Annotated in this window: 60 protein-coding genes and 1 tRNA gene (1 of these 61 cut by a window edge); 40 read left to right on the forward strand and 21 right to left on the reverse strand. The window is 40.5% G+C overall.

From position 1 onward, the window contains the following. Positions 1-2351: leucine--tRNA ligase (leuS, locus tag ACTF5Q_RS10065; protein WP_438954487.1), on the reverse strand; the 2351-nt coding region annotated here is incomplete at its 3' end. Between the two features lie 161 nt (positions 2352-2512). Then, a complete protein-coding gene (locus tag ACTF5Q_RS10070) occupies positions 2513-2983 on the reverse strand; it encodes a DUF3576 domain-containing protein (RefSeq protein ID WP_438954488.1) in 471 nt (156 codons plus the stop codon). 265 nt (positions 2984-3248) lie between these two features. Here ACTF5Q_RS10070 and ACTF5Q_RS10075 point away from each other — a divergent pair, with 265 nt between their 5' ends. Together ACTF5Q_RS10075 and ACTF5Q_RS10080 are read left to right on the forward strand one after the other, a co-directional pair. Beyond that, positions 3249-4088 (forward strand): hypothetical protein, encoded by an 840-nt coding sequence (locus ACTF5Q_RS10075; RefSeq protein WP_438954489.1) that lies wholly within the window; start codon positions 3249-3251, stop codon positions 4086-4088. Between the two features lie 110 nt (positions 4089-4198). Continuing rightward, on the forward strand, positions 4199-4849 hold the full coding sequence (locus ACTF5Q_RS10080) for a YggS family pyridoxal phosphate-dependent enzyme (protein WP_438954490.1): 651 nt from the start codon (positions 4199-4201) through the stop codon (positions 4847-4849). On the opposite strand, the gene ACTF5Q_RS10085 is transcribed toward ACTF5Q_RS10080, so the two are convergent. Both ACTF5Q_RS10085 and ribA read right to left on the reverse strand, forming a co-directional pair. Further along, positions 4842-5345 (reverse strand): L,D-transpeptidase family protein, encoded by a 504-nt coding sequence (locus ACTF5Q_RS10085; RefSeq protein WP_438954491.1) that lies wholly within the window; start codon positions 5343-5345, stop codon positions 4842-4844. The genes ACTF5Q_RS10080 and ACTF5Q_RS10085 overlap by 8 nt on opposite strands. Further along, a complete protein-coding gene (gene ribA, locus ACTF5Q_RS10090; protein WP_438954492.1) occupies positions 5345-6439 on the reverse strand; it encodes a GTP cyclohydrolase II in 1095 nt (364 codons plus the stop codon). Before ribA ends, ACTF5Q_RS10085 begins: the two co-directional genes overlap by 1 nt. A gap of 229 nt (positions 6440-6668) precedes the next feature. Between ribA and ACTF5Q_RS10095 the strand changes: the two genes are divergently transcribed. Genes ACTF5Q_RS10095 through ACTF5Q_RS10115 form a run of 5 tightly spaced genes read left to right on the forward strand, consistent with a single transcriptional unit; the run spans position 6669 to position 9952 of the window. Continuing rightward, positions 6669-7295 (forward strand): winged helix-turn-helix domain-containing protein, encoded by a 627-nt coding sequence (locus ACTF5Q_RS10095; RefSeq protein WP_438954493.1) that lies wholly within the window; start codon positions 6669-6671, stop codon positions 7293-7295. 33 nt (positions 7296-7328) lie between these two features. After that, entirely contained in the window at positions 7329-8117 is a 789-nt protein-coding gene (gene xth / locus ACTF5Q_RS10100; RefSeq protein ID WP_438954494.1) for an exodeoxyribonuclease III, read from the forward strand. A gap of 52 nt (positions 8118-8169) precedes the next feature. Further along, positions 8170-9081: a thioredoxin gene (gene trxA, locus ACTF5Q_RS10105; protein WP_438954495.1), complete on the forward strand. Its 912-nt coding sequence runs from the start codon at positions 8170-8172 to the stop codon at positions 9079-9081. A gap of 26 nt (positions 9082-9107) precedes the next feature. Then, positions 9108-9746: an LON peptidase substrate-binding domain-containing protein gene (locus tag ACTF5Q_RS10110; RefSeq protein WP_438954496.1), complete on the forward strand. Its 639-nt coding sequence runs from the start codon at positions 9108-9110 to the stop codon at positions 9744-9746. Between the two features lie 47 nt (positions 9747-9793). Next, complete coding sequence (locus tag ACTF5Q_RS10115) at positions 9794-9952, forward strand: Trm112 family protein (protein WP_154033538.1); 159 nt, start codon at positions 9794-9796, stop codon at positions 9950-9952. On the opposite strand, the gene ACTF5Q_RS10120 is transcribed toward ACTF5Q_RS10115, so the two are convergent. Next, positions 9949-11163, reverse strand: coding sequence for a UbiH/UbiF/VisC/COQ6 family ubiquinone biosynthesis hydroxylase (locus ACTF5Q_RS10120; protein WP_438954497.1), 1215 nt, complete (start codon positions 11161-11163; stop codon positions 9949-9951). The two genes, ACTF5Q_RS10115 and ACTF5Q_RS10120, sit on opposite strands and share 4 nt — an antisense overlap. Positions 11164-11236: 73 nt before the next feature. Between ACTF5Q_RS10120 and ACTF5Q_RS10125 the strand changes: the two genes are divergently transcribed. The 4 genes from ACTF5Q_RS10125 to ACTF5Q_RS10140 all read left to right on the forward strand — a co-directional run bounded on the left by ACTF5Q_RS10125 (position 11237) and on the right by ACTF5Q_RS10140 (position 17278). Beyond that, the gene (locus ACTF5Q_RS10125) at positions 11237-12568 is read left to right on the forward strand and encodes an amidase (protein WP_438954498.1); all 1332 of its coding nucleotides are present in this window, start codon (positions 11237-11239) and stop codon (positions 12566-12568) included. A 120-nt stretch (positions 12569-12688) separates the two neighbouring features. Next, complete coding sequence (locus ACTF5Q_RS10130; RefSeq protein WP_438954499.1) at positions 12689-13876, forward strand: aminotransferase class I/II-fold pyridoxal phosphate-dependent enzyme; 1188 nt, start codon at positions 12689-12691, stop codon at positions 13874-13876. 8 nt (positions 13877-13884) lie between these two features. Then, positions 13885-16611: a DNA translocase FtsK gene (locus ACTF5Q_RS10135; RefSeq protein WP_438954500.1), complete on the forward strand. Its 2727-nt coding sequence runs from the start codon at positions 13885-13887 to the stop codon at positions 16609-16611. 112 nt (positions 16612-16723) lie between these two features. Beyond that, positions 16724-17278 carry a LolA family protein gene (locus ACTF5Q_RS10140; RefSeq protein ID WP_438954501.1) on the forward strand — a complete coding sequence of 185 codons (555 nt, stop codon included), beginning with the start codon at positions 16724-16726 and terminating at the stop codon, positions 17276-17278. A 5-nt stretch (positions 17279-17283) separates the two neighbouring features. On the opposite strand, the gene ACTF5Q_RS10145 is transcribed toward ACTF5Q_RS10140, so the two are convergent. Continuing rightward, a complete protein-coding gene (locus ACTF5Q_RS10145) occupies positions 17284-17868 on the reverse strand; it encodes a lytic transglycosylase (protein ID WP_438954502.1) in 585 nt (194 codons plus the stop codon). 207 nt (positions 17869-18075) lie between these two features. Between ACTF5Q_RS10145 and hspQ the strand changes: the two genes are divergently transcribed. Continuing rightward, complete coding sequence (gene hspQ, locus ACTF5Q_RS10150; RefSeq protein WP_020044594.1) at positions 18076-18402, forward strand: heat shock protein HspQ; 327 nt, start codon at positions 18076-18078, stop codon at positions 18400-18402. A gap of 151 nt (positions 18403-18553) precedes the next feature. After that, positions 18554-18940, forward strand: a complete 387-nt coding sequence (locus ACTF5Q_RS10155; protein WP_438954503.1) for a GAF domain-containing protein — start codon at positions 18554-18556, stop codon at positions 18938-18940. Positions 18941-18973: 33 nt separating this feature from the next. Here ACTF5Q_RS10155 and ACTF5Q_RS10160 read toward each other — a convergent pair whose 3' ends face one another. Beyond that, the gene (locus ACTF5Q_RS10160; RefSeq protein WP_438954504.1) at positions 18974-19573 is read right to left on the reverse strand and encodes a methylated-DNA--[protein]-cysteine S-methyltransferase; all 600 of its coding nucleotides are present in this window, start codon (positions 19571-19573) and stop codon (positions 18974-18976) included. A gap of 327 nt (positions 19574-19900) precedes the next feature. On the opposite strand from ACTF5Q_RS10160, the gene nth reads away from it, so the two are divergent. Genes nth through polA form a run of 5 tightly spaced genes read left to right on the forward strand, consistent with a single transcriptional unit; the run spans position 19901 to position 25060 of the window. After that, the gene (nth, locus tag ACTF5Q_RS10165) at positions 19901-20545 is read left to right on the forward strand and encodes an endonuclease III (RefSeq protein WP_153696301.1); all 645 of its coding nucleotides are present in this window, start codon (positions 19901-19903) and stop codon (positions 20543-20545) included. Further along, a complete protein-coding gene (locus tag ACTF5Q_RS10170; RefSeq protein ID WP_438954505.1) occupies positions 20542-21555 on the forward strand; it encodes an adenosine kinase in 1014 nt (337 codons plus the stop codon). Before nth ends, ACTF5Q_RS10170 begins: the two co-directional genes overlap by 4 nt. Before the next feature lie 42 nt (positions 21556-21597). Next, complete coding sequence (locus ACTF5Q_RS10175; protein ID WP_438954506.1) at positions 21598-21978, forward strand: HIT domain-containing protein; 381 nt, start codon at positions 21598-21600, stop codon at positions 21976-21978. A 53-nt stretch (positions 21979-22031) separates the two neighbouring features. Next, complete coding sequence (locus ACTF5Q_RS10180; protein ID WP_438954507.1) at positions 22032-22217, forward strand: zinc-finger domain-containing protein; 186 nt, start codon at positions 22032-22034, stop codon at positions 22215-22217. 41 nt (positions 22218-22258) lie between these two features. Then, a complete protein-coding gene (gene polA, locus ACTF5Q_RS10185; RefSeq protein ID WP_438954508.1) occupies positions 22259-25060 on the forward strand; it encodes a DNA polymerase I in 2802 nt (933 codons plus the stop codon). Positions 25061-25064: 4 nt separating this feature from the next. Here the strand turns inward: polA and ACTF5Q_RS10190 are convergent, their stop codons facing one another. Beyond that, the gene (locus ACTF5Q_RS10190) at positions 25065-25661 is read right to left on the reverse strand and encodes a DUF1285 domain-containing protein (protein ID WP_438954509.1); all 597 of its coding nucleotides are present in this window, start codon (positions 25659-25661) and stop codon (positions 25065-25067) included. 172 nt (positions 25662-25833) lie between these two features. Between ACTF5Q_RS10190 and ACTF5Q_RS10195 the strand changes: the two genes are divergently transcribed. The 4 genes from ACTF5Q_RS10195 (at position 25834) to ACTF5Q_RS10210 (ending at position 30315) form a co-directional block, all read left to right on the forward strand. Continuing rightward, complete coding sequence (locus ACTF5Q_RS10195) at positions 25834-27276, forward strand: FAD-linked oxidase C-terminal domain-containing protein (protein WP_438954510.1); 1443 nt, start codon at positions 25834-25836, stop codon at positions 27274-27276. 9 nt (positions 27277-27285) lie between these two features. Continuing rightward, a complete protein-coding gene (locus ACTF5Q_RS10200; protein ID WP_438954511.1) occupies positions 27286-28389 on the forward strand; it encodes an FAD-binding protein in 1104 nt (367 codons plus the stop codon). Between the two features lie 2 nt (positions 28390-28391). Further along, a complete protein-coding gene (glcF, locus tag ACTF5Q_RS10205; protein WP_438954512.1) occupies positions 28392-29699 on the forward strand; it encodes a glycolate oxidase subunit GlcF in 1308 nt (435 codons plus the stop codon). A gap of 163 nt (positions 29700-29862) precedes the next feature. Beyond that, positions 29863-30315 (forward strand): Hsp20 family protein, encoded by a 453-nt coding sequence (locus tag ACTF5Q_RS10210; protein ID WP_438954513.1) that lies wholly within the window; start codon positions 29863-29865, stop codon positions 30313-30315. Between the two features lie 28 nt (positions 30316-30343). Here ACTF5Q_RS10210 and ACTF5Q_RS10215 read toward each other — a convergent pair whose 3' ends face one another. Together ACTF5Q_RS10215 and rbfA are read right to left on the reverse strand one after the other, a co-directional pair. Continuing rightward, positions 30344-31081: a phosphodiester glycosidase family protein gene (locus ACTF5Q_RS10215; RefSeq protein ID WP_438954514.1), complete on the reverse strand. Its 738-nt coding sequence runs from the start codon at positions 31079-31081 to the stop codon at positions 30344-30346. After that, positions 31081-31476, reverse strand: coding sequence for a 30S ribosome-binding factor RbfA (gene rbfA, locus ACTF5Q_RS10220; RefSeq protein ID WP_438954515.1), 396 nt, complete (start codon positions 31474-31476; stop codon positions 31081-31083). Before rbfA ends, ACTF5Q_RS10215 begins: the two co-directional genes overlap by 1 nt. Positions 31477-31561: 85 nt before the next feature. On the opposite strand from rbfA, the gene dapB reads away from it, so the two are divergent. Both dapB and ACTF5Q_RS10230 read left to right on the forward strand, forming a co-directional pair. Then, on the forward strand, positions 31562-32371 hold the full coding sequence (gene dapB, locus ACTF5Q_RS10225) for a 4-hydroxy-tetrahydrodipicolinate reductase (RefSeq protein ID WP_438954516.1): 810 nt from the start codon (positions 31562-31564) through the stop codon (positions 32369-32371). A gap of 76 nt (positions 32372-32447) precedes the next feature. Continuing rightward, on the forward strand, positions 32448-32807 hold the full coding sequence (locus ACTF5Q_RS10230; RefSeq protein WP_438954517.1) for a dihydrodipicolinate reductase: 360 nt from the start codon (positions 32448-32450) through the stop codon (positions 32805-32807). 11 nt (positions 32808-32818) lie between these two features. On the opposite strand, the gene rnhA is transcribed toward ACTF5Q_RS10230, so the two are convergent. The 4 genes from rnhA to ispH are packed head-to-tail and all read right to left on the reverse strand — an operon-like array spanning position 32819 to position 35259. Further along, entirely contained in the window at positions 32819-33280 is a 462-nt protein-coding gene (gene rnhA, locus ACTF5Q_RS10235; RefSeq protein ID WP_438954518.1) for a ribonuclease HI, read from the reverse strand. Next, entirely contained in the window at positions 33249-33860 is a 612-nt protein-coding gene (locus tag ACTF5Q_RS10240; RefSeq protein WP_438954519.1) for a class I SAM-dependent DNA methyltransferase, read from the reverse strand. The genes rnhA and ACTF5Q_RS10240 overlap by 32 nt, the downstream gene beginning before the upstream one ends. Continuing rightward, positions 33857-34312, reverse strand: a complete 456-nt coding sequence (locus ACTF5Q_RS10245) for a DUF3429 domain-containing protein (RefSeq protein WP_438954520.1) — start codon at positions 34310-34312, stop codon at positions 33857-33859. Before ACTF5Q_RS10245 ends, ACTF5Q_RS10240 begins: the two co-directional genes overlap by 4 nt. Continuing rightward, on the reverse strand, positions 34309-35259 hold the full coding sequence (gene ispH, locus ACTF5Q_RS10250) for a 4-hydroxy-3-methylbut-2-enyl diphosphate reductase (protein ID WP_438954521.1): 951 nt from the start codon (positions 35257-35259) through the stop codon (positions 34309-34311). The genes ACTF5Q_RS10245 and ispH overlap by 4 nt, the downstream gene beginning before the upstream one ends. Before the next feature lie 212 nt (positions 35260-35471). Here ispH and folK point away from each other — a divergent pair, with 212 nt between their 5' ends. From folK to ACTF5Q_RS10325, 15 genes are all read left to right on the forward strand, one after another. After that, positions 35472-36032, forward strand: coding sequence for a 2-amino-4-hydroxy-6-hydroxymethyldihydropteridine diphosphokinase (gene folK / locus ACTF5Q_RS10255; protein ID WP_438954522.1), 561 nt, complete (start codon positions 35472-35474; stop codon positions 36030-36032). 70 nt (positions 36033-36102) lie between these two features. Beyond that, entirely contained in the window at positions 36103-36462 is a 360-nt protein-coding gene (gene rpoZ, locus ACTF5Q_RS10260; protein WP_438954523.1) for a DNA-directed RNA polymerase subunit omega, read from the forward strand. Positions 36463-36485: 23 nt separating this feature from the next. Then, a complete protein-coding gene (locus ACTF5Q_RS10265; RefSeq protein WP_438954524.1) occupies positions 36486-38609 on the forward strand; it encodes a RelA/SpoT family protein in 2124 nt (707 codons plus the stop codon). 20 nt (positions 38610-38629) lie between these two features. After that, positions 38630-39268 (forward strand): DUF2062 domain-containing protein, encoded by a 639-nt coding sequence (locus ACTF5Q_RS10270; RefSeq protein ID WP_438954525.1) that lies wholly within the window; start codon positions 38630-38632, stop codon positions 39266-39268. A gap of 24 nt (positions 39269-39292) precedes the next feature. Further along, the gene (locus ACTF5Q_RS10275) at positions 39293-40045 is read left to right on the forward strand and encodes a pyridoxine 5'-phosphate synthase (RefSeq protein WP_438954526.1); all 753 of its coding nucleotides are present in this window, start codon (positions 39293-39295) and stop codon (positions 40043-40045) included. Further along, a complete protein-coding gene (gene acpS, locus ACTF5Q_RS10280; RefSeq protein ID WP_438954527.1) occupies positions 40042-40443 on the forward strand; it encodes a holo-ACP synthase in 402 nt (133 codons plus the stop codon). The genes ACTF5Q_RS10275 and acpS overlap by 4 nt, the downstream gene beginning before the upstream one ends. Positions 40444-40495: 52 nt before the next feature. After that, on the forward strand, positions 40496-41329 hold the full coding sequence (gene lepB / locus ACTF5Q_RS10285; RefSeq protein ID WP_154039516.1) for a signal peptidase I: 834 nt from the start codon (positions 40496-40498) through the stop codon (positions 41327-41329). Then, entirely contained in the window at positions 41326-42012 is a 687-nt protein-coding gene (gene rnc / locus ACTF5Q_RS10290) for a ribonuclease III (RefSeq protein ID WP_438954528.1), read from the forward strand. Before lepB ends, rnc begins: the two co-directional genes overlap by 4 nt. Further along, complete coding sequence (gene era, locus ACTF5Q_RS10295; protein WP_438954529.1) at positions 42009-42911, forward strand: GTPase Era; 903 nt, start codon at positions 42009-42011, stop codon at positions 42909-42911. The genes rnc and era overlap by 4 nt, the downstream gene beginning before the upstream one ends. Next, positions 42911-43231: a DUF1491 family protein gene (locus ACTF5Q_RS10300; RefSeq protein ID WP_438954530.1), complete on the forward strand. Its 321-nt coding sequence runs from the start codon at positions 42911-42913 to the stop codon at positions 43229-43231. The genes era and ACTF5Q_RS10300 overlap by 1 nt, the downstream gene beginning before the upstream one ends. A 21-nt stretch (positions 43232-43252) precedes the next feature. Next, positions 43253-43990: a DNA repair protein RecO gene (gene recO, locus ACTF5Q_RS10305; RefSeq protein ID WP_438954531.1), complete on the forward strand. Its 738-nt coding sequence runs from the start codon at positions 43253-43255 to the stop codon at positions 43988-43990. 99 nt (positions 43991-44089) lie between these two features. After that, positions 44090-44164: transfer RNA gene (locus tag ACTF5Q_RS10310), tRNA-Phe, on the forward strand. Between the two features lie 117 nt (positions 44165-44281). Continuing rightward, entirely contained in the window at positions 44282-46318 is a 2037-nt protein-coding gene (gene recQ, locus ACTF5Q_RS10315; protein ID WP_438954532.1) for a DNA helicase RecQ, read from the forward strand. A gap of 188 nt (positions 46319-46506) precedes the next feature. Further along, positions 46507-48918 (forward strand): GcvT family protein, encoded by a 2412-nt coding sequence (locus ACTF5Q_RS10320; protein WP_438954533.1) that lies wholly within the window; start codon positions 46507-46509, stop codon positions 48916-48918. A 93-nt stretch (positions 48919-49011) separates the two neighbouring features. After that, positions 49012-49689, forward strand: coding sequence for an acylneuraminate cytidylyltransferase family protein (locus tag ACTF5Q_RS10325; RefSeq protein WP_438954534.1), 678 nt, complete (start codon positions 49012-49014; stop codon positions 49687-49689). An 8-nt stretch (positions 49690-49697) separates the two neighbouring features. Here the strand turns inward: ACTF5Q_RS10325 and ACTF5Q_RS10330 are convergent, their stop codons facing one another. The 7 genes from ACTF5Q_RS10330 to ACTF5Q_RS10360 all read right to left on the reverse strand — a co-directional run bounded on the left by ACTF5Q_RS10330 (position 49698) and on the right by ACTF5Q_RS10360 (position 56810). After that, positions 49698-50639 carry a lysophospholipid acyltransferase family protein gene (locus ACTF5Q_RS10330; protein WP_438954535.1) on the reverse strand — a complete coding sequence of 314 codons (942 nt, stop codon included), beginning with the start codon at positions 50637-50639 and terminating at the stop codon, positions 49698-49700. Positions 50640-50652: 13 nt separating this feature from the next. Further along, the gene (locus ACTF5Q_RS10335; RefSeq protein WP_438954536.1) at positions 50653-51927 is read right to left on the reverse strand and encodes a 3-deoxy-D-manno-octulosonic acid transferase; all 1275 of its coding nucleotides are present in this window, start codon (positions 51925-51927) and stop codon (positions 50653-50655) included. A gap of 4 nt (positions 51928-51931) precedes the next feature. Further along, positions 51932-53047 (reverse strand): UDP-N-acetylglucosamine 2-epimerase, encoded by a 1116-nt coding sequence (gene neuC / locus ACTF5Q_RS10340; protein ID WP_438954537.1) that lies wholly within the window; start codon positions 53045-53047, stop codon positions 51932-51934. Between the two features lie 64 nt (positions 53048-53111). After that, positions 53112-54140: an N-acetylneuraminate synthase family protein gene (locus ACTF5Q_RS10345; protein WP_438954538.1), complete on the reverse strand. Its 1029-nt coding sequence runs from the start codon at positions 54138-54140 to the stop codon at positions 53112-53114. 38 nt (positions 54141-54178) lie between these two features. After that, positions 54179-54670, reverse strand: a complete 492-nt coding sequence (locus ACTF5Q_RS10350) for an SH3 domain-containing protein (RefSeq protein ID WP_438954562.1) — start codon at positions 54668-54670, stop codon at positions 54179-54181. A gap of 196 nt (positions 54671-54866) precedes the next feature. After that, positions 54867-55589, reverse strand: a complete 723-nt coding sequence (gene phbB, locus ACTF5Q_RS10355) for an acetoacetyl-CoA reductase (protein WP_153692002.1) — start codon at positions 55587-55589, stop codon at positions 54867-54869. A gap of 45 nt (positions 55590-55634) precedes the next feature. Continuing rightward, the gene (locus ACTF5Q_RS10360; RefSeq protein ID WP_438954539.1) at positions 55635-56810 is read right to left on the reverse strand and encodes an acetyl-CoA C-acetyltransferase; all 1176 of its coding nucleotides are present in this window, start codon (positions 56808-56810) and stop codon (positions 55635-55637) included. Between the two features lie 350 nt (positions 56811-57160). Here ACTF5Q_RS10360 and rpsD point away from each other — a divergent pair, with 350 nt between their 5' ends. Beyond that, positions 57161-57355, forward strand: the start of a protein-coding gene (rpsD, locus tag ACTF5Q_RS10365) for a 30S ribosomal protein S4 (protein ID WP_438954540.1). 426 nt of this gene lie beyond the right edge of the window; the window shows 195 of its 621 coding nt (coding positions 1-195); its start codon is at positions 57161-57163; the stop codon falls past the right edge of the window.

A 57355-nucleotide genomic window follows, 5' to 3' on the forward strand; every position in this document is an offset into this window, starting at 1 on the left:
TCAGCTTTTGGCCAATCGGCAGAAACGACAAGACCTTCTCCACCTAAGTCCGCCCACAGCTCTTCCGCTAAATGGGGTGTCATTGGCCCCATTAGTTGAACTAGAGCCTTTGCAGCAGCTTGCTTGGCATCAGCACCTGCTTTTGACTTGGCTAGGATATTTGTAAATCCGTAGAGCCTTGCTATTGCTGAGTTAAAGCCAAACGATTCTAGTCCCATTGTAACATCGTGAATTGCTTTATGTGTCTCTTTCGTAAGACTTGTATCATTTTCGTTGTTAGGTGTATTGTCTTTGATTATTTCTGAAACAATTTTGTAAACGCGGGTCAAATGTCTGTTAGCGGCTTCCACACCAGACGCTGTCCACTCTACGTCTCTTTCTGGAGGGCTGTCGGAGAGAACAAACCAGCGAGCAGTATCCGCGCCAAAATCATCAATTATTGCTACAGGGTCTACAACATTATTTTTGGATTTAGACATTTTTGCTGAGGGAATGATTTTTACTTTACTGCCATCACTTTTTAAAAATGCTTTACCGTCTTTTATGTCTACTTCTTCTGGATAAAAATATGTTGGTCGTCCATTTGCATTATCCCGTTCGTATATTGCATGTGTCACCATTCCTTGCGTGAAGAGTGCGTCAAAAGGCTCGATAGCGCTTTTGGGTAGGTGACCACAGTGATGCATAGCTCTTGCAAAAAATCTAGAGTAGAGAAGATGTAGTATAGCATGCTCAACACCACCAATATATTGATCTACATTCATCCAATAATTTATTTCTTTTTCGTTGGTGGGTGTTGTCGAGTTATAAGATGTGAACCTTGTAAAATACCAACTTGAGTCCACAAACGTGTCCATTGTGTCGGTTTCTCTTAATGCCGGCCCGCCACACTCTGGACATTTGCATTTGCGCCAAGTCTCATGTCTATCTAGTGGGTTTCCTGGTTTATCAAATTTAACATCATCGGGGAGTTTGATTGGCAAGTTTTCTTTCTTTTCTGCAACCAATCCACAGCTATCGCAATGGACCACTGGAATTGGGCACCCCCAGTATCTTTGTCGGCTAAGCCCCCAGTCTCGCAGTCGGTATTTGGTAACACCTGATCCCCAACCCTGCTTTTCAGCGAAACGAATGGTCGCATCTATTACTTCCTCTCCCGTTGCCACATCAACGCCAGTGAAATGGTTTACCCATTTGACTCGCTCTGACTTGGGTGGAACAAACGCTGTATTTTTTACGGCTTCTTCGTTTTCTAAAGAGTAAAAAGTATCAATTACAGGCAATTGATATTTGCGAGCAAAATCTAAATCTCTTTGATCATGCGCTGGACAAGCGAAAATTGCACCAGTTCCATAATCCATGAGGATAAAATTTGCTATCCAAACTGGCAGTTTAATGTCTGGGTTCAAGGGATGAGTGACTAAAATACCGGTGTCGATGCCTTTTTTTTCTGCTTTTTCCATTTCGGCTTCGGATGTGGACATTTGCCTGCACTGAGCGTTGAAAGAAGCAATATCAGAATTTACCTTTTCAAGCTCTCGGGCTAGCGGATGATCTGCTGATATGCCTACAAAAGATGCCCCAAGCAAAGTATCTGGTCTGGTTGTGTAAACTTCAATTTTGTCAAATCCATCTGGTGCATTCACTGCTTTAAATGCAAATTCCAAGCCCTTGGATTCACCAATCCAATTTGTTTGCATCAATTTTACTTTTGCTGGCCAATTATCTAGCTTTTCTATGGAAGCAAGCAAATCATCTGAAAACTCAGAAATTTTAAAAAACCATTGAGTTAATTCTCTTCTTTCAACAACTGCCCCAGATCTCCAGCCTCGGCCATTTTCCACTTGTTCGTTGGCAAGAACTGTCAAGTCTACTGGATCCCAGTTTACAATTGCATTTTTTCTATAAACCAAACCCGCTTCTAAAAAATCAAGAAATAATGCCTGTTGTTGGCCATAGTACTCTGGATCGCACGTTGCAAACTCTCTTTGCCAATCAATAGACAAACCGAGTGGTTTCATTTGATCTTTCATTATTGAGATGTTGTTGTAGGTCCATTCCTTTGGATGACCGTTCGAAGCCATCGCTGCATTTTCTGCGGGCATACCAAATGCATCCCAACCCATTGGATGCAAAACATTAAAACCAGTGCTTAGTTTGTATCGCGCTACCAAATCCCCCATGGTGTAGTTGCGTACGTGTCCCATATGTATTCTTCCCGATGGATACGGGAACATTTCCAAAACATAATATTTTGGCCTTTTTAAATCTATTTTGGAATTAAAAACTTTTAAGTCTTCCCAAGCACTTTGCCATTTTGGTTCAATTCTAGCGGGACTGTAGGCAGCCATTTAATATTCCTTGCGCTTTGCAGTGATATTTTTCATCGTGATAAATAGAAATACAGTCAGGGTCCATAGATATGCACTATAAAAGTTTCGGTTAGGAACTATTGTTTGCTCAATGTATAACACTAACTGCGATCTTTTTTCAAAGAGCGTACTTGACTAAATTATGATAACCCGTCCGCTTTTCGCATTTGCCTTGCTCTGGAAAGAATCGCATTTTCTATTTCTCTCATTGTCGCAGCATTAACTGGTCCAGATTTTGTCTGCATTGAAACCCTCAGTGACCTCGCTTCCAGCGCGGGATCAATTACATATATTGTAGCGCGATACTGTATTTTACCACCTGGCGGCACTCCAAATCCTTTGACTATTACGCCTGAAAATGGATCGATAGTCTCAATTGGCATGAAGTCTAGTACATCAAGTGCTGCCTGCCAAATATACCGGTTCACTTTTACTGGTTCTCGTGTCGCCTCTCTATTAAAGGCGTCCCATATAGTTTCGCGATCTTCACTCTCTGCGGCTGGCAGTGTTGATAAATAGCTATTATCGTCCAAAGTGTTAGAATCGCTGCTGCAGCTTGCTATCAATAAAATGGTTAAAAACGATAAAATAGTAAATTTTAATTTAGTCATGCGATCCTCAAACTCGATTAATCAAATTTACATGAGCTATTAACTTAGAGCAAGCAGCTATTATTTAGGCCATATTTTAACTAAGAGGCCCAATATATAAGCTGTAATTTACAGTGTGGCAAACCTGCATCATATTTTTTGATCCTCAACCCCTATTGTGAGATTAGGTTGCACTGAGGGGTATAAACTTGCCACAACTAACCTATTCCTGCGTCGGAGATTCTGTCGTAGGCCAATTTGTTTATTATAACCCGAGGGATAAAAAATGAAAAAAGTTCTACTAGCGACATCAGCGCTGACACTATCAGCAGGTTTCGCATCAGCAGACGTCTCCATGTCAGGTACAGGTGGAGCCGGTTTATTCGGTGCTGCGGGCGCAGACCTTTCAGTATATTCAGGTGTAGATTTAGGCTTCTCATTAAGTGGCGCATCAGATAACGGAATGACCTTCTCTACTTCTATAGATATGGGTGCTGGACAAACTCTTGATGTGGGTGATTTTGAATTAGACACTCAAGATATGGGCACAGACGCGACACCAGTAATTTCAATTGGTGTGGCAGGCGTGACAATCACAATGGCTCAGGACGATATCGACGATCTTTATGATGACGATATTGGAGGTGATATCGGAGTTTCTGGTGCAATGGGCGACCTTACCTACAGCATCGTTACAGGGTTGGAAGATTCAGACCCAACATCGATTTCAATTGGATACAGCGCTGGCGCAATTTCAGGTTCTGTTGTTTCATCTGACAGCGGTGATGCTGAAGATGCATCCACTGTGAGCGTATCATATGCAATGGGCGACATTACAGTAAGTGTAGAGGCTGATACTGATCGTACTGGTGCTGACACAAGTACAACTACTATATCTTATGCTATGTCAGACGGCATGACAGTTTCTGTTGAAGAATCAGAAGGTGTAGTAGAGGGATCTGTTTCTTATTCATCAGGAGCGATTTCAGTTGGTGTAACAGCTAACGACGCAACAAATGAAGAGTGGGAAGCTACCATGGCTTATGATCTAGGTGGCGGAGCTACTTTTAATATTGGTACTAACCAAGATGATACAACTTTCGCAGGCGTAGGTTTCTCATTCTAATTATTTAGTTATAATTAAAGATTAAGGCGATCTGTTTAGGTCGCCTTTTTTCATTTTATGTATCTAATTTAAGACTTGGTAATCTACTTACTTAAAAATGAGTCTTTCGAATGTCACTTTCTGATATAAAAACACGAATAGCGGATGCTGAGGTAAAGTATGCTAGACTCCCAAACGCTACCTCTTTAATTGCAGTATCAAAATTACAACCAAATGATCGCGTTTTAAAAGTTCTCGACGCCGGGCACTGTGAATTTGGTGAGAATTATGTACAAGAGGCGGCAGCCAAGTGGCCAACTTGGCGAGAAAATTACACTCAAGTGAAATTGCATATGCTTGGTCCATTACAGACAAATAAGGCACGGCAAGCTATTGAGCTATTTGACTGTATACATTCTCTTGATCGCCCAAAGTTGGCGAATACCATCGCGCGATTAGCCCAAGAACTTGGTAAATGCCCGGAATTATTCATACAGGTCAATACTGGCGCAGAAACTCAGAAGGCCGGTATTATGGTAAAGGATTTGGAAATTTTTATTAATGATTGTAGGGCGATGGATCTTCCAATTTTGGGCTTGATGGCCATCCCTCCAGTAGATGAGGAAGTTAGTCTACATTTCGCCCTATTAAAAAAACTGGCTGACAATAATGGATTAACCGGCTTATCAATGGGTATGTCCGATGATTTTGAGAAAGCGATATCTTTCGGCGCAACGCATGTTCGGGTAGGGTCAGCTATCTTTGGATCACGTCCTAAGTGACTTTAATTGTTATCTTGGTACCGTAATCAACGTTTGCAGCAAGCCAAAATAGGGCCTCGCGGGACATGGCGATACTTCCATTGGTTGGTGCCTTTTTAGCTGACCATTGGTGTATAAAAAATGCCGATCCTCTTCCTTTGATCGCCTGTGGCCAATTCCAGTCTGTGAGTAAAATAAGGTCATATGTTGGCGTTGGCACACGTAATTTTTTTCTGCAATATATATTTGAATAAGAAACCATTAGATTATAATCCGGGTCTCTCTCGTCGTTGGACCAAAATGAATTAATAAGTATTGGCATTGCCCAGTCTCTTGGTTTTTTAAGCCTATCTGGACGGTACAGCATTCCTATAATTGTATGCTCACCAGTTGGTGTCGTTGGTTCATGCTCCTTTGGGCGTTTTGAGATACCTCCTTTTCCAAAGGAGGCAGGTATAATTCGATCCGGACAAATCAATCCTTGCGATGTTAAAAATAGATTTTTATTGCGGAGCATTATAACAAATGCCCAGATTTTTTGGCTTTTGTACCAAGATAGTGCGCGTTGAATTTGTTCTCTTTAATTTTTAGAGCGACCCGCTCGTAAATATTAATACCGTTTTCTCCTAATAGTTTGATTTTGTTAGGATTATTTGTCATTAGTCGAATTGAATTAATTTCTAGCTCTTTTAGAATAGAGGCGCCAATTTTGAAATTGCGTTCGTCGTCCTCAAAGCCCAGGCGATGGTTTGCTTCAACTGTATCAAAGCCTTCGTCCTGTAAAGCGTAGGCTCGCATTTTGTTAGCAAGCCCGATACCCCTCCCCTCTTGATTAAGATAGAGAAGAACACCCGAACCATTCATATTTATTTGATGTGTAGCCTCAGTTAATTGAGCTCCACAATCACATTTGAGGCTTCCCAGTATATCACCCGTAAAACATGCGGAATGTATTCTCACAAGGACAGGGCTATTTCTATCTATTTCTCCAAACTCCATGGCGTAATGTTCTGGACCATCCAGTTCAGGCCTGAAGACATGAAGTTTACCAAATTCAGCGGTTTCGGTTGGAAGTCTTGCAGAAATGATTTCACGCGAAATAGGGTCTTGCTCAAAAAAGGATAATAAATCGGAAATTTCAATTGAAGTTAGGTTATCTGTCTTAATCTCTGAGACCTTCAGATTAATCGTCAAAATTGCAGGTAAAAGTTGCGCGGTCTTACTCAATAAGAGTCCTAAGTGTTCTACTCTGGTATCGCCTCCCCTCATTTGCGTAAAAGGGCCTTTTATGCCATAAATGAGGTCTTTCGATGGGTCCGCCACCGCTTTAAGCCACTCTAAATTTCGGTCAGCTGGGACTTCAATACGTGCTAATCCTTTGTCGTAAGACGACATTTTAAGAGTATTTGCTCGTCGAGACGATACTACAAGTCTTAGGTCGGTTGCCAATGATCGAAATAAATCAAAACGTATTTGATTTAGAGTTTCAACTGGTACTACAAGATGTTCATCTTCCGCACGGATAATTACTGGTATGCCCAGACGGAGATCTGTGTAGATCCTGGAAACACGCTCACTCAGTGAAATTTTTATTTTACCAAACTTACTCATTCTATAAAGGTCTATCGCGTTTTTTAGGGTAGTGGAACGCTAATTTCAAAGTTTTATAAGAATGCTAGTATAGATCTTTAGAGTATATTTTGATATCTGAAAACTGGATACTCTTGCTATTAGGTATAATTCATAGTTTTAGAAAAAATATATTCCGATGTTGCAGCGTAAGAATTTATTATTGGTTGAAGATGATGCAATAGTTTTGTCTGGGCTGTGCGAACTACTTTTGGCAAGTGATGAATTTTACATTACTAAAGCAAAAAGTTGCGATGATATTCATTTGTTTTTAAAAGATAATCATTTTGATCTAGTGATAGTAAACCCCAAAATGTTAAAAGGCTGCGTGCAAAACTTCTTGGATTTGCTTTTTCGGGTTGGGTTTTCTGGGCCAATTATCTTTTCTTGTTCCGTCAAGAGAATAGTAGAGCTTGAAGCGCAAAATACAGGGCGTCTTCTAGCTTGCCTACAGCGGCCATTTAAAATCGTATCGTTGCTAGAATGTATTAGACGCTTGTTATCGAAGTATGAGTTTTCTCCCGAAGTAATAATCTCTTTAGGCAATATCCAGTTTTATCCAGGCTCTAAGTTAATAAAACTGCAGAACGGGCAGACGGTAAACTTAACGGAAAAAGAAACAAATATATTGAAATATTTGTACCGATATAGAGATCGTATCGTTTCCAAAGAGGTTTTATTGAATGAGGTTTGGAGTCATACTACAAGCCTAACAACGCATACACTGGAAACCTATATCTATCGGCTTCGCAAAAAGATTAGCGTTAGTTTTGCTGGCGATGAATTAATTGTTACTAAAAAAGGTGGGTACCAGTTGTTGCCTGAGAAAACCTTTTAATGGTTTTTCTATAGCATTGATTTAGGGGGCAGAGTGGTTTTAAAAGTAGCAACATGGAATATAAATTCCTTTCGATTAAGAGAAAATTTACTTGTTAGATATTTAACTGAGTATTCGCCTGATTTGATTTGCTTACAGGAATGCAAATCCCCAGTTGAAAAAATGCCATTTGCAACCTTTAAAGAGCTTGGGTTTGCGTACTACGCTGCAAGAGGTCAAAAAGGTTATAACGGTGTAGCAATTCTTTCTAAATTACCTATCAAAGCTGACTTCTCGGAGGATTTCGCCAATATAGGTCATGCTCGTCATATCGCTGTGGTATTAGAGAGTGGTGTAACTGTTCACAACTTTTATGTTCCAGCTGGTGGTGATGAGCCTGATCCAAACGTAAATGAAAAATTTTCTCAGAAATTGAGTTACTTAACATGTATGGAAAAGTATTTTAATAATCTTGATCTTAAAAAATCGATATTAGTGGGTGACCTTAATATCGCTCCCAGACCAGATGACGTTTGGGATCACAAGAAACTATCCAAAGTTGTTAGCCACACGGCAATTGAAATTGAACACCTCAAAAAAGTCCAAAACTCAGGACCTTGGGAAGACGTTGTCAGGCAGGCTATTCCTGATGGAAACCTTTTCTCTTGGTGGTCATATCGCGCAAAGGATTGGAGTACTGCAGATAAAGGAAGGAGACTTGATCATGTTTGGGCTACTCCCGATATTTCAAACTTTGTAAGTGCAGTGATAATTGCACGCGATGTGAGAGGTTGGGAACAGCCAAGCGACCATGCCCCAATATTTGTTGTTTTTGATGTTTAATTTTTGATCATAAAGGCCCATATAAGAGATTAATAATTATTAAGAGGTAAAAATGTTAGAAATTGGTGCGGATAAACCCAACGCCGGCGACTTAATTAAAGACGTAAATGAAGATACCTTCATGACGGATGTTATTGAAGCCAGTCAGGAAGTGCCGGTTATTGTGGATTTTTGGGCACCCTGGTGTGGTCCGTGTAAAACACTGGGGCCAATGCTTGAAAAAGCGGTATTGGCCTCTAACGGCGCGGTCAAGATGGTGAAGGTCAATATTGATGATAATCAAGCAATCGCGGGTCAGCTAAGAGTGCAATCAATTCCAACTGTATATGCGTTTCATAATGGCCAACCAGTTGACGGCTTTCAAGGCGCTGTACCTAATTCTGAAATTGAAGATTTTGTGGCTCGGGTTATCCAATCTTCTGGTGGTGAAGTAAGTGGGGGTCTTTCTGAAGCCCTAAATAGTGCAGAAGAGATGCTCGCAGAGGGATCTTCAAGCGATGCGGCACAAGTCTTTTCAGCCATAATTGAGGAAGATAATCAAAACGTAAAAGCATATAGCGGATTAGCAAGGGCGAAATTGGCTCTTGAAGATATTGATGGGGCTGAGGCTGTTCTGAATGGTGTTCCTGCAGAAATTTCTGATAGCTCAGACATCGAAGCAGTCTTTGCTAAAATTGCCCTAGCAAGGCAGGCGCTCGATGCAGGCCCATTGGCAGAGTTAGAGGCGGTAGTTTCTTCTGACCCAGCGGATAGCAAAGCACGCTTCGAATACTCGCAGGCCCTTTATGCTGGCAATAATCTAGAGGAAGCAGTGGCTCAATTACTGGAACTTTTTCGCAGAGATCCAGATTGGAATGATGGTGCCGCCAAAGTCCAGTTATTTACAATATTCGATGCTCTCGAGGCTAACGACCCGATCGTTTTAAATGGCAGAAGGAAATTAAGCAGTATGATATTTGCTTAAGTTTTATATTGGGCTAAATGACTTTTATGAGTAGAAATCCTGAATTGCCTGAAGTTTTACCAGTCTTCCCGCTACCCAGAGCTCTATTGCTGCCCCGGGCGAGGTTACCGTTACACATTTTTGAGCCCAGGTATCTCGCAATGGTTGAAGATGTGATGAAAACTTCCCATCGCCTCCTTGGAATGATCCAACCCAGTGAGCATGAGGGAAAGGAGCGCCTGAGTGCTATCGGTTGTGCTGGCAAATTAACCCAATTTTCTGAGACGGAAGATGGACGTTATATGATCACTATTACTGGTGTTTCTCGGTATAGGATTGGTGGTGAGATCGAGGGTTTTCATCCGTATCGTAAATTTAAAGTTGATTGGCATGGTTTTGATCAGGATCATGGTACTACTGAAAAAGATCCAAAATTAGATAGGAAATTCTTTTTTGACCTTTTGTCGAAATATTTAAAACGGCGCGGGCTATCCACCGATTGGGAGTCTTTGAGAGACGCTGACGATGAATTACTTATAAACGCGCTCTCAATGATGCTTGATTTTGAAATAGAGGAAAAGCAGGCCTTATTAGAGGCCCCATCTTTGGTTACGCGGCGTGAAACTTTAGTAACTTTAATAGAATACAACTTGAGAGGTGGCTCAAGTGAGGAAATTTTACAGTGAACAAGTCTAACGACAAAACTGAAGTGGATCAAAGGTTTGCTCCATCAATGCTTGAAGCCTTAGTGTGTCCCGTTACCCATTCGTTATTAGAATACAACTCTGAAAATCAAGAGCTTATATCTAACAAGGCTGGTTTGGCCTTCCCAATTCGAGATGGTATACCAATAATGTTGGTCGATGCCGCTAGGACTATCAATAAAGTTTAATGCATTAACCGGGGCAACTCTCCTGTTACACCTGCGGCCTCTTTAATAATTTTTTGCTTGGCAATTGGAATGCTGTCCAGCATTTTTATTCCGATATTGCGCACGAGGCGAAGGGCTTCATTTTCATTGGAAAATAACTTGTTGAACAAGTCAGTACTGTACGCGAGTTGAACACTGTCGAACCTACGCCATTCTTCATAACGCTTCAGAACTCCTAAACTTCCAAAATCCTCTCCGCGAAGAAAAGCGTCTTGGATTACTTGGGCTAGGACTGCAATATCCTTAAAACCTGCATTCAAACCCTGACCAGCTATAGGGTGTATGCTATGGGCAGCATCACCAACCAATGCCAATCTTTCATCAACAAACCGATCTGCTATTTTTAACTCAAGTGGATATGAGTACCTATCACCGATGATTTTAAATTTCCCCAGGAAATTACCAAGACGTGCTTCTAGTATTTTCGTGTATTCAATTTTATCACACGAGTTAACCGCTTTTACATGAATATTCTGTTCAGTCCAAACAACAGACGAACGCTTACCTTTCATTGGCAGAACGGCGAGAGGTCCAGTGGGTAAAAAATATTGCCAAGCCAATCCGTTATGTTCAATTTCATGTTCGATAGCACAGACAAGCGCAGTTTGATTATATTTCCAACCTGCCTTCTTAATGCCTGCTCGTCTTGCTAGCTCACTGTTTTTCCCATCAGCCCCAACCACAAGCCTCGTATTAAGTTTATTACCATTTTTTAGCGTTACGCTTACGTAGCCCTTTTCTTTTTTGTGCTCCATCACTTCACAAGCAAATTTGTAGTCTATTTGATCGTGTTCGCAAATCTTAGTAAACAGTGCGTTACGAATAAATCTGTCTTCCACCATTTGGCCCATCGGGCCATCGTGGATTTCATTATTATCAAAATGTAAACTAAATTGAGACGGCCCTTGGACTAGTTTTCCATCTTGAATTTTTATGTCCAAAATAGCTTGGGAGTTGTCTTGTATACCATCAAAAACATCAATATTTTTGAGCAAACGAATAGAACTCAAGGCCAATGCGTAGCTTCTGCCATCAAAATGATTTTCCCTGCTAGTGTCCTTCTCTTTCGAGTCTAAAACTATTGAGGAGAATCCGAACTTGGCTGCGACGATTGCCATCAATGAACCGTTTAGCCCGCCGCCAATAATTATAATATCACTATCTATTGCCATAACTCAATAATGACGTTTAGATTTGATTCGTCCATGAGTTGGATTGCCGCTAATTTTTAAGAAAGATAAGAAAATGGCTGATCCTTTAAAAATGAGTGCTTCTGAACTGGGAGAAGCGTTTGAAAATAATCTTACTAATCCTGTGGAGGCACTTGAGGCTTACCTTGAGGCTATACAAAAAAGCACTTTAACCGAAAGAATTTATGTAGAGGTTACCAAAGAACGGGCATTGGGCGAAGCGGCGGATGCACGAAAAAGGCAAAAATTAGGTTTGCGCATGGGGCCATTAGATGGCGTGCCCATCAGTTGGAAGGATTTATTTGATGTCGAGGGCCATGAAACTACTGCTGGCTCAGACTTGTTAAAAGGACAGATGCCTCAAACGGACTGTGCTATTCTAGAACAGGCATCTATCAATGGACTGGTCACTTTAGGGAAAACACATATGTCGGAGCTAGCATTCTCTGGTTTGGGCTTGAACCCGGTTACTCAGACGCCTCCTTGTGTAAATGATCTAGGCGCCGTCGCCGGCGGCTCTTCATCGGGAGCAGCTGCATCAGTAGCTTTTGGTCTTGCTCCGGCCGCAATAGGTTCTGATACAGGGGGATCTGTTAGAATTCCAGCAGCTTGGAATGATTTAGTTGGTTTAAAAACTACCTTAGGAAGGGTATCGATGGAAGGCGTTGTTCCGTTGTGTAGAAGTTTTGACACTATCGGACCTATAGTCAAAACAGTTGACGATGCCGGGCTATTATTTTCTGTTATTACTACAAATAAACCCATTGACTTAGAGTACAGGTCAATTGAAAGGGGCAGGCTGGCAATACTGAAAGGCACACCACTCGATGATTTGCAGCAAAAGCCAGCACTCGCTTTCGAAGCATCAGTAAAAGCATTATCAAATTTTGGTTTTAAGATTAAAGAAATTGAAATAGATGAGGTAGAAAGCGCTTTGGCGCTCTCCAGTTTGGTATATCCCTCGGAAGCTTACGCTGAATGGAAAGATAAAATAGAGGCTGCACCTGAGCTTATGTATGGTGAAATCCTCCAAAGATTTCGTGGTGGCAAAGACGTGCTAGCCTCTGAATATTTAAAAGCGATGAGGGATTTAGAAATCTTCAAAAAGCAATATGCCATGAAATGCTCAGAGTTTGACGGGGTCATATTGCCAACTTGTCCTATTATGCCGCCAAATTTGGAGAGATTGGAATCAGATAATGACTACTATGTTTCTCAAAATCTTATGGCTCTCAGAAATACTCGTATTGGTAACTTAATGGGGATTTGTTCTCTCACAATTCCCACAAACTATAATAGTTGTGGATTATCTATAATGGCCCTGCCTAATAGGGAGGAAAAACTACTTAGACTCGGCAAAGCAGCTGAAATAGCAATCCTAAAGTAATTGAGCCTTTACCGTCACAATTTGTTAATTTTAATGTGGTTATTATGGACGTAGCGCACATTGTGAGTTACAATATTTTTAATAATGGGCGTAAGACCCAAAAATTGAGGCAAAGTTTATATGTACCCCGAGCGGTTTTCACACCTCCCGGAATATGCGTTTCCGCGTTTACGTGCTCTTTTAGATGGGCATAATTTCGTTGGTCCGCATTATAATATGACTATTGGTGAACCACAGCATCTTTATCCACTCTGGATTAAAGACGTTCTTTTAGACCATCTTGATGGATTTAATCGATATCCAGCAAATGATGGCATTGAAAAACTTCAAACATCTATTGTTGATTGGTTTTATAGGCGTTTTGATGTTTCACTCTCCTCTGATAAAAATATTTTACCAGTAAACGGTACTCGTGAGGGTCTATATAATGTAAGTATGGCTTTGTGCCCTGAGAAATTAAGCGACAGCCAGCCTTTCGTCCTCATACCAAATCCATTCTATCAGGTTTATATGATTTCGGCTTTGTCCGTGAATTCAGAGCCACTTTTTATTTCAACAGATGAGCATAGTGGGCATCTCCCAGATTACTTTGGCTTAAAAGCGGATATACTCAATAAAACGTCAGCTGCATATATTTGCTCACCATCTAATCCCCAGGGTGCAGTCGCTACAGCGGATTACCTAACTGCATTGATTGAGTTGGCTGAAAAATATGATTTCATAATATTTGCAGATGAATGTTATAGCGAAATTTATCGATACGCTCCTCCCCCAGGGCTGATGCAAGTTTCAGAAAAATTAGGTGCTGATCCTAATAGGGTGGTTACTTTCCATTCGCTATCTAAGCGTTCGAACCTGCCAGGTTTAAGATCGGGTTTCGCAGCATCTGGCGAAAAAAATATAAAGCGGATGAAGCAACTAAAAGCTTATTCTGGCGCACCTATTCCAGAGCCCTTGCAGCACGTTTCTGCATCAGTTTGGAGTGATGAAGAACATGTTGTTAAAAATCGTAAAATTTATGAGAAAAAATATAAAATTGCCGATCAAATTTTTGATGATTTTGATGGATATTTAAGCCCAGAAGCAGGGTTTTTTCTTTGGATAAATGTCGGTGATGGTGAGAAAGTAGCATTAGAGCTTTGGCAAAATTGCGGAGTACGAGTTTTGCCGGGTAGGTATTTGGCTAAAGATTTTAACGGTCAAAGCCCAGGAGATCAATTTGTAAGAGTAGCAATGGTTTCAGAGCTGGAAGAAACTAAGCGCGGACTATCGAAAATAAGAGAATTTCTTCGTGAAAAACAAGTATAGGTACAAAAATGGCATATAATCAGGCGCCTAGTCGCATTCCTTTGATAGATAATAGTTTGAAAGAAGCTTTGCAGAGGCGTGGAACAGAAATACTGGGGCTCATACTTATTGCGATTAGTATTGGCATATTCTTGTTGCTATGGTCTTACTCTCCCAACGACAGAAGTTTCTGGTCTATTAGCGATGAACCTACTCAAAATATACTAGGCGTAATTGGCTCATCAATGGCTGCCCCGTTAATACTTATTTTAGGTTGGGGTAGTTTTTCTTTGCCAGTTTTTCTTTTAATTTGGGGTGTAAGGTTTGTATGCCACAGTGGTGTCGAGAGAGCTATCACTCGGATGATCTTTTTTCCTGTAGCAATGGCATTTTCTTCTGCTTTTTTTGCCACTCTCGTACCGAATAGTACATGGATACACAAGTTTGGATTAGGCGGCCTATTTGGAGAGACGTCAGTTGGTGTCATCCTAAAATCTTTACCCGAAGTTTCTAATACATGGGTAAATATGATAACGTTAATGATGTCCGTTATTTCGCTTGTAACGCTTCTATTCGTATCTGGATTTTCGAGGAAAGAAGTGAGTGGGATTTCCAAATTTTTGCTTAAAGGCTCTTTTTTGTTTTGTATTCATATCTTTGCTTTTGTAGCGAGGATCGCTCTTTTGTCTATCTCAAGAAAGAGTTCATCGATGCAGGGGGACCAGGATCAAGACAACATAAGTACCCAAAAAACGGGAGGGTTGATTAGTAGAATTCTTTTTATCTTGAAACCGTCTATTGGCAAAGAAACTTCTCAATTAGTTCGAGAGGAGCCAATGATTGATAATGATAGTCACGACAGAGGTGACCGCATAAGGAATAAAATAACTTCCATAATCCGGGATCGCACCCCTCCAGTTACGAGTAAAATGACCGATACTTATGAAGAATATGGTCAACAGAAAGTCGAGGACAAGTTTGTTTCGACTAATCACTCCAGTTTAGATCGTTTAGAACCACCAATTTCAAGTGATACTCAGTTTCACCAGGAAGAATTTAATGAGGGAAGTTACGAAGATCCAGAGGAATTTGAGCAAGAATTCAATTCTGGATACTCAATGGATAGCCTCAATCTGCCAAAATTAGAGACCAAGAAGCTTGTCCATGCGCCAATTTCAAAAACATTTAAAAGATCAAAGCGTGCAATAGAAGAGGCAGAGCCAAGATTAAACTTCGATGATGGAAAAGTGGAATTCGAATTACCACCTCTGAACTTATTAGCAACACCTGTGGAAATTAAAAGAACATATCTTTCAGATGAAGCTCTAGAGGAAAATGCAAGGCTCTTGGAAGCGGTACTGGATGATTATGGGATCAAAGGTGAAATTGTTAGTGTGCGGCCAGGGCCAGTAGTCACAATGTATGAATTAGAGCCGGCTCCAGGATTGAAGGCAAGCCGCGTTATTGGTTTGGCAGACGATATCGCTCGATCAATGTCCGCGCTTGCAGCAAGGGTTTCTACAGTACCTGGAAGGTCTGTTATCGGAATAGAATTACCAAATGAGGATAGAGAAAAAGTTGTGCTCCGCGAAATTTTCTCAAGTAGAGCTTTCGGTGACGGTAATCAAAAACTTCCTCTTGCTCTCGGAAAAGATATTGGTGGTGAACCGGTGGTAGCCAATTTAGCTAAGATGCCTCATCTTTTGATTGCCGGAACGACCGGTTCTGGAAAATCAGTAGCAATAAATACAATGATACTCTCTCTTCTATATAAGCTTACGCCTGAAGAGTGTCGGATGATAATGATTGATCCTAAAATGCTAGAATTAAGTGTTTATGATGGGATACCACATCTTTTAAGCCCAGTTGTTACTGATCCCAAAAAAGCAGTTGTAGCGCTTAAGTGGGTGGTTGGTGAAATGGAGGAGCGATATCGCAGAATGTCAAAAATGGGCGTTCGAAACATTGATGGGTTTAATAGCAGGGTTTCAGATGCTTTAATGAAAAATGAGAATTTTTCTCGCACAATACAAACTGGCTTTGACGAAGAAACTGGCGATCCGATTTTTGAAACTGAAGAGTTTGAACCTGAAAAGATGCCATACATCGTAGTCGTCGTAGATGAAATGGCTGATCTTATGATGGTTGCAGGTAAGGAAATTGAAGCATGTATTCAGCGGCTAGCTCAAATGGCACGTGCTTCGGGAATTCATATAATTATGGCCACGCAACGACCATCGGTTGATGTAATAACTGGAACGGTGAAGGCTAATTTTCCAACGCGTATTTCTTTTCAAGTTACATCGAAGATTGATAGTCGAACAATTCTTGGAGAAATGGGTGCAGAGCAATTACTGGGAATGGGGGATATGCTTTATATGGCTGGAGGGTCAAAGATTACTCGATGCCATGGCCCATTTGTAAGCGATGAAGAGGTGGAGGAAGTTGTCAGACATCTCAAGGCTTTTGGCCCGCCAAACTATATGTCGGGAGTTATCGATGGACCTGATGAGGAAAAAGCTGATGGCATTGATATGGTGCTTGGACTTGGTGGAAATACAGACGGCGAAGACACAATTTACGATGAGGCCGTATCGATCGTGCTGAGGGACCGTAAATGTTCTACAAGTTATATACAGCGTAAACTTTCTATTGGATATAACAAAGCTGCTAGGTTAGTAGAACAGATGGAAGAGCAGGGTTTAGTTTCGACCGCTAATCATGTCGGTAAGCGAGAAATTTTAGTTCCAGAATAATGATCTACATGGGGTTATAAAATGAAAAATTTTCAGATATCATAATGGTTAGATTATTGTTATGAAGTTAATCAGATTTGTCCTAAATTTTCTTTTTATCTGGCTATTGGGGATGAACCCTGCGAGTGCTGAAAAATTTTCGTTAACTGAGTTATCTAATTACTTTAACAAACTTGATACTTTTCAAGCCGATTTTCGTCAGTTTTCCGATGATGGTTCTGAAGCAAAGGGTGTTATCCTAATAAAAAAGCCAGGAAGATTAAGAATAGATTATGAAGAACCAGAAGACTTGCTGATACTTGGGTCCGGTGGCCAGCTAGCAATTTTTGATCCAAAAGGCGACCCGGAGCCTACGTCTTTTCCTTTGAATGTTACTCCATTTTCATTGGTTCTTGAAAATTCGATTAACTTTGTTGGTTCTTCTAACATTCTTTCGCATGATTTTAATCAAGGTGAGACGTCGCTCTCATTATATGATCCTAAACACCCAGGGCGAGGACACATTAAATTAATTTTTTCTGGTAAAAAGCCTGTTCTTAGCCGTTGGATTATACGAGACGAGAGTGGCAGCGCTACTTTGATGAGTATTGAGCGATACGAAGAGAATATTTCTCTAGGTGAGATGCAATTTAATATTCAACTGGAAATAGAGCGCCGAAGAAATTAATTTCTTCAAGTCCTGATACAACTTGAAAGTTGTCTTTTATATTTTGAACTTCGGTTGCCAACATTGTTTGCCTTGTTGATCAACCATTGCTTTCTTTTATAAGAACCCTTTAGGTATCCTACCTGGCCTTCGTGATATGCAAGGTATTGGTTTTTTGCGTCACTAAGTGAGACACCTGTTAATTTTCTTGTTTTGGTCATGTACCAGCCCATGAAATCTGCAGAGTCTCTTATGCTGCTCCTTCTCGCAATGGAGCGGCCAGTGGCTTTTTTGTAGTCAGTCCAGGTGCCATCAAGTGCCTGGGCGTATCCAAATGCAGAACTCTCGCGCCCCAATGGTATAATCCCTAAAAAATACCTCATTGGTGTTTTTGCTCGATTTTGAAAACTACTTTCATAATATATTACTGCCATTTGAACATGTATGGGGACTCCCCATTTACGATTTGTATTCTTGAAGGCTCTGTAATAATGTCGTTTGCCGTCTAGAATTGAGCATGCATTGTCATAGTCTATTGGCTTCCTAAAGTTGCCAAAGCTACAGGAAGAGATAAAACAAAGTATTAAAATAGAGCGAAGAATTGTGCTCATTGCCCCTCGCTTTTTATTTATCCCTAATAGATAGATAATAAATTCTGAAATGTAAAAAATAAACTGAAATAAAATACCTAAAACCTAAAAAGTATCCTGTTTTGTAAGTTTTTTATTCGCACCCGTACGATGAATTCAACAAATGATAATTTTATCAATCGAAAAATCTCTTGAAAGCCAACTATTTCAGAGTTAGGGCTTATGATTATGTTTACTAAATTTGCTAAATATCATCTTGGCCAGGTAGTTCGGCATAAAAAGCACCCCTTTCGTGGGGTTGTATTTGACGTTGACCCAGAATTTAATAACTCCGATGAATGGTACGAAAATCTACCAGAAGATGGTCGCCCGTCGAAAGAACAGCCATTTTATCACTTACTTGCTGAAAATGAGAATACATTTTATGTCGCGTATGTGTCAGAGCAGAATTTGATTGAGGATCCATCTGGTGAGCCGGTTGAACATCCTGATGTACGCGATCTATTTGGACCCTTTAAGGATGGACACTATCCTTTATATTTTCATCTTAATTAATGGTCCATTACATTAGTTCGTCGCCAATATTTTTGAAGTAAAGGCTTTAAAATCGTTACGGTAATTTATATTGAGCAGACGCATTAATTACTAAGACACATTAGCAAGAATTTTAGAGTTATGCAAAGGTGAGACTAATAGTGTGGCCTTAATGGCTACAATTGTATGTGAGATCCATAATTCTGATGATCGGTTTGATTGGACTGGATTTTACAGAGTTACCGAGCCCGGAGTTTTAAAGATTGGCCCCTACCAGGGTGGCCACGGTTGTTTGCGTATTCCATTTAATCGTGGCATATGCGGACAAGTTGCATCAACAGAAAAGCCTCACTTAATAAATGATGTAAGCTCTGTGCAGAACCATATAGCCTGCTCTCCAACTACCAAGTCAGAGCTTGTCGTGCCAGTTTTTAATGGTGTAAAAGGCTTAATGGCTGTGCTGGATATAGACAGTGATCTTCCAGCTGCGTTTAGTGTTGATGATACGAATGGTTTATTAAAAATAATAAACTCGATATTCTCAAGAGACATTATGTAAAATGAGTTTTATAAAGTTAAACAATTTTACTTTTTATCCGATCGGATTTCTTGATCTTTCATTCTCAAAGTTTAGTATATGATTTTTAATTGAAAGTCCCCAATGATACCCGCCTAAACTCCCTGATTTCTGTATCACCCTATGACAAGGTATTAGGAAGCTAATTGGATTACGGCCAATTGCCGTTGCAACAGCACGAACGGAAGATGGTTCATTAATTGCGGTTGCCACCTCTGAGTAAGTTACAACCTGGCCAGCTTGTATTTGAAGTAGTGCCTCCCAAACCTTAATCTGAAAAGGTGAACCAATAACTTGTAATTGTGTCTTGCCAGAAAAATCAAATATTGGCGATGAGAGTTTCAATATGAGCTCTTCATTATGGGTAAAGGTCGCTCGTGGCCAGCGCTGTATCATATCTCGTAGGGTCTCTTCATCGCCTAATTGATCTGCAAATGCTATTCCACAGATCCCTTGTTTTGTTCCCATGACTAGAGCTTTGCCGAACGGGCTATGCGTAAATCCGTAATGAACAAGAAAATTAGTTGATTGTGATAAAAGGTGGTTAGTATTTTCAGTTTGCCAATTTATGGTGAGATCATATAGCTTTTGGCTCTTTGGTAGTATCTGGCTCATCATTATCTTCTATTTTAATTTTTACTTTCCAGCATATTTTTGACGCTAACTATTAAAGAAATAAATGGCAACTTTCGATAATTACAAATATATGTTCAATTAAAAGTGTGAAACTCAATAAGAGTTATCTTTATAAGTGAGTCTTATCGCCCAGCTTGAATACTTGAAAACGTTTTTCTGCCAAGCACATTTGTCGTTGAAACTTTTCCAAGAATTCCATCCTACTAGATTATATGGTTTGATATTTTAGAAAAACTATTGAGCTCAGTGAAAACCTATTGTTATTCAGCCTTGTTCTTTCTTGGAAATAATTGCAAATGTAAGTACATGAGCCGTCAATTAAATTTTCATGTTTTAAAAGAAATCTTTGAGCGATTTAAAGAAGCGGATCCCGAACCGAAAGGTGAACTCAATCATACAAATGTGTTTACCCTATTGGTTGCGGTTGCATTAAGTGCACAATCTACTGATAAAGGTGTTAACAAAGCTACTGAGAAACTTTTTAAATTTATAAGTAGTCCAGAGGACATGATTAAGTTGGGTGAGGACGGTTTAATAGAGTACATAAAGACTATCGGGTTGTATCGTAATAAAGCGAGAAACGTAATCAAGCTTAGCCAAATTTTGGTAGATCAGTATAACGGTATTGTTCCTAATTCACGCGCTGCTTTAGAGAGCCTACCTGGAGTTGGACGAAAAACTGCGAATGTTGTTTTGAATATGTGGTGGAGACACCCTGCCCAGGCTGTCGATACACATATTTTTAGAGTTGGTAACAGAAGTGGTATCGCACCTGGTAAAGATGTTGATGCAGTGGAGCGAGCCATAGAAGATAATATTCCAGCAGATCTTCAACTGCATGCACATCACTGGTTGATTTTACATGGTAGGTATTTCTGTAAGGCACGAAAACCTCTTTGTGGAAACTGCATCATAAGGGATTTATGTATATTCGAGGATAAAAATTTATGAAAAAATATGATGTGGTTGGAATTGGCAATGCTGTTGTTGATATAATTTCTCCATGTGATGACAGGTTTCTCGAAAAAATGGGAATAGAAAAGGGCATCATGCAGCTTATCGAAAAAGATCGTTCTGAAATTTTGTATAATTCGATGGGAGCAAGAACAAATGCCGCTGGAGGCTCGGTAGCGAATACGGTTGCTGGTATTAGTTCTCTGGGAGGTAAAACTGCTTTTGTTGGGCGTGTATGTGATGATGAGCTGGGAAGGTTTTATGCTCAAGCAACCGCGGCATCGGGTACAGACTTTCTCAATCCACCAGTCTCTAATGGCCAGCTCCCTACCTCGAGGTCAATGATCTTTAATTCGCAAGATGGTGAGCGTTCTATGAATACTTATTTAGGTATCTCTGGTGATTTGAGTATTGATGATATACCAAAGAATTTAGCAAGCAGAGCAGCTTTTGTATTCTTGGAAGGCTATCTTTTTGACAAAAATAAAGGAAAGGAGGCATTTGTAAAGCTTGCGCGAGATACAAAACTAGCTGGGGGTAAAACAGGAATTGCTATATCGGATCCGTTTTGTGTGGAGAGGCATAGAGGTGACTTTCTAAATCTAATCGAAAATGACCTTGATTTCGTGATAGGAAATGAAGATGAAATCAAGAGCCTTTTTGAAACCGAGGACTTAGAAAAGGCTCTTAACCAAACAAGCAAAATGTGCGCTTTAGTGGTTTGTACAAAAGCTGACAAAGGTGTTACGGCAATTAAAGGTGCTCAAAGGGTTGATGTTGGAGTTAAAAAACTTTCGCCCATTGATACAACTGGTGCAGGTGATCAATTCGCGGCAGGTTTTCTATATGGTATGGCGTCTAATTGTGATCTAGAAACAAGTTGTAAGATGGGTAATATTGCTGCGGGAGAAGTTATTGGACATATTGGTCCAAGGCCAAAGGTTTCAGTAAAGAATTTATTTATTCAGTCCGAACTTATCTCAGGGTTTACTGACGCTGTAGTTTAACATTGGGGTACTATTTTTATAGAAGTATGAATTGAGAAAGAAATGCCATACAATTATGATGATGAAAATATTTTTGCAAAGTTACTACGGGGTGAGATCCCATGTAATAAGGTTCTAGAAACGGAACACAGCTTAGCGTTTCACGATATTAATCCGGCTGCTCCAAAACATGTTTTAGTAATTCCAAAAGGTTCGTATGTCACTTATGACCATTTTGCCCAAATTGCTTCTAGCGAGGAAATTACTGACTTCGTCCGAGCGATTGGGGAGGTTTGCAAGATCTTAGAGGTGGAGCCCTCGCAGGGTGGTGGTGGTTTTAGGGCTATCTCCAATTCAGGTGAAGCGGGTTTGCAGGAAGTTCCACATTTGCATGTACACATTCTGGGTGGGCGAAATTTAGGGCCCATGATATCAAAAAGCTAATAGGTATTAAGTGTAGTATCATTTGTGAGTTTAGACATGAGTAGGATGAAATTATGGTAGTCGATGCACCAGAAACAAGAATAGTTTATACATTTCGCGTGTCATGTGATGGTGGTGGGGGAGCCCTTGGCCACCCAAAGGTTTGGCTTCAAATTCCAATGGATAAGGGATGGGTAGAGTGCCCTTATTGTGATTGTAAAATTATTCACTGCGATTTTGAGACTAGATTGAATCAATAGACTTCGAGGCTCTTGAATTTGGTTTGAATGGATAAGAGACTATGAAATTTGGTAAAGGTCATCATCTACATTTGATTGATGGATCTGCATTTATATTTCGTGCATATCATGCACTTCCACCACTTACTCGGTCGTCCGACGGTCTACCTATCGGAGCAGTCAGTGGCTTTTGTAATATGCTCTTTCGGTATATTCAAAATAATACTGGTGTAGATGCGGCAACTCATGCGGCAGTTATTTTTGATCATTCTGGCAAAAGTTTTCGTAATGAAATCTACAAGGATTATAAAGCTAACAGGCCTCCTGCTCCTGAAGATCTAGTACCTCAATTTCCGTTAACAAGGGATGCTACAAACGCCTTTAATATTTCGTGCAAGGAAGTAGTAGGTTTTGAGGCTGATGATATAATAGCGACGCTTGCTTGTCAGGCTCGGGAGGCTGGAGGTCGTGTAACAATCATTAGTTCAGATAAAGATTTGATGCAGCTTGTTGGTGATGGTGTTGAAATGTTCGACGCAATGAAAAATCGGCGAATTAATCGTGATGCTGTAGTTGAAAAATTTGGAGTTAACCCAGAGCTTGTAGTAGACGTACAAGCATTAGCTGGTGATAGCGTTGACAACGTCCCAGGCGCACCTGGTATTGGAGTAAAAACAGCCGCTGAGCTAATTAATATATTTGGCACATTAGAAAACCTTCTGGATAATGCAAATGAGATAAAACAACCCAAACGAAGAGAAACTTTAATTAACTTCGCGGATCAAATACGAATTTCAAAGCAGTTAGTGAAATTGGATTGCACAATGAAGTTAGATTTTGCGATCGATGACTTGGTAGTTTCTCCTCCAAGAATAGATGTCTTAGTGGAATTTTTAAAAAAAATGGAGTTTCGTACCATTTTAAAAAGGGTTTCAGAACAGTTTAACGTTGAAATAGCTGAACTTCCACCATCTAGCAAAAAACTGAATGAAAAAAATGAAGAAAATATTTATGTACCAATAACGACTAAAAACTATGAAACCGTCAGGTCTATTGAAAGATTGAAGCAGTGGATTGAGGATATTCGCTATCACGGATATGTAGCTTTTGATACTGAGACGACAGGATTGGATGAAACGAAAGCCGAGCTTGTCGGGATATCGCTCTGCATTAAGCCAGGTTATGCATGTTACATTCCTGTTGGACACAAAGAAGGCGAGCCCGCTGATGGTTTATTTGGTTCAAGTAAACTGTGTGTTAATCAAATTCCTATAGCAGTAGCGACAGAACTCATAGGGCCAGTTTTATCTGATCCAGCGGTTCTCATTGTTGGCCAAAATATAAAATATGATATAAAAATATTATCAAAATATGGTTTAGCCTTTGAGGCGATTGATGATACAATGTTAATGTCCTATGCACTGCATGGCGGCATTCACCGGCATAGTATGGATACGCTGTCTGAAAAATATTTAGGTCACACACCAGTTTCTATAAAATCATTGATCGGAACTGGTAAATCAGCAATAACATTTGACTTTGTCCCGATAGATGAAGCTAGTAATTACGCGGCTGAAGATGCTGACATAACCATCCGCTTATGGAAGCTCTTCAAACCTAAGCTTCACTTGTCTAAAGTAACAAAGGTTTATGAAACCCTTGAACGCCCCTTGGTTCGAGTTCTGTCAGATATGGAGCTTTTGGGTATTAAAGTTGATAGAGACACACTTGTTAGGATGTCAAACTCATTTTCTCAAAAAATGGCTTATTTAGAGGAAGAGATTTATAGCCTTGCAGGAGAAACGTTCAATGTTGGTAGCCCCAAACAGTTAGGGGAAATCCTATTTGATAAACTTGGATATGCTGGTGGGGCCAAAGGGAAAACGGGCGCTTATTCTACGGGTGCTGATGTTTTGGCAGATCTTGCTACAGAATATGATTTGCCAAGGAAGGTAATAGACTGGCGACAATTAAGTAAGTTGAAGTCAACTTATACTGACGCATTACAAGATCACATCAATCCTTCATCTGGCCGAGTTCATACATCATATGTTATAGCTGGGGCTAATACAGGGCGACTAGCGTCAGCTGATCCTAACTTACAAAACATACCCATTCGATCCGAAGAGGGACGGCGTATTCGAGAAGCTTTTATCGCAGAAACTGGAAAAGTTCTTGTAAGTTTAGATTACAGTCAAATTGAGTTGAGGATCCTTGCTCACGTAGCATCTATCGATAGTTTGAAAAAAGCTTTTCGTGATGGATTAGATATTCATGCGATGACGGCGTCAGAAATGTTCAATGTGCCTCTTGATGAAATGACGTCCGAAATCAGAAGGCAGGCTAAGGCAATAAATTTTGGAGTTATTTATGGTATATCTGGATTTGGTTTAGCCCGAAATTTAAGAATCCCACGTTCAGATGCCCAAGCCTTTATAGACAGATACTTTGAGAGATTTCCGGGCATAAAGGAATATATGGATGAAACCATTCGGTTTGCTAAGGAAAAAAATTATGTGGAAACGTTGTTTGGAAGAATTATCCATACGCTTCAAATAAATGCAAAAGGTCCAAATGCTGGCTTTGCTAAGCGTGCAGCTATAAATGCTCCAATCCAAGGAACAGCTGCTGATATTATTCGCAGGGCGATGATACGCATGCCAACTGCAATTTCACATCTTAACGCAAAAATGCTTTTGCAAGTTCATGATGAACTTTTGTTTGAGGTAGACCAGGGTGACGTAGAGGCTTTAATTTCTGTAGCTAAATCAATAATGGAAGAAGCATCGTATCCAGCGGTTAAATTAGATATTCCTATTCTAGTCGATGCAGGCCATGGTGAGAACTGGGCTCAAGCTCATTAAATACCTAGCTTAATTCAGAAGCGAGAATGATGGGAAAGAAATTCTTATTTGAACATATACCAAACCATTCTTCTTTATCGTGAGTTTTAATTGAGCAAATTTCGATCAATCTGTAAAAGCTTTTTCTGTCAATAAGAGCTTCTAGGCCAGACCTAATGTGAATATACGGTTTTGGTTCTCCACTGTTTTGGTCAATTGTCACACGCAATGGGTTCTCATTATTGAGTTTAACCGTATCACCAACATGGGTTTCAAAAATCAATGTTTGATTGTTGCCACTGCCAACAACTGAAAAATCGACTGCTACAAATGGTGCATCGTCTACTTTAATTCCCACTTTTTCGGCTGGAGTTACCAAAAAGTACTTATCTTCATCTTTTCTTAGGATTGAAGAAAAAAGCTTAACAAGTTCAAATCTCCCAATAGGAGTTCCCAGGTAATACCAAGTGCCATCTCGGGCTATTCGAATATCTAAATTCCCACAAAATGGTGGATCCCAAAGATGTACGGGCGGATGTCCTTTCTTTGAAACCTTGCGAGCAGCTGATGCAATACCTTCTGCTGTTGGTATTTCTGTCTGTTTTTTGTTTTCTGATTCCATTATCTGCGCCTTTTTCCCCTAAAAGAAGTAATCTTTTTATTCAGAATTGCACCGAATAATTATGCAAATAATCTGAATCTTAAGAAAGTGGATCAAGTAATTCTTTCTTATTGCTGGTGGATATTGCCAATTTAAAAAAATTGGTTATAAAATTTTACCAAAAAGGCTTCATATGGATATACCCTTAGCAAGTACTTCTAGGATTGAAAAAAAACCTGAACTCGTCGAAGCGTTAAAAAAAGTTCTGCCCGCATCATCAATACTAGAGGATAAAGCAGAAACTTTGGCTTATGAATGCGATGCGCTAACGGCCTATCGTTGTCCTCCAATGCTGGTTGTTTTGCCGGAGACTACAGCTCAGGTGTCTGAAGTATTGAAACTATGCCACAAAATGAACATTCCAGTTATTCCGAGGGGTTCTGGCACTTCGTTGGCGGGTGGTGCGATGCCTTCTGCTGATAGTGTAGTTTTGGGGGTCTCTAAAATGAATAGTGTCCTGGAGACAGATTATCGTAACCGATTTATAAGGGTACAATCGGGCCTAACAAATATAGGGGTAACAAATGCTGTTGAGGATAATGGTTATTTCTATGCGCCCGATCCGTCTAGCCAACTGGCATGCGCCATAGCTGGAAACATAGGGATGAATTCTGGAGGCGCTCATTGTCTGAAGTATGGTGTGACGTCTAATAATCTACTTGGAGTTAAGTTAGTAACTATGGATGGTCAGATTTTGGAAATTGGGGGGGCTGCTTTTGATTCTAATGGTCTTGATCTTTTGTCTGTCGTTTGTGGTTCAGAGGGTCAATTGGGCGTCGTGACAGAGGCAACTTTACGAATATTGCACAAACCAGAGGGTGCTCTACCTGTTCTGATTGGCTTCAATAGTAACGAAATAGCCGGTCAATGTGTTTCAAATATTATTAAAGCGGGTATCTTGCCTGTAGCAATTGAGTTTATGGATAGGCCATGTATTGAGGCCACAGAAACTTTTTCTTGCGCTGGTTACCCAGACTGTGAGGCCTTACTTATTGTTGAGGTGGAAGGTAGTTTGGACGAAATTGATGAACAGATAGATAAAATTATGGTTATCGCTAAATCACTTGATCCAACTGACCTGAGACGAGCAAAAGATGAGGAGCAAGCAAACCGTATTTGGCTTGGGCGAAAGTCAGCTTTTGGGGCAATGGGTCAAATTGCAGATTATATGTGCCTTGACGGTACAATTCCTGTAAATAAATTGCCTTATGTCCTAAAATGCATAGGGGAAATGAGTAAAACTTACGGCCTCAGTGTTGCTAATGTTTTTCATGCAGGCGACGGTAATATGCATCCACTCATCCTTTACGATGCAAATAAGCCTGGCGAATTGACTAAATGCGAAGAATTTGGAGCTGAAATTTTACGGCTTTGCGTTGAAGTAGGTGGCTGTTTAACAGGTGAACACGGTGTGGGAATAGAAAAACGGGAATTGATGGATTATCAGTTTACGGCCGACGATATTGATGCTCAATTACGAATTAAAGATGTTTTCGATTCAAAATGGCTGTTAAACCCTTTAAAAGTTTTTCCGCTACATCATACCGAAGCCCGTAGAATGGCATTTAATTGTTAGAGCAGGCCTTTGTTTTTTCCTTCTAGCGAGATTGAAGTTGTAGCAATTTTATCCGAGGCAAAGGAACCACTATCCGTTGCTGGTGGAAATACTCGCGTATTGGCTCCGTCTGGTTCAAAAATTATTTCGACTTCAAAACTAAGTGGAGTTATTGACTACGAACCCGGTGCTTTAACGATGATAGCAAAAGCTGGCACCCCGCTTTCTGAGATACAAAAAACGCTGAATTCCGAGGGTCAATGTTTAGCATTTGATCCCTATAATTGGTCAAGGTTTATTAATAAGAAAGGAAGCAGCACAATTGGAGGTGTCTTCGCCGCTAACGTCAGTGGCTCAAGTAGATTGCGAGTAGGTGCTGCAAGAGATTTTCTTTTGGGTATTCGGCTCGTTGATGGATTAGGGAATATAATTCAAAATGGCGGTCGGGTTATGAAAAATGTAACAGGCTATGATTTGGTTAAACTATTTGCCGGCAGTTGGGGAACTTTAGGTATACTCACAGAAGTTTCTTTTAAAGTGCTGCCGAAGCCAGAGACGGAAGCTACTATTGTAATACATGGTCTGAATGACCAACTTGCGCTAGATGCCATGATTGACGCAACTGCAACTCCATTTGATGTCTCTGGGTTAGCTCATTTCCCTAAGCAAAAGGAAACAATGATTAGGGTAGAAGGCTTTGAAAATTCTGTAAAATACCGGGTCGAAAGATTAATGGAGATTTTTAAACAATACCGAGAAATTAACACCCTTGATGCTGATAAAAGTATGCAAGTCTGGCGTAATATCTCACTGCTTTCATCACTCAAATCTAATAATGATGATCTTTGGAGGCTATCCGTTAAGCCCACCGAGAGTACTCAAATTGTACAAAAAACAAAATTTAATGATTATTTTTATGATTGGGGTGGAGGTTTGATTTGGGGACTGGCTTCTCCAAACCAAGATGTAAGAGAACACGTTCCCGCAGGGTATGGACATGGAACATGCTTGCAAACAAAATCAGAGAGAATACCAATGTTCCATCCTTACGATGGTACTATTTCTGGGATAAAGGAAGGAATTAGAAAAAGTTTTGACCCGAAGCAGATCTTAAACCAGTACTTGGTTATTTAGCTATGCAGACAAACTTCTCTCCTGAGCAACTTAGAAACCCGGACTTTAAGAGGTCTAACGAAGTTTTAAGGTCATGTGTCCACTGTGGTTTCTGTACTGCCACTTGTCCAACATATAAAATTTTGGGTGATGAATTGGATAGTCCGAGGGGCCGAATATACCTAATGAAGGACATGCTGGAGAATGAAAGAACTCCCGATTTGCAAACCGTTAAACATATAGATAGATGCTTGTCGTGCTTGTCCTGCATGACAACTTGTCCTTCGGGCGTCCATTATATGCATCTAATTGATCATGCCAGAAGCTATATCAATAAAAATTATAAAAGGCCTGCTGCGGATAGATACTTGCGATGGCTACTGGCGTTGATTCTACCTTTTCCAGCAAGATTCAGGTTTTCGTTAATCCTCGCAAAACTAGCTAAGCCTATTTCACCACTGGTGCCGGGTAAAAGACTTAGAGCGATGCTTGCACTTGCACCAAAAAAAATCCATCCACCTAGTCTTAATGATGATCCTCAAGTTTTTTTGTCACAAAAGCCAGAAATAAAAAAGCGGGTAGCGTTAATGACTGGTTGTGCACAAAAAGTTTTGGATACGGATATAAATGATGCAACAATCCGTATTTTAAGACGCATGGGATGTGAAGTAGTTATTGTGAAAGGACAAGGATGTTGTGGCGCATTAACCCATCACATGGGCGACACAGATAAAGCCTTTCAGTTGGCTAGGGCGAACATAGAGGCCTGGAACAACGAGATTGAATTTAATGGGCTCGACGCCATTATTATTAACACAAGTGGCTGTGGAACTACCGTAAAGGATTATGGCCACATGTTCGAAGATACCGACCTAGCTGCAAGTGCATTGAAAGTGTCCGCGTTAGCGAAGGATATTTCTGAATTTTTGGTTGAGTTTGACTTAAACCCGATATTAAGCAGCAATAATTTAAATGTAGTTTACCACTCCGCTTGCTCTTTACAACATGGACAACAAATTAAGCAAAGCCCCATAAAATTACTTGAACGTGCTGGTTTTAAGGTGTCACAGCCTTCCGATGCTCATATATGCTGCGGTTCAGCAGGGACCTATAACTTACTTCAACCAGATATTTCGAATACTTTAAAAAAGTTAAAGGTTAAAAAAATCGAAGAAAAAAGTCCTAATATTATTGCGGCTGGCAATATTGGCTGCATGATACAGATTAGTTCCGGCACGGATATCCCAGTCGTTCATACTGTTGAATTATTAGATTGGGCGACAGGTGGTCCTAAACCGTCAAAATTATCCACTTTACAGGACATGGTATAAAGTATGAGTGTATCAATTGCTCAAAAAACGTTTCAATGCTTACACTTGAAACAAAAAAATTAATACCCACTTAAGATGCATGGTTGCCTGAATAGGGACCGTAATTCGCACGCGCCAGATTACTGGGCGTTAACCAAGTTATTGCTTTTAAAGGATGACAATTATGCAACATTTTGATTTATCACCATTATACCGCGCAAGCATTGGCTTTGATCAAGTCTCTGATTTGATGAACCGTGTTATAAGTACCAACTCAACTACAACGTCTTATCCTCCCTATGATATTGAAAAAACAGCGGATGATTTATATCGGATTTCTATTGCAGTTGCTGGATTTTCCGATGCAGATTTAAATGTCGAAGTTAAAAACAAAACGCTTATCATTTCTGGTAAAAAAGATGATAGCACTACCGAAAAAAAATTCTTACATAAGGGGATCGCAACCCGAGCTTTTGAAAGGACGTTTCATTTGGCCGATTATGTGAAAGTAAAAGGCGCGAGCCATTCCGACGGAATGCTTCATATTGATGTCTTTAGAGAAGTCCCAGAGGAACTAAAGCCTCGTCAGATAGTGATCGCTGTTCAGGACTCCGCAAGACCAGTCATTGAGCATTGAATTTTAATCGCTATGTGGTGCGCTTGGTTTAATTTCTCGAGCGCACTACCGCAACTATGGGTCCTATTGGCCAACCGAAGTCATGCTGGTCTAGCTCCTTTGAGTATAATTTGGAAACTTTCCCATCAAAATACAGAGCATTAGGTACCTTTAATTTGTCTTTAAATATTCGGGCGAACGTGTGTAAATTTAACCTATTTTCTGCTTTCACAAAGTAGGCGAATTGTTTGTCCGCACTTGTTCCCACACCATTTCGTATAAATTTAGATTGGCTGTCTTCTAGAAAACGGGGATGTAATTTGCTATTCCAAACAAGCATTGGTCCGGACTGTGTAGCATAAGTACATTCTGGAGTATTTTGTAAATACTCTACGGTTTCATATATATTCAACATATCAGAGCCAATGCAAAATATTCCATTGGGTAGCATTCCGAAATTCCCTGGACCGGGTCTCGCGATAACATTTTTCTTTTTACTCAGCTTTTCTATGTAGTGTCCAACAGGGCTTAAATCAGAGTGGTACATACCTGCATTCATAGCAAATAAGAGCTCTTTACCTTTATCATTTAACTCCTTTTGTAAGGCGTTAAAATTGCCGAATGGCACCCCATCGCTATTGTTTAAATATAAACGCAGGTCGTCTTCAAAAAGAGATGTTTTACATATAGTAAAGTTGATATTTTCAAATATATCTTTCCTACAATCTAGCGCAGATACATTTGAGGAAAGTAGAACGCAAAACAGATATATTGCTGAGAACCGCATTACATATCCAGATCCTTTTTTACCTTGTCTAAACTAAATAACCGCTTAGCTTCATCCATCCGATCATATGTTTCATCCAAACGAAAGCGAATATCAGGGACATACTTAAGAGTAAGTTCCTTAGAAATCGCCCGCCTAATTTCAGACTTGTTTTTAGCTAAAAGCGCTATGGCGTTTTCACCTTCGTGTCCTCCCAATGGGCAAACGTAGGCAGTTGCTATCTTTAGATCAGCAGAAGTCGTAACTTCCCCAACTGTGATAGACAAGCGGTTCAGCTCAGGGTCGTGAACAGCTCCTTTGAATAGAAGATCAGATAATGCTCTTCTTATTAATTCTCCTACTCTTAATTGTCTTTGACTTGGTCCAAGCGTGGTTTTATCAAATTTATTTGCCATATGTTGTTATGTAAGCTGTAAATTGCCCTTTGCCAAGTGGTTCAATAGCAGCTAAAAAGCCACCAAGTAGATTGGAATTTAAGCGATGAGTGAAAATATTCGAGTTGTCGTAACTGGTGTTTCGGGGCGGATGGGGCAAATGATTGTTTCAGGAGTTCTGAGTAGTAAAAAAACTAGGCTTGTTGGAGCATTAGAACGAGAAGGTCATGAATGGATTGGTAAGGATCTAGGTTTGGTAAGTGGCTTAAAATCTCTTGGGGTGGAAGTCTCTGATGATCCAGCCTCGGTGTTTAAAAATGCTGATGCAATTATTGATTTCTCTGCGCCAAAAGCTTCTGTTGAATTTTCTAAACTAGCTGCTGAATGTGGGATTGTGCATGTGATTGGTACCACTGGCTTTAATGATCAGGATTTAGCTTTGATAGAAAATTCCGGTAAAAAAGCAAAGATTATTAGAGCCGGAAATATGTCTTTGGGTGTAAATCTGCTAGTTCAATTGACTAAAAAAGTTGCTGCAAACTTAGACAATGATTTTGATATAGAAATTATTGAAACGCACCATAATAAAAAAGTTGATGCTCCCTCCGGTACGGCTCTCATGTTAGGGAATGCGGCGGCAGATGGAAGGCAAATATCATTATCAAACGTCCGGGATAGTGGAAGAGATGGTATAACTGGGGCTCGTAATAAAGGAGATATAGGCTTCGTTTCTATTAGAGGTGGTGATGTAGTGGGAGAGCATGATGTATTATTCGCAGCTGCTGGAGAAAGAATTACTTTACGCCATGTAGCTACAGATCGCGCTATTTTTGTCAGGGGTGCACTAAAAGCAGTCGAGTGGGGTATCCGACAGGAACCGGGTGAATACAGTATGAAAGATGTTCTGGATCTTTAGCAAGGTTTGGGAATATTTTTTGAAAAGTAACCTAAAGTAAAGTAAATGTAATGCCAAGTTTACCTCTAGAAGTCTAATGAAATTTATACTTTTTTTTCTTTTTCTGCTTATTGGTGTTAAAGCATTCTCGAATGAAAAATTTGATAAAATATCCAATGAAGTGGACTTTTTAGAAATTGTCGATGGCCATACTTTGATTAGGCCACTGATAAAATTGGTAGTACAGAATGATGGGTCAATAACAGGGAAAGCTGCTTTTCGCGCGGTTAATGGAAATTGGTCGTGGGATAATCAGTTATTTTGTCGAACTCTGTTCTGGGGTGAGCGTGATCTGGGTTTAAATTGCCAGTTAGTTGAGTACAACGGAGAAATTATACGCTTTACGGCAGATGAGGGTGCCGGAGCTTTTGCTGATTTCACTATCGAAAAAAATTAGATTTAGGTCTGTTAATCCTTTTTGAAGGGTTCCATTGCACTTCTAGCTATTTTGTCAACGCGCTCGTTACCCATATCCCCCGCATGACCCTTAACCCACTCCCAGATAACCTCATGTTGTTCGCATAATAAATCTAGGCGTTTCCATAATTCTCCATTTTTAACTGGCTTTTTACTAGCAGTTTTCCAATTGTTTTTTTTCCAGCCTGCGAGCCAAATTTGGATTCCATTCATAACATATTTGCTATCTGTAATGATTGTAATTTCGCTTGTCCGATCTAAGATTTCCAAGGCAGCGATTGCTGCTCTTAGTTCCATTTTATTGTTTGTTGTAAGCTTTTCTCCATTAGAAAGCTCTCGTTCCTTAACAACTTTGCCATCCGAAAAAGCTTGAAGAAGGACGCCCCATCCCCCTGGTCCGGGATTGCCTGAACAGGCACCGTCAGTATAAGCCACTAGTTTGTGCTTTGGCATATGCAAATATCCAATCAGAATTAACACCATCTAATCCGATGTCTTTTCCCATTATATGATCGAAAACATTGAAACCACTGCTTTTGAGCAGTTGGTAAAGTTCAGTTTGGGAGACGTAAGTATATCTTCTACCCAAAATATCTCTCTTTTCACCAGTTCCCAATTTTAATCCTATAGAAAAAAGTCCACAAGGTTTAATAGCTCTTCTAATACAGGCAAGTAAACGTGGTAAATCTTTCCTTTTTGCATGAAGAAGTGAAAAACTGGCCCAGATACCATCAAATATTTCATTTTCTGAGAAAGTATCAAATGTCGCCTGATAACACCTGATTTTAGAATGTTTAGGTACCAATTCTATCATGTTTTGGGAAGCGTCAAATGCCGTTACATTATGTCCGAGGTTTGCTAAATATTCTGCAGCAAGGCCTGGTCCGCATCCATAATCCAGAACGTTTGACTTTTTAGGAAGATTTTCAGCAAAATATTTTAAAGTTTTGTGTGGGTGTTCTTTTGATATATTTGCTAAATATTCAGAACTTTGTGTTTCGTAGATGTGCACCGTTTTGATGTCAGAAGTCATATAATTATCCCAATGCTTAACAAAGATGTTACAAGGAAAGTGAGTGGAATACGCAACTTCATCCACCAAAGAGGTGTTAGTTTTAAAAGGTAGAAATGTCTGTCGATCAATAAAACTGCTATGAATCCAACAATTAAACTAATTGTGTCACTAGTTGGCCCTCTGCCCATTGCGAAGAATGCCCATAATGCTGGAATGACAGATAGTATATAGCCCATGCTCGCATTTTTTTTGTCCATTTTTGTGGCGAAGCCCCAAAGAACGCCAGACATGAAACAGAGGATAATGATACCGTAAGAGAGTTGTATTAGAGGCCCAACAAAGCGTGCCCCAAAATTTTCTATTCCAAAATTAAAAGCTTCCTCAGAAACTAAGGTTACGGCACCCCACCCAAAGGGAATTACTCCAGACAGCCCTAAAATAAGAGCTCCTGTAGGTATTTTTGAAATCATAAAGCTTCCCGTAGAGTGCGTGGTACTTTGAAATTCACACTTTCAGTAGCTGTTTCTACCAAATGGGTTTTTATTTCAAATCTTTCTTTCAAAGCATCAACAACTTCATTTACCAGTATTTCTGGTGCCGATGCACCTGCGGTGATACCTACTGATTTTATATTCGTTAGTGAGTTCCAGTTGATTTCTGCAGCTCTTTGAACCATTTGAGAGTTTTCACATCCTGCTTTTTTTGCGACCTCTACGAGCCGTTGAGAATTGGAAGAATTTGGCGCTCCAATTACGAGTAGAGCGTCGACTTCCGGAGCAATTTCTTTTACTGCAGCTTGTCTGTTACTGGTTGCATAGCAAATATCCTCTTTATGAGGGCCTACTATTTTTGGAAAACGAGTTTTTAGTGCCTCGACGACTTCAGCAGTGTCATCAATGGATAAGGTGGTTTGGGTAACATAGGCAAGCTTACTAGGGTCCCGAACAATTAGATTTTCTACATCTTTGGTGCTCTCGACGAGTAAAACGCCTCCCTCAGGTAATTGCCCCATGGTGCCGATAGTTTCTGGATGTCCCTCATGACCGATCATAATAATTTGAAGCCCGTTTTCAAAATGCCTATCTGCCTCTATATGAACTTTGCTGACCAGTGGGCATGTAGCATCAACATAAATCATTTTTCGGTTTTTTGCTTCAAGGGGTACTGATTTTGGTACTCCATGAGCAGAGAAAATTATTGGTCTATCAACTGGCGCATCTCTTACTTCTTTTATAAAAATTGCACCTTTTGATTTCAGCTCATCAACCACATATTTATTATGGACAATCTCATGTCGGACATAAACGGGTTCCCCCCATTTTTCTAACGCCATTTCTACTATTTTAATGGCACGATCAACCCCTGCACAAAACCCTCGGGGTGCAGCCATGTAGACAGTTAATTCTGGATTTTTCATGTTGTCCTGACCACTGATTTACTTAGTCACATTACCTTCATGATTGTCATCGGTAAAGCCTAATGTTCACGAAGTAAAATAGCACAAAAAGTGTATATTTTTGTATTAAATTTATCTTTAAATAAATAGACATAAAAATTTAACATTTATATTTAAATTGATAAAGTGAAAGAAAGAAAATTATATCATTATGAAAAGCGAAAGATTTTGATATGGAAGGCTCTGCGTTTATTGCACTTGGTAGTAATTTAAATTTAGACGGTGTTTCTTCTCTGGAACTGATCAAGAAAGCCATTATAGAGTTAGAGAAGTCTAATTTTAACTTGCAAGCAATATCGCGCTTTTTTAAAAACCCAGCTTTTCCAATTGGTTCAGGTCCGGATTTTGTAAATGCTGTTGTAAAAGTCCGTATTGACGCAAAGGCTCAAAATATTTTGGATCAACTGCATTTTATTGAAAAAAAATTTGGCAGATCGCGTGGCAAAAGGTGGGATGGAAGAACATTAGACCTGGATTTGTTAGCTGTTGGCCAATCCATCCAACCAAGCTTCTCTACTTATTTATACTGGCACGATTTAGATCTCGAAAATCAGTTAAATAAAATACCCTCTAATTTGATACTACCGCATCCAAGAATGCACGAGAGAGCATTTGTGCTTGTACCATTGTTGGATATTGCACCGTGTTGGATACATCCGGTCCTAAATAAAAACATCAGTGAACTCTGTAATGATTTGAGTGTTGAAGAAATCTCTGACTTGATATGTTTATAAACAACTCTTGTAATTTTCAGATTGATCTACTAGAAGCCTGAGTCTGCAAGGATATATCTAGGAGAAAATCATGGCACGGGTCACAGTTGAAGATTGTGTAGATAAGGTTCCTAATAGATTTGAGTTAGTAATGTTGGCTGCGCACCGGGCTAGAGAAATCTCTTCTGGTTCATCGCTAACTGTTCAGCGTGATAATGATAAAAATCCAGTTGTATCTCTCAGAGAAATTGCCGATGAAACACAAACCGCTGATGAATTGCGTGAGAGGTTAATAGAGAGCAATCAAACTCAAATCGAGGTTGACCTTCCTGAGGATGACTCAATGGCAGTACTGATGGGTGGTGGTGATGATAGTGACCGCGCTGAGGATGATGATATGAGCGAAGAAAAATTGCTTCGCGCACTTATGGCTGCTCAAGATAAAGGATAATCTGCGGCCTGAGGGTCTGACAAATGTTAACTGCAGAAGAGCTTGCCACTCGGATACAAAATTACAATCCAAAATCTAATTTTGAGATGATTGTAAACGCCCATAAATATGGGCAAATAAAGCATGAGGGGCAATTTAGAAAGTCTGGAGAAAAGTATTTTTCTCATCCTGTTGCAGTAGCTGAGATACTGGTTGATCAGCAGTTAGATGACGCAACAATTATAACTGCCTTATTACATGATACCATCGAGGATACGTCTTCAAACAAAGACGAAATCACAAAACAGTTCACTTCAGAAATTGCTGATTTAGTGGATGGTGTTACAAAACTAACAAATATGCAATTGACCTCTACCGAGACTAAAGAGGCAGAAAATGTGCGTAAACTGCTCATGGCAATTGCACAGGATGTCAGAGTAATTTTAGTTAAACTCGCAGATCGTTTGCACAATATGCGAACAATAAAATCGATGAAGCCTGAAAAGCAACTCCAGAAGGCTCGTGAGACTATGGAAATATATGCTCCTCTAGCGGGCCGAATGGGCATGCAGTCGATTAGAGAGGATCTTGAAGATCTTGCCTTTCGTGTACTTAATTCCGAGGGCCGGGCATCAATAATAAGACGATTTATAGTTTTACAAAAAGAAACTGGTGATGTTGTTCAAAGAATAACTGATGATATGCATTCAGAATTAGAGGCATCCGGAATTCAGGCTAAAATTGAAGGTAGAGCAAAAAAGCCATATTCTATTTGGCGCAAAATGCAAGAGAAAGCGCTTTCCTTTTCGCGTCTGTCAGATATATATGGATTTAGAATAATATGCAGTAGTGATGAGGAATGCTACCGTGTACTTGGCGTAATTCATAAGCGTTGGCGCGCAGTCCCAGGCCGGTTCAAGGATTATATCTCTCAACCGAAATCTAACGGATATCGGTCTATTCACACTACAGTTTCAGGTAGAAACGCTCGCCGTGTGGAGGTCCAAATACGAACCCAGCTAATGCACGATGTTGCTGAAAGTGGTATCGCAGCACATTGGGCATATAGAGATGGTGTTAGAAGTGAGAACCCGTTTACCGTTGATCCTGTGAAATGGATAACTAGCTTAATTGAGGAGTTTAATACAGAGGAAGACCATGAAGCATTTTTAGAGGCTGTGAAGCTAGAAATGTATTCTGATAAGGTCTTTTGCTTTTCCCCAAAGGGTGAAGTCATAAAGCTACCAAAGGGCGCAACACCAATTGATTTCGCATATGCAATTCATACTCGTATTGGAAATTCTTGTGTTGGTGCAAAAATAGATGGGTTGCGAGCACCTCTTTGGACAAGGTTAAGAAATGGCCAATCTATAGAAATTCTTACGGCAATGGGGCAAGAACCGCAAGCCACATGGCTTGAAATGACAGAGACTGGCAAGGCGAAGACAGCAATTAGACGCGCGCTGCGCGAAGCAGATCGTGATAAATATATCATTATGGGGCAACAACTTTTGAGGGCAGCATTTGAGCACTTTGGTAAGAGAGCAACAGACAAAGCTTTAGAAAATACAGCCAAGAAACTTCGAATTAATGATGTTCAAGAGTTATATGCTAGATTGGGAAGCGCAGAGTTGCAGCCGAGGGATGTAATAAACATCATATTTCCAGATTTTTCTACAGCGAAAGAACCTGAAATTGATCAAAAGCTTGCAGTGATAGGTCTCGCGGAGGGACAATCATTTAATCGAAGACCTTGCTGTCAACCTTTACCAGGTGAGAGAATAGTAGGCATAGCAACCAGTGGAAAGGGCGTATCAGTTCACTCAATTGATTGTTCCACATTGGCAAGTTTTGAAGATAATATGGATTTGTGGTTGGACTTGCATTGGCATGCCGGCAAGCATCCCTCAATTTATCCAATCACCCTAGAAATGACTATAAGTAATGATGCTGGTGTTTTGGGAAGAGTTTGCACAATTGTTGGTGATTTAGGTGCGAATATCTCGGATATGGAGTTTTTAGATCGCAAGCCGGACTTCTTTAAATTAATACTTACTGTGGATTTACGAGATGTTGAGCACTTACATGCGATCTTATCAAGGTTGGATGCAGAAAACGCCGTCGCCACGGTGGCCCGCACCAGAAGAAGCGGAAATCATGGCAGCTAGTCGACTATTTGAGGTGCATCATGGTTTTTAAGCGGAGAGAAAAGAGGTCATGGGGCTCATTAGTTCAATTCCTACTTTGGCCAAAAGGTGGTTGGACCAGGGCAGCATTGTATGTAAAGCATCGCCTACACCGATTACCTGATAACCCAGAGAAAATTGCCAGAGGTATTTGGGCTGGTGTATTTACAACTTTTACACCATTTTATGGGCTTCACTTTATAGTTGCAGGAACAATTGCGTTTATTTTAAGGGGAAATGTTTTGGCTGCCTTGCTTGCCACATTTTTTGGTAATCCTCTTACATATATTCCTATTGGAATTATATCCCTCCGCACTGGTGAATTCTTACTGGCAAGTGAGGGATTGGGTCATGATGGTGAAAATTTGGTGTCTTTATTTCTAGGTGCTTTCCTTGACTTAAAATCTAATCTTTATTCTATTATCATTGGTGGTCCCGTTGAATGGAATGACCTAATAATATTTTACCAGGACGTTTTCTTTCCATACCTTATCGGCGGAATTTTCCCAGGGATCATAGCGGCTTCTGTTTGCTGGATGATCAGCTTGCCATTAATTCGTGCTTATCAGAACAGACGCAAAGGTCGCCTTCGAGAAAAACTGAGAGAAATTAAAGAGAAAAGTACTAAGTTTCGTAAATAAATATAAACTTACTTGGAGATTTGTATGTTACCAGAACGTCATGTGAGACTGGGTGTAAATATTGATCACGTTGCCACTATTCGAAATGCTAGGGGTAGTATGTATCCTGATCCTGTAGAGGCAGCTATTCTAGCCCAAAATGAGGGAGCGGACGGCATTACAGCACATCTTAGAGAGGACCGGCGCCATATTCGAGATGAGGATATTGATGGATTGATTGCAGCTTTGAACATCCCGTTGAATTTTGAGATGGCCGCTACGGAAGAAATGCAGAAAATAGCGCTCAAGCATAAACCCCATGCTGTATGCCTCGTACCAGAAAAGAGAGAGGAGCGGACTACAGAGGGTGGTTTAGACGTTTTGAAAGAAGAAAATAAGTTGAGAGAATTTATTAAACCGTTAAGTGATTCAGGCTGCAGAGTTTCTTTATTCATTGCCGCAGTGCCTGCTCAAGTTGAAGCAGCGAAGAGGGTTGGCGCGGCTGTAGTTGAGCTTCATACGGGTGCTTATTGTGATTATTATTATGAACAAAATCAGTCAAAATGTGAAACCGAATTTGAAAATTTAAAGAATATGTGTGGATATGCAAACTACATAGGTCTTGAGGTGCACGCAGGTCATGGCCTGACTTATGACACTGTTTCCAGGATTGCAGCATTTCAAGAATTAAAAGAATTAAATATTGGACATTTTTTAATTAGTGACGCCGTATTTAATGGTCTTGGAAATTCAATTAAAAAAATGAAAAAACTCATCGGAGAGGCTCGCGCCAGTTGATTATCGGTACAGGAACAGACTTAGCCAACATAGACAGGATTAATAAGGTTCTTATTCGTCACGGTGATAGATTTAGGAACAGAGTTTTTACAAAAAACGAACAAGCCAAAGCAATGCGACGAAAAGATGAAGCTGGTACGCTAGCAAAACGTTGGGCAGCCAAGGAGGCTTGTTCAAAAGCACTTGGCACAGGTCTCCGTATGGGTATTTCATGGAAAGATATGGCAGTAAGTAACATCGAGACAGGGCAACCGGTGATGACACTTACTGGCTGGGCAAAGAAGCGCTTGGAAGATTTGACACCTGAAGGACACTTAGCAACTCTTCACGTTTCACTTACTGATGATCATCCTTGGGCACATGCTATAGTAATTATCGATGCACAGCCTTTGGCTTGACACGATCTCACCAAGATAGCATTAGAGAGTATTAGTTTAGGGAGCACTTGGGATGGCTAAACCAAAAAAAAAAGAAGGTTTTCTCGAAACCATAAAAACAATAATATTTGCTCTTATTTTGGCTGGTATTTTCAGGACCTTATTTTTCCAACCATTTTGGATCCCATCTGGCTCAATGAAAGACACTCTTTTAATTGGTGATTTTTTGTTCGTCAATAAAATGTCCTATGGTTATTCATATGCATCGTGCCCTACTGTAAGAATAGCGGCTATTGGACTAAATATCGAAGCAGAAGACATATGTGGTTTTCTGCGTGGGGGTAATAAGAGAATATTGGGAGCCGAGCCAAAGCGTGGCGATGTAGTTGTGTTTCGTCACCCTTCAAATGGTCAAGACTATATTAAAAGATTGATAGCTCTGCCTGGTGAAAAAGTACAAATAAAAAATGGATTAGTATTTATAAATGGAACTCCGGTAGAAGTTATACCCGATGGTACGTTTGACGAAGTAAAGGCGCCACAAGGACCATTTAGAAATATGCCTCGCTGTGCAAATGAGGTCGTTGAGCAAAATGGCATTTGTGAGAAGGAAAAATTTGTTGAAACTTTACCAAATGGAGTTTCGCACTCTATTTTGAATTTTATGCGTCAAACAGTAGATGATACCCCTGTTTATCATGTGCCAGTAGGGCATTATTTCTTTTTGGGAGATAATAGGGACAATTCAAGTGATAGCCGTATATCGCAATCAAGAGGTGGTGTAGGGTTTGTACCTTTTGAAAACCTTGTTGGCAGAGCAGACAGAGTACTTCTTTCTTCCGCTGGTAGATCTATGTTTGCCTTCTGGACATGGAGGGGTGATCGTTTTTTCGAGGGTATTGAGTGAAAAAATCCATTGATATTGAAAAATTTGAGAAGCGCTTAGGATATACATTCAAAGATCCGAAGTATCTCTTGGAGGCACTTACTCATCCTTCTTTTTCTTCAACAAATAGATCTGACAATCAACGGTTGGAGTTTATTGGTGATAGAGTTCTGGGTCTAACCGTAGCAGAAGCTATAGCCAAACAGGATCCAAAGGCGTCTGAAGGGAAGCTGGCTCCCCGTTTTAATGCCCTTGTTAGAAAAGAAGCCTGCTCTGGTGTGGCGCAAGAAATAGATATTGGATTGGTTTTGAAATTGGGCCGTTCTGAGATGATTACGGGTGGGCGACGTAAAAATGCTGTTCTCGGAGACGCAATGGAAGCTGTATTGGCTGCAATTTATTTAGATGGGGGGTTTCAAGCTGCAAAAGATGTAGTTTTGAGATTATGGGAGAGAAGAATTTCTAATGTTGAGTTAGATGCAAGGGACTCCAAAACGAGGCTGCAAGAATGGGCTCAAGCTCGACAACTTGAACCACCAGTTTATACGCTTATTAATCGTTCTGGGCCTGATCATTCGCCTATTTTTAAAATACAAGTGAAACTGCAAACTGGGGAAAAAACCATTGCGGAGGCTGGCAATAAGCGAGACGCTGAGCAAGCCGCAGCTAGAATGCTTATGGAAACTTTAAAGGATCAAGAATGAAGAAAGCAGGCTTTGTGGCCCTCATCGGAGAACCAAATGCTGGAAAGTCTACGCTTTTGAATCATTTTGTGGGCTCTAAAGTTTCCATCGTTACTCATAAAGTTCAAACGACCCGTACTAAAATTAGAGGGATTGTAATCGTGGATAGCGCTCAGATAGTATTTGTTGACACTCCCGGTTTGTTTAAACCGAGACGTCGACTGGATAGGGCTATGGTAGCCGCTGCTTGGGATGGGGCGGCAGATGCTGATGTGATTGTTTTGCTTATCGAGGCTCATAGAGGTCTAACTGAGGGCGTGGAAAGGATTCTTAGAGATCTTTCTAATTCTAGTAAGAACCGGTCGGTTGTACTTGCTATTAATAAAATTGATATAGTTAAGTCGCCAGTGCTTTTGTCTTTAACCAAGCAGTTGAATGAGCTTTTCAGTTTTTCAAAAACATTTTTAATTTCTGCTGACAGGGGATTTGGAACAAAAGATCTAAAACTGTGGTTAGCAGATAAAATGCCAGATGGTCCATGGCTTTATCCTGAGGATCAAATCGCCGATCTACCATTGAAAATGATTGCAGCAGAGATTACGCGCGAAAAACTCATTCTTAGACTACATCAAGAGCTTCCTTATCAGCTAACTGTGGAAACAGAAACTTGGAGTAATAGAAAGGATGGAAGTGTAAGGGTTGATCAGATAATTTATGTTTCCCGCGGTGGTCACAAAGGCATTATTTTGGGTGGTCGCGGTGAAACGATCAAGGCTATTTCTATGGCGGCGCGCGAAGAGCTTGAAAGCTTTTTAGGGTGTAGAGTGCATTTATTCTGTCAAATTAAAGTTCGTGAAAAGTGGCTAAACGAAGCAGAAAGATATTCTGAAATGGGGCTTGATTTTAATGATGGAAATTAATGGCACGTCTGAGAAGTAAAATTTGGGTACAGGCTTACCTAAAAAGGTTAGAACTTCAAACTATTTCCGCATATGTAATGGCTCATGGAGATGACCATTCAGGGGCTATTTTAGTAAAAATAAGCAAGATGGATGGATTTGCGGAACTTCACCAAAAGACCTTCGACCTTCAAAATAATAGAAACGTATGGGTAAAAATTTTGGTGGGCCTAGAAGAGGAAATAGATTTTTTTTTAGAAAAGCAAAAAGCCAATGATCCAGATTTATGGATAATTGAAGTAGAAAGTTCCAACGGGCAAAATTACCTAGACGAATTTTAGGGATTATTCTATTTTTATGAAATGGAATGGCGCTCAGTAGGGATATTATTAGCTACACGAAAGCATGGTGAAACATCATTAATCATAGATACCTTCTGCCCAGGTTATGGACGGTATTTGGGTGTTGTGAAGGGTGGAGCATCACGAAAGTTCTCACCAATACTTCAGGTGGGAGCTCAGCTCGATCTAACTTGGAGTGCACGCTTACAAGATCACCTTGGGTCTTTTAAAGTTGAATTAGTTAGGGCTCGTACTGTTAATGCTATGAATGATAGAATTCTGACAGCGGGCTTAACTACTGTAAGTACAATTTTATCCAGAGTTTTACCCGAGAGACATGCGTACGATAATTTTTATAGAACAACAGAGGATTTGTTAGACCTTCTTAGTCAGCCAAAGGTCTGGCCTCTGGCGTATCTTCATTGGGAACTAGAATTGTTGAGTGTACTTGGTTATGGGCTTGATTTGTCAAAATGTGCTGTTTCTGGATGTACTAACAACCTGCGGTATGTATCGCCGAGGACTGGGAGAGCCATTAGCGAACAAGCAGCTGGAGTGTGGGCTCCAAAATTATTACACCTTCCACCCATTATTTTAAAAGGGTCTGAAAATTCGGGCAGCATTATAGATGGCTTAAAATTAACAGGATATTTTTTGACAAAAAAAGTTTTCAATGAACTATCAGTAAATTCGCCAGTTTCGGAAAGACAGCGGTTTGTCGATTTGCTCACTCACAAAGTTTCCTCAGGAATTTTATAACTTTTACTTGTGAGAATTTTTGCAAAATTAAATTACGCCACTGGACAACTTCTTTGCTTTACCATACATACTTCGCACCTACGACATTTTGTCGTATGTGCCCGGGTAGCTCAGGGGTAGAGCAGTGGACTGAAAATCCTCGTGTCGGTGGTTCAAATCCGCCCCCGGGCACCACAGTTTAAAAAAAATCAACCCAATTTTTATAATTAAAATAGTCTTGAAAATGACTTGTATAAAGGGTCACTCTGTGGGACACATCCCACTGTGGAAAAGGCTTAAGGTTATGTTGTGGTGAGTGCCAAAACCCTATTAAAAGACGTTTTTGGCTTCTGCGAATTTCGACCCGGTCAGCGTCAAATAATTGATGCAGTTGCCAGTGGTGAGAACGTTCTTGCAATAATGCCAACAGGGGGTGGAAAATCGTTATGTTTTCAGTTGCCTGCTCTATTAAATGACGGCCTTACGGTTGTTATTTCGCCCCTGATTGCCCTAATGCGCGATCAAGTCCGTGGTTTGAAAGCGGCTGGTGTAGCGGCAGGAGCTATAACTTCAGGAAATACTCCAAGTGAGATAGACACTGTTTTTTCACAGATTACTTCCGGCGATCTAAGGCTCCTTTACGTTGCTCCTGAGCGATTGGCTTCAAGCAAAATACAAAACATTTTGAGGAAATCTAACGTAAGATGTTTAGCAGTAGATGAGGCGCACTGTGTTAGTCAATGGGGGCACGATTTTAGGCCAGATTATCTTATGATTGGGAAATTAAGGCATAGCCTTGGTGTCCCTTTGTGTGCATTTACTGCAACTGCAGATAACGAGACGCAACAGGAAATAATTGAGCGACTTTTTGGTGGTGCTGATCCAAAAGTATTTTTGCATGGGTTTGACCGGCCAAATATTTATCTGAGTTTTGTTCCCAAAGATAATCCTAGAATACAAATTATGAATTTTGTGGACAAGCGCAAAGGTCAATCGGGTATTATTTACTGTGGAACAAGGGCTAAAACGGAAAGTTTAGCCCAAGCATTGCAAGAAGCTGGACATAACTCATGTTACTATCATGGCGGTATGGATGCAGATCGGCGCAAGGTTGTCGAAAGCCGCTTTGTTCTTGAAGATGGTCTGGTTGTTGTCGCTACTGTCGCATTTGGTATGGGCGTCGATAAGCCTGATATAAGATGGGTGGTGCATGCAGATTTACCTAAATCAATTGAAAGCTATTATCAGGAGATTGGACGAGCTGGGAGAGATGGTGGCTACGCTGAAACACTAACTCTTTATGGTGCAGATGATATCCGATTTCGTAGAAATCAGATAGATGAAGGTCTTGCTCCATCTAACAGGAAGTCTGCTGATCATGGGCGTTTTAATGTCCTCTTAGGTTTGGCTGAAGCTTTAGAGTGTCGTCGCCTTAATCTTCTTCATTATTTTGGAGAGACGAACATAAAATGTGGAAATTGTGACTTGTGTGAGAGGCCACCTGAAACATTTGATGGTACGGAGTCTGTGCGTAAAGCGTTATCCGCTATTTTGCGCACTGATCAATATTTTGGTGTGGGACATTTAATCGATATTTTGCAAGGTAATTTCACTGAGAAAGTCAGTAATCACGGCCACGATAAATTACCGACATTTGGGGTTGGCAAAGAGTTAAACCGAGTAAAATGGAAAGCAATCTTCAGGCAAATGATGGGTCATGATCTCATTCGTCCGGATGTTGAAAGGTATGGAGGTTTGAGAATGACTGAAAAAGCGCTCCCAATTTTGCGGGGTGAGCTAAGTATAACGTTACGAGCGGATATAATTAAGTCAGCTAAAAGAGACTACTCTGTAAAAACACTAATAAGCGATGATGATGCTCCAGTGCTTAGCGCTCTTAAAGCAAAGCGGCGCGCTTTAGCTGAAAATGCTGGAGTGCCAGCCTACATTATCTTTACTGATAAGACCCTAATCGATATGTCTCAAAGACGCCCCTTGAATCTTGATGAGATGTCTCAGATTAATGGTGTGGGCACAAAAAAATTAGAGAAATTTGGAACTATTTTTCTTGCAGTCATCAATGGAGAAGTTGATCACATGCACCCCCGACGGCAAAAACTTGCTGGTGCTAAGGAGGGGGAGATGTATGATTTGCTTTTAGCCGTTCAATTCAAGTTGTCTCGGGGACCTCTGGGAGTAGAAAAACCGCTTAGTTGTTCAGCATCTTTGCTTTCTAAAATTGCAAAACTTAAACCCAAAAGTTTGGACGAGATGGCTAAGATAATTGGACCTAAAAAGACAGACCGTTTCGGAGCTGCTTTTTTGGATGCTTTGAACAATGTGACATAGAGTTTTGCTCGCTTTTTAATTTTGAATATCTATAGATAATTATAATTTTCATTTTAATCAGCTAATTTTTTATCCTAATTTCGTGGAAATTTTGGCCAAAATAGTTTATATTTTGACGTCTCCAGAACAGTCTTGAAGAGCTAATTTATTTAAGAATAAGATCATGTAAGGATTTGGGAGTATTCGAAATGAAATCACAATATCGAGTTGTTGTTATAGGCGGTGGAGTAGTTGGTTCATCCGTTTTATACCATCTTGCAAAAATGGGGTGGAAAGATGTCGTGATGCTGGAGCGGCGCAGGCTTGCCTCCGGTTCTAGTTGGCATGCAGCCGGTGGAGTTCATACATTAAACGCCGATCCAAACATGGCGGCTTTGCAGGCCTATACAATTGACCTTTTACCTAAGATTGAAAAAGAGTCAGGTCAGAACATTGGTTTTCATATGACTGGGGGATTGACCCTCGCCGGGACCCCGGAAAGGTGGGAGTGGCTACAATCAAATTATCGTATTTTTCAATCTATAGGAATCAGTGACTGTGAACTCCTTAGTCCAGAGGAAGCTCAAAAACGCTGTCCAATAATGTCGGTAGATGGAGTTTTGGGTGCAATGTGGGCAGATAGAGAAGGCTACATCGACACTACTGGCACCGTGCAGGCGTATGCTACTGCTGCGAGAAAAAAGGGTGCTGAGTATTATGAAGAAGTAAAAGTTGATAGTCTTGAACAATTAACAGATGGCTGGATCGTTAAGACTGACAAAGGTAATATTAAGTGTGAACATGTTGTAAATGCTGCAGGCCTTTGGGCAAAGCAGGTGGGACGTATGGCTGGCATAGAGCTTCCAGTTAGCCCGTTAAAACATCATTATTTAATAACGGATAGCATTCCGGAAGTTGCAAGCAGTGATTTTGAGATGCCCATGACAGTTGATCTCGAGGGATTTACTTACATGCGTCAAGATCAAAATGGTGTTTTGGTCGGGATTTATGAAATTGATCACGAGCACTGGGCAATGGATGGTGCGCCATGGGATTACGGGGAAGAATTATTTCAGGAACAATTACATAGAATTGAGAATGAACTAATGCTTGGTTTCCAACGTTATCCAGCTATTGAGAATGTAGGAATAAAAACCTGGGTTAATGGGGCTTTCACTTTTTCTCCCGATGGTAACCCACTGGTAGGTCCAGTCCCCGGTAAGAGAGGATATTGGTCCGCATGTGCCGTCATGGCTGGTTTTTTGCAAGGGGGCGGTGTAGGAAAAACCCTAGCTGAATGGATGATTGAGGGAGAACCAGAGACTGATGCATGGTCGATGGACGTAGCGCGTTACGGGCAATACGCGGAAAATAAAAGATATATTCGTGAAACAACCGGGCAGTTTTATTCGAGGCGTTTTGTTATGTCCTATCCGAATGAGCAGCTTCCAGCAGGACGTCCGATGAAGATGGCACCGGCCCATGATGCGATGACCCAGGCTGGATGTCGTTGGGGTGTTTCATGGGATTTAGAGGTGCCACTATATTTTGCCCCATCTGATAAATTTGAAGAAAAATTAACGTTAAAGCGCTCTAACACCCATGAGATTGTTGCCCAAGAATGCAAGTCAATTCGAGAAGGCGTGGCGTTATTAGATATTACGGGCTTTTCGCGTTTCGAAGTAAAGGGTGAAAATGCAGAAGCTTGGCTAGATAAGATATTTGCAACCAAGTTGCCGAAACCCGGTAGAGCTCGTCTCGCAGTAATGCTTTCGTCATCCGGAAAGCTCAAAGGTGACCTGACGCTACTGAACTGGGGCGATGGTACTTTTTGGATTATGGGTAGTTATTATCTAAGAGCTTGGCATATGCGTTGGTTCAATGACCAGATGCAAGACGGAGTAAGTGTCAGAGATCTTGGGGATGATATTTGTGGTTTCGCCTTAATCGGGCCAAACTCTCAATTTGTTCTACAAAAAGTTGCTGAGGAAGATGTGTCCAAGATGAGGTTTATGGATTGTAAAGGACTTGATGTCGGTTTGATCCAGTCGCGTGTTGCTAGGATGAGTGTTACTGGTGAGATGGGTTTTGAGCTAAACTGTAAAATGGGTGATCATATTGCTCTTCGTAGAATATTGTTAGAGGCTGGAACTGATCACGATATTCGTGAAGTAGGCTTTAACGCAATGCTCTCAACACGCATTGAGAAGAGTTTTGGGATTTGGTCTGCTGAATTTACTCAAGATCGGACCCCGGGTATGACAGCAATGGACCGATGGATTGATTGGGATAAGCCAGACTTTATTGGAAAAGCAGCCGCAGTTGCTGAACGCAATGGAAATGGTCCTGGAAAAATTCAAGTGACATTAGAAATTGAGGATGGTGACTCAGATGCATCTGGTTATGAACCCATTTGGTCAGAAGCAGGCGACATGGTTGGCTTCGTTACTTCTGGGGCATATGGTCATACTGTAAAGAAATCTCTCGCAATGGCTCTCATTGAGCCCGCTTTAGCCAATGAAGGTACAGCTGTTACTGTTCATATAGTGGGAGTGGAAAGGAGAGCAAAAGTAATTACTCCCTCGCCGTATGATCCCGATGGAATGGCAATGCGCAGCTAATTTATGCAAATTAATTAAATTTTTTAGCGTATTCTTTGTTTGAGGTTGTCGAACATTAAGTTAAGGTAGCGAAATTAAAATAAATATGAGGTTATGTTGCATAACTGTGTTGCCATAGTCCCATGTAGGGCTGGTTCTAAGGGTCTTCCTGGTAAAAATTTTCTCATCTTGGGATCGCAAAAGCTTTATAAGATAACCCTTGACCAAGCATTGCGTTGCATTAACAAAGTTATAATTTCCAGTGACAAAGACCTTGAAAAAGAGCTCGAATGTTATTCAGTTGAGCAACATCGACGATCTCCAGAACTGTCAACAGATCAGTCTACTATGGCCGAGTTGATGTTAGAGTTGATAAGGCGGTACGAACTGCACGAGTCCACTATAGTTTTACTCCAGCCAACATCGCCCTTGCGACGGGATGAAGACATTTCAAAATGTATTAAGACTTTTAAGGATAACACTTTTGATCTTGTATTTACAGTATCTGCTCAGGATAGAGCAGTGCTTAAATCTGGGTTCGTTCGAGGTAATAAATTTGTACCTGTTGCAGAACCAGATTTCACATTTATGAATAGACAAGACCTGCCAGAGATTTTCAGGCCAAATGGTGCAGTTTATGTTTTTAATGGCGGGTGGTTTGAAGAAAATAATGGATTTACTTCAAACAATATCGGTGTCGTAGAAATGCCAAAGGAGAATAGTTTAGATATAGATAATCGAGAAGATTTTGATCGTGTCGCTCAAATTTACAAAAAGCATTCAAAGAATTAATTTTTATTTTATAAAGTGCTGGGTGATTTCCATCTTCTATGTGTCCATAGCCATTGTCCCATATTTTTTCTTATCTGTTTTTCTAATCTATCATTTAATATTTGAGTCATCTCACTCGGTGTAGAGGGCTTCACTGGACTCTCGAACACTAAATCAAAATTCACTCCGTCATCTTTCCTTACTACGTAAAAGGTAATAAGTAATGCATCGTGTTTCAGTGCTAATTTTGCAGCAGAAGTTGCTGTGTATGCTGTATGACCAAAAAACTTTAAAGGTTCTCCGTGGCTCATGTATTGGTCAACTAAAAGAGCGACCACGTTTCCATCGCTGAGATACCTCATCATATTTCCAATGCCGGAGCGACCTCTTGGAAATAGCGGTTTGGCGATTTCTTTGATACATCTTTCATAAAAAGAATTGAAGTACGGGTTATTCATCGGTTTGTAGAGAGCACCAACCGAAACTTGATTTGCATTAAGTACTACACGCACGACGTCATAGTTCGCCAAATGGCCAGAAACCAGAATCACTGGTTTCTTTTGTTCCTGGGCATGCTTAAGTATATTAAAACCGGGGCCGGATACTTTGGCTGACTGCGCCATTTTGGCAAAGGCATTTGGCGCTAGCAATTCAAAAAACGTGCGCCCAATATTATTAGGCACTTGGCTACACAGTTCTTCTCGCTTTCTTTCTTCGAGGTCAGGAAATATAAGTTTAAGATTATGCAGTATACGTCTACGATTACCCGATAATGGTGAAATAATTTTCTGATAAATTAAGCCACCTGAAGCAATTTTCATCTTATAAGGTAAAATTGATAAAATACATAAAAGAAATCTAATAAAGATATAGATGCTAAGATCTAAAAAATGTGATCTCTTTTTTCCTTTAATATGAGAATAGTTTTGTTTGCCTGACAAGTCTGTTTTGCCCAAATATTTTCCAGTCAAATTTTATTAGATCTTACTTTAACAGTAATAAAATATCATTTGACAAGTCCTTTACAGCCTTTAACTTCTTTTGAAGCAATGATCCGGCATTTTGTATTTGTTTGTCAAAAGTTGTTTGTGTGATTAGTCTTACAAGGTGATCTCTTTCTACTACCTCGGTTGAACTACCAGAAATTAAAAGCTCTTTAAAGTCTTCTGAAAAGTTAGCGGTCTTTGAGCCATGAAGTACCGCTGCTCCAAACTGGATGGGCTCCCATGGATTATGTCCATTTATATCGCAATAGGTCCCACCAATCAGGGCCAAATGTGTGAAAGGTAACCAAATGGCTGGGGCGCCTATTTGGTTTGCAATATAAACATCAGAACTGGGAGAATTTTCCCGAAGCTCTGATAGAATTGTACACTTCAAATCTGCTTTAATGCATTGATCCCGTATTTTCTCTGCACGCTCAATATGCCTTGGGATTATCACTAAAATTGGTCGTAATTTTTTTGAAATTTTTTGTAACGCGTGTATCACAAACTTTTCGTCTTCCTGATGTGACGATACCAGAGTAAGAATTCTCCTACCTTCAGTCACAGATATAATTTGTGGTGGAATGCCTTGTTTAGGTTTAAGTTTTGGAGCGGCTGGCTTTAATGAACCATCAATTCTTATGTGTTGCTTTGGATGAGGTTTAATTAGTTTTGTAATATTTTGTGCAGTTTTTTCGTCCTGTGCTGATATGAGTTCAAATTTGGCATAAAGATCCCCAAAAAAAGGCTTGAGCCATTTCCGAGAATTATATGCCCTATCTGCCATCCTAGCGTTTATCCAGACTTGTGAAATTTTAAGCCTAGCACAATCGTTCACAAAACCAGGCCAAATTTCTTGTTCCGACCAAATCACTAAATTGGGTGTCCATCGTGATAGGAAACTCCGTCTGAATTTGTGCACATCAAGTGGTATGAATTGATGTGTTGTATTCGCGGGTAAATTTTGGGAAAAAAGCTCAGCAGATTGTATTGTACTTGATGTAACTAGAAAATTAACATCAGGTTTGGTTTGTAGAATAATATTAATTAGCCCTCTAAGGGCCATAACCTCTCCTAGTCCTACAGCATGAAGCCAAATTAACTCACCTGTTGGTCTAACCTGATTTGTTTCCCCAAGCCTTTCTTTCCAACGCGTGGGGTGCTCCTTTTGAGCTTTGAGACGCATTTTCAGTATTTTAACTGCTGAGATGCGAAGAGCAATTTGAATTAGATAGTAAAATATTTGCCAAAAGATTAATGTTAATTTCCTCACAAGTTCACTCATTAAATATTTTTTGGATATCATTTTCCCAAAACGCCGGGGAATTGAGTATTTTTAAAAATTTCTCAGCCGTTTTACCGGCACCAAAACTTTCATCTCTAGGGTAGGACTTTCCCCATGAATTTTCTAGGAAGTGTAAAATTTTTTCCTTATCGTTTGGTTGGCAGTTAGTTACTGAGTCAGCAGCACTTCGAGCTCTTTGTCTTGATCCTATGTCAAGCGATGGCAGACCAAGAAAAGGGGCTTCTCTCACTCCTGCTGATGAATTCCCTACAATTGCAGATGAGTTTTTCATCAATTCAGAAAAATATGAAAAGCGCATTGATGGTATTACTCTAAACTGATTTTTAGGAAGTCCTTCGATGACCCGCCAAATTTCTTTAAAGCCAGGGTCATTATTAGGTAGTATTGTAACAAACTTCCGTCTAGAATACTTCAATGCTTCAAATAGAGCTGAAGCTTGGTTTCCCATGTCACTCGCTTCAGAGGTAACGGGATGATAGGTGCAAATGCCATAATCATCAAAATTTATATCATACCGGCTTTTAACTTCCTTAATGGTTACGCCAGAATCTTTCGCGTGGAAATCGAGTTCTGGAGAGCCTATAACATAAATCCGTTTATCTTCTTCACCCATCCTTAAAATCCGGTTTCGTGCTAATTCAGAGCTAACAAAGTGACAGTGGGCTAATTTGGTATTACAGTGTCTAAATATTTCATCGATGGTTCCTGAAATTTCACCACCTTCAATGTGAACTGATGGCAAACCGTTTGTCGCGCAGACTAATGAACATGATAGTGCTTCTATTCTGTCGCCATGAATAAATACCATGTCTGGCTTTTGATGACCTATAAATTGTGAGAACCCGAAGACTGTATTTGCATGGATCTTATCCAATTCGTCATCTTCTTTTTGGTTTTTAAATTCAAAAATCTCTACGCCTGCGACACGCTCCACCTCTAATTTAGTCAGTCCATATTTTTCTAACATATGCATTCCGGTGACCCAGAAACTCACTGAATATCCTGCATCTCTTGCTTTAATTGCCAAAGGTTCGACTTTGCCGAAGTCTGCGCGCGTACCTGTAACAAAAAGCAGTTTTTTAGTCATATCGAGCTTTCCAAGTAGATCTGAATTGCATGCTCTATCGTATAGCCAGTGTTATCAATAGTTGCTAATGAAAATTAGACCACTTGAATTGGTGATTTTTTTTGACATCAAGTCTAAGTTTTTTACCAATTATATCATTATATTTATACCCTGGTATCTCCCCGGACCCTGGCCTTCGAACCCATATATCTTTTTCTGTTATGATATGACCGGCCGCCATATCTCTGTCTGCTACAACGGACGCCCGTGCAAACTTATAGACGCCTTCCTCTGGTTCGGTACGCTGTTTTGGATTCATCAGTGCTTTGTGTATTTCAATGGATCTGTCGACTAGAAGTCGTAATTCTGCGGGATCCATAGAACAAGTAATGTCAGGTCCGCTCCTATATCGCGTGTCAGTGAAATGTCTCTCAATTATGCAAGCGCCAAGAGCTACTGAAGCTAAAGCTATATGTGGGCCAATTGAGTGATCTGAAAATCCAACCAGTGCTTTTGGGAAAGCTTCCTTTAGCTCCTGTATACCTTGCAAACTAACGATTTCTGGAGGAGATGGATATAGGTTAGTGCATTCCAGTAAAGCATATTCAACTCCAGACTTCTCTAAGATGTTCACGCTATTTTTTAAACTTTTAATAGACTGCATGCCAGTCGACATAATAATTGGCTTACCTTTTTGAGCTATGTGATTTATCAACGGAAGATTATCTGCTTCGCCAGAACCAATCTTGAAAGCGGGTACGTCAATTTCATCTAAAAAGTCTGCTGCCATTCGTGAAAATGGTGTTGATATCCATATCAAACCCAAATTTTCTGCGTACTCTTTAAGCTCTTGCTCTTCATCCAGTTTTAAGGAGCATTCTTTCATTACATCCCAAATTGACTTATTGGCGTTAGGAGGAAAAATTGCCTTTGCTTCTTCTGTCATTTCATCTTCGATAATATGAGTTTGATGCTTTATACACTCACAACCAGAGTGGACAATTAGATCAACCATACTCTTTGCGACGTCTAGACTACCGCCGTGATTAATGCCAATTTCTGCAATGATTAATGGAGGTTCATTGGGGCCAATGCTTCGATTGCCGATCTTCATTTAACTTCCTTCGTATCATTTGGTAATTAATAATGCATTTAGCGTATTTCGTCTGGGGCAACTCCCCAAATATCTGTTTTCCTTATCCATCCGTCATACTTACCAGCATCAATTTCACACCAATCTTTAATGCATTTTCCAAGATCTGCGATATAATTCTGTTCAATTCTAGCCATAATCATAGAGTCCTGATCAGATTTTCTATATAAATTGGCCATCGAAGCGGTAATAATAATTGAGCGTACACCTGAAAGTAAAGAATAATGTATCCAACCACCTGCACCTTCGGAGTCACGAACTCTTCTCCAATTATCGTATTCACCATATATTTCTAATGGCATTCCCTTTTTTTTAAATACCCAATCAATTCTGTGCGAAAGGGAAGGACCCCTGCGAGCATTGGCTTCACTAGCTTTAAGTGAGACATACCTTGGAATTAACAGGTTAGTAACTGGTCCCCGCTCAGCCGCATTGGTGTAAGTTGCGGTAGTTGATACCAAAATAGTGCACAAAATATATATGGGCTGCAATTTCAATTGAGTTTCCAGTGTCCTAATAAATATCCTGACTTCTGGAAGAGTGATAGAACAACATCTTATCGCAGTTCAATATTTATTATTTTAACAGACCAATGGGCTAACTATGCAAATTGCATGTTTGCCAGTGAACTTTAAACAAATGGATACGCTTGCGGTTGGAGAATGCCCTAAGCTCAAATCATCTCATCTAAACAAAAAATTGAGCGCCATTTGCTGAGATTGTAGACCCATTTATGAAACCTGCATCGTCTGAGGCCAAAAATGCAACGCATCTCGCTATTTCATCGGGTTCGCCCAAACGTCCAGCTGGTATTTGTCCAATGACTGCCTCTAAAGCTTTTTCTGGCATAGAAGCTACCATTTCTGTTGCAATGTAACCAGGGCAGACGGCATTGGCTGTGATGCCATTTCTTGCTCCTTCCTGCGCGAGGGATTTAACAATTCCTAAATCACCAGCCTTTGTTGCTGCATAATTTACCTGACCAAACTGACCCTTTTGGCCATTGATAGAGGATATAACGATTACTCTTCCAAACTTTCTTTCTCTCATGCCTGGCCATACTGGATGGACAGTATTGAACACTCCAGTTAAGTTTGTTGCAATCACCTCGTTCCACTGGTCCGGGGTCATTCTGTGAAAAGGAGCATCACGTAAAATTCCGGCGTTAGCTACAACCACATCTATTGCACCTAGTTCCGCTTCCACTTTTTCAATTCCAGACTTGCTTTCTTCGTAGCTAGCTACATCCCATTTATAAGTTTTGATACCAGTCTCAGCAGTAAAAGAAGATGCTGCTTCGTCATTTCCAGCGTAAGTAGCCGCAACAGTGAAACCATCTTGCTTTAACTTTTTTGATATGGAAGCGCCTATACCTCTTGAGCCGCCAGTGACCAATGCAATTCTTGACATAATCTTCTCCTAAGTCAGGTTTATTAATAATTTAGTTTCGAAACATTAATCTCGCTCTAGGCACATTGCTACACCCATGCCACCGCCAATACATAATGTTGCCAGCCCCTTTTTTGCTGACCGACGTTTCATTTCAAACAGCAAAGTATTTAAAATGCGAGCTCCTGATGCTCCGATAGGGTGCCCTATAGCTATCGCCCCTCCGTTAACGTTAACTATGCTAGGATCCCATCCCATATCTTTATTTACGGCACACGCCTGAGCGGCAAAAGCTTCATTCGCTTCAACTAGGTCAAGGTCACTAACTGACCATCCGGCCTTCTCGAGAGCCTTCCTGCTTGCATAGATTGGCCCTACTCCCATAATCTTTGGGTCTAGTCCTGCCGTTGCGTAGGAAGCAATTCTAGCTAGAGGTTCAATACCTCTCTTATTGGCTTCTTCGGCCGACATTATTAACGCACCGGCTGCACCATCGTTTATACCAGAAGCATTCGCTGCAGTAACACTGCCGTCCTTAGCGAATGCAGGCCGTAGCTTCTGCATATTTTCAATTGTAGCACCATGTCTGATATACTCGTCTTTATCTACTGTGATATCACCTTTACGTGTGCTTACCGTGAATGGCACAATCTCATCTTCAAATTTGCCAGCGATTTGTGCGGCTTCTGCCTTATTCTGAGATGATAAAGCGAACTCATCTTGCATATCCCGCGAGATTTGCCACTTCTCCGCAACATTTTCTGCCGTTTGTCCCATATGATAGCCGTTGAAAGCATCCCAGAGACCATCCTTGATCATACTATCAATGTACTTAACATCGCCCATTTTGTATCCTGAGCGAAGGTGGGCAACATGGGGACTCAGGCTCATGTTTTCTTGACCCCCCGCGCAAACAATGGATGCGTCTCCCAGTTGAACATGTTGAGCAGCTAGTGCTACAGCTCTTAAGCCCGAACCACATACTTGATTAATGCCCCAAGCGGCCGACTCCACAGGTAATCCAGCGTTGACGTGGGCTTGTCGAGCAGGATTTTGACCCTGACCCGCAGTTAAAACTTGCCCCATAATCGTTTCCGAAACCTCTGATTTGTCTACCTGAGCTCTAGAGACCAAAGCTTCTAGCACAGTTGTACCCAGGTCGTGAGCAGGTGTATTGCCAAACGACCCACTAAAACTTCCGACAGCAGTGCGAGCTGCTGATGCTATAACGACATTTGTCATACTTTATTTTCCTATACGATTTTGATCAGTTAATTGCGAATCCAGAAATTGTTTAGCGACTTTGCTGCATCGCGGCAAGAGTAATAATATTACAAAATGCTGTTTTTTTTTGAAATGATAGAACTTTATGAAATTTTCATCTCAAATTTTTAGACATAGTCTTAATTTAATTTTTGAAATGCCAAACAATTATGTCTAACGCGTTGACACCATAATCAAACATTGTATAAGCCGCCATTGAATTATTGGTGTTGGTGGTTCCTGCAAAGGAAATCCTGTCGTGTGTAAAGCAAGAGGACAACGCCCTTCGAAACCGCGTAATTGCGCTAACCAAGGAAGGAGATCAGCAGATGACTAAAAGAACTGCTGCCAAGCATAAGATTGATAGGAGAATGGGCGAGAATATTTGGGGTCGTCCTAAGTCCCCTGTAAACAGAAGAGAATATGGACCCGGTCAGCATGGACAACGCCGAAAGGCGAAGTTGTCTGATTTTGGTCTACAGCTCAGGGCAAAGCAAAAATTGAAAGGCTATTATGGAGATCTT

The sequence above is a fragment of the Candidatus Salinivivens marinus genome, from assembly GCF_965655845.1.
Classification (GTDB): Bacteria; Pseudomonadota; Alphaproteobacteria; order Rhodobacterales; family Rhodobacteraceae; genus Salinivivens; species Salinivivens marinus.

Bases quoted from the DNA above. Each gene is read 5' to 3' on its own strand.
- ACTF5Q_RS10070 (WP_438954488.1), bottom strand. From the start codon at position 2,983: ATGACTAAATTAAAATTTACTATTTTATCGTTTTTAACCATTTTATTG.
- ACTF5Q_RS10075 (WP_438954489.1), top strand. From the start codon at position 3,249: ATGAAAAAAGTTCTACTAGCGACATCAGCGCTGACACTATCAGCAGGT.
- ACTF5Q_RS10080 (WP_438954490.1), top strand. From the start codon at position 4,199: ATGTCACTTTCTGATATAAAAACACGAATAGCGGATGCTGAGGTAAAG.
- ACTF5Q_RS10085 (WP_438954491.1), bottom strand. From the start codon at position 5,345: ATGCTCCGCAATAAAAATCTATTTTTAACATCGCAAGGATTGATTTGT.
- ribA (WP_438954492.1), bottom strand. From the start codon at position 6,439: ATGAGTAAGTTTGGTAAAATAAAAATTTCACTGAGTGAGCGTGTTTCC.
- trxA (WP_438954495.1), top strand. From the start codon at position 8,170: ATGTTAGAAATTGGTGCGGATAAACCCAACGCCGGCGACTTAATTAAA.
- ACTF5Q_RS10110 (WP_438954496.1), top strand. From the start codon at position 9,108: ATGAGTAGAAATCCTGAATTGCCTGAAGTTTTACCAGTCTTCCCGCTA.
- ACTF5Q_RS10115 (WP_154033538.1), top strand. From the start codon at position 9,794: ATGCTTGAAGCCTTAGTGTGTCCCGTTACCCATTCGTTATTAGAATAC.
- ACTF5Q_RS10120 (WP_438954497.1), bottom strand. From the start codon at position 11,163: ATGGCAATAGATAGTGATATTATAATTATTGGCGGCGGGCTAAACGGT.
- ACTF5Q_RS10125 (WP_438954498.1), top strand. From the start codon at position 11,237: ATGGCTGATCCTTTAAAAATGAGTGCTTCTGAACTGGGAGAAGCGTTT.
- ACTF5Q_RS10130 (WP_438954499.1), top strand. From the start codon at position 12,689: ATGTACCCCGAGCGGTTTTCACACCTCCCGGAATATGCGTTTCCGCGT.
- ACTF5Q_RS10135 (WP_438954500.1), top strand. From the start codon at position 13,885: ATGGCATATAATCAGGCGCCTAGTCGCATTCCTTTGATAGATAATAGT.
- ACTF5Q_RS10140 (WP_438954501.1), top strand. From the start codon at position 16,724: ATGAACCCTGCGAGTGCTGAAAAATTTTCGTTAACTGAGTTATCTAAT.
- ACTF5Q_RS10145 (WP_438954502.1), bottom strand. From the start codon at position 17,868: ATGAGCACAATTCTTCGCTCTATTTTAATACTTTGTTTTATCTCTTCC.
- hspQ (WP_020044594.1), top strand. From the start codon at position 18,076: ATGTTTACTAAATTTGCTAAATATCATCTTGGCCAGGTAGTTCGGCAT.
- ACTF5Q_RS10155 (WP_438954503.1), top strand. From the start codon at position 18,554: ATGGCTACAATTGTATGTGAGATCCATAATTCTGATGATCGGTTTGAT.
- ACTF5Q_RS10160 (WP_438954504.1), bottom strand. From the start codon at position 19,573: ATGAGCCAGATACTACCAAAGAGCCAAAAGCTATATGATCTCACCATA.
- nth (WP_153696301.1), top strand. From the start codon at position 19,901: ATGAGCCGTCAATTAAATTTTCATGTTTTAAAAGAAATCTTTGAGCGA.
- ACTF5Q_RS10170 (WP_438954505.1), top strand. From the start codon at position 20,542: ATGAAAAAATATGATGTGGTTGGAATTGGCAATGCTGTTGTTGATATA.
- ACTF5Q_RS10175 (WP_438954506.1), top strand. From the start codon at position 21,598: ATGCCATACAATTATGATGATGAAAATATTTTTGCAAAGTTACTACGG.
- ACTF5Q_RS10180 (WP_438954507.1), top strand. From the start codon at position 22,032: ATGGTAGTCGATGCACCAGAAACAAGAATAGTTTATACATTTCGCGTG.
- polA (WP_438954508.1), top strand. From the start codon at position 22,259: ATGAAATTTGGTAAAGGTCATCATCTACATTTGATTGATGGATCTGCA.
- ACTF5Q_RS10190 (WP_438954509.1), bottom strand. From the start codon at position 25,661: ATGGAATCAGAAAACAAAAAACAGACAGAAATACCAACAGCAGAAGGT.
- ACTF5Q_RS10195 (WP_438954510.1), top strand. From the start codon at position 25,834: ATGGATATACCCTTAGCAAGTACTTCTAGGATTGAAAAAAAACCTGAA.
- glcF (WP_438954512.1), top strand. From the start codon at position 28,392: ATGCAGACAAACTTCTCTCCTGAGCAACTTAGAAACCCGGACTTTAAG.
- ACTF5Q_RS10210 (WP_438954513.1), top strand. From the start codon at position 29,863: ATGCAACATTTTGATTTATCACCATTATACCGCGCAAGCATTGGCTTT.
- ACTF5Q_RS10215 (WP_438954514.1), bottom strand. From the start codon at position 31,081: ATGCGGTTCTCAGCAATATATCTGTTTTGCGTTCTACTTTCCTCAAAT.
- rbfA (WP_438954515.1), bottom strand. From the start codon at position 31,476: ATGGCAAATAAATTTGATAAAACCACGCTTGGACCAAGTCAAAGACAA.
- dapB (WP_438954516.1), top strand. From the start codon at position 31,562: ATGAGTGAAAATATTCGAGTTGTCGTAACTGGTGTTTCGGGGCGGATG.
- ACTF5Q_RS10230 (WP_438954517.1), top strand. From the start codon at position 32,448: ATGAAATTTATACTTTTTTTTCTTTTTCTGCTTATTGGTGTTAAAGCA.
- rnhA (WP_438954518.1), bottom strand. From the start codon at position 33,280: ATGCCAAAGCACAAACTAGTGGCTTATACTGACGGTGCCTGTTCAGGC.
- ACTF5Q_RS10240 (WP_438954519.1), bottom strand. From the start codon at position 33,860: ATGACTTCTGACATCAAAACGGTGCACATCTACGAAACACAAAGTTCT.
- ACTF5Q_RS10245 (WP_438954520.1), bottom strand. From the start codon at position 34,312: ATGATTTCAAAAATACCTACAGGAGCTCTTATTTTAGGGCTGTCTGGA.
- ispH (WP_438954521.1), bottom strand. From the start codon at position 35,259: ATGAAAAATCCAGAATTAACTGTCTACATGGCTGCACCCCGAGGGTTT.
- folK (WP_438954522.1), top strand. From the start codon at position 35,472: ATGGAAGGCTCTGCGTTTATTGCACTTGGTAGTAATTTAAATTTAGAC.
- rpoZ (WP_438954523.1), top strand. From the start codon at position 36,103: ATGGCACGGGTCACAGTTGAAGATTGTGTAGATAAGGTTCCTAATAGA.
- ACTF5Q_RS10265 (WP_438954524.1), top strand. From the start codon at position 36,486: ATGTTAACTGCAGAAGAGCTTGCCACTCGGATACAAAATTACAATCCA.
- ACTF5Q_RS10270 (WP_438954525.1), top strand. From the start codon at position 38,630: ATGGTTTTTAAGCGGAGAGAAAAGAGGTCATGGGGCTCATTAGTTCAA.
- ACTF5Q_RS10275 (WP_438954526.1), top strand. From the start codon at position 39,293: ATGTTACCAGAACGTCATGTGAGACTGGGTGTAAATATTGATCACGTT.
- lepB (WP_154039516.1), top strand. From the start codon at position 40,496: ATGGCTAAACCAAAAAAAAAAGAAGGTTTTCTCGAAACCATAAAAACA.
- era (WP_438954529.1), top strand. From the start codon at position 42,009: ATGAAGAAAGCAGGCTTTGTGGCCCTCATCGGAGAACCAAATGCTGGA.
- ACTF5Q_RS10300 (WP_438954530.1), top strand. From the start codon at position 42,911: ATGGCACGTCTGAGAAGTAAAATTTGGGTACAGGCTTACCTAAAAAGG.
- recO (WP_438954531.1), top strand. From the start codon at position 43,253: ATGGAATGGCGCTCAGTAGGGATATTATTAGCTACACGAAAGCATGGT.
- ACTF5Q_RS10320 (WP_438954533.1), top strand. From the start codon at position 46,507: ATGAAATCACAATATCGAGTTGTTGTTATAGGCGGTGGAGTAGTTGGT.
- ACTF5Q_RS10325 (WP_438954534.1), top strand. From the start codon at position 49,012: ATGTTGCATAACTGTGTTGCCATAGTCCCATGTAGGGCTGGTTCTAAG.
- neuC (WP_438954537.1), bottom strand. From the start codon at position 53,047: ATGACTAAAAAACTGCTTTTTGTTACAGGTACGCGCGCAGACTTCGGC.
- ACTF5Q_RS10345 (WP_438954538.1), bottom strand. From the start codon at position 54,140: ATGAAGATCGGCAATCGAAGCATTGGCCCCAATGAACCTCCATTAATC.
- phbB (WP_153692002.1), bottom strand. From the start codon at position 55,589: ATGTCAAGAATTGCATTGGTCACTGGCGGCTCAAGAGGTATAGGCGCT.
- ACTF5Q_RS10360 (WP_438954539.1), bottom strand. From the start codon at position 56,810: ATGACAAATGTCGTTATAGCATCAGCAGCTCGCACTGCTGTCGGAAGT.